This window comes from Pseudomonas sp. NY15354 (assembly GCF_048068075.1).
Taxonomy (GTDB): Bacteria; Pseudomonadota; Gammaproteobacteria; order Pseudomonadales; family Pseudomonadaceae; genus Aquipseudomonas; species Aquipseudomonas guariconensis_C.
The window spans coordinates 1-57,671 of the sequence record NZ_JBLUPV010000029.1 but is presented as its reverse complement, the minus strand read 5'-3'; the positions used below and the strand labels follow the sequence as shown (position 1 = coordinate 57,671).

Below are 57,671 nucleotides of genomic sequence, written 5' to 3'. Positions count from 1 at the left end.
ATCTGCGCAGACCGACGCTGCCGCAGGCGTTTTGCCAAACGCCGGGATTGCGGTTGCTCTGCGTGCAGGGTTAGCTTTGGCAAAAACACATTCAGCCGAGCGTTCATATCAGCAGCCCGCGATGTGACCTCGGCCCGGGAGGCCGCGGTGATCCAGCTCCACGATGTCGATCTGAAGCTCCTCAGGGTGTTCGCCACCATCGTCAAGTGCGGCGGGTTTTCCGCGGCGCAGGCGGCGCTGAACACCGGCCAGTCCACCATCAGCGAACAGATGACGCACCTGGAGACCCGCCTGGGCGTCAAGCTCTGCCAGCGCGGGCGCAGCGGCTTTCGCCTCACCGAGCAGGGCGTGGCCATCCATGAGGCCACGTTGCGCCTTTTGAGCGCGGTGGAAAGCTTCTGCATGGACGCCGACGTGCTCAAGCAGCACATCAGCGGCCAGCTCAATTTGGGGATCATCGACTCCACGCTGACCGACCCCGACTCACCGCTGCCGCGCACCACCCAGCGCTTCGTCTCCCGAGGCCACGATGCCCAGCTGAACATCTACATCGGCGCCCCGGCGGAGCTCGAAGAGCGGGTGCTGGACGGGCGTCTGCACCTGGCCATCGGGCACTTTCCCCTGCGGGTGCCGGGGCTGTCCTACCTACCGCTGTACAACGAAGCCCTGGGGCTGTATTGCGGCCGTCGCCACCCGCTGTTCGCCAGTAAACCGGCCAACGGGCGCCTGCTAGAAGAGGTGCGCGCCTGCCGGATCGTGGTGCGCGGCTACATGCAGCAGTACGACCTGACGCAGTTGGGCATGAGCAAGGCCGACGCCACCGTGGAGAACATCGAGGCGGCGGCGATCCTGATCATTTCCGGGGCCTATATCGGGTTCTTGCCGGTGCACTTCGCCGAGCAGTGGGTCAAGACCGGCGAGATGTACCGCTTGGGCGCCAACACCCTGGACCTCACCTCCCCCTTCGACGTGATCACCCGACGCGGCGTGACCCCGCCGCCGATCCTGCAGGCGTTTCTGGAGGACCTGAACACGTGTATGTATCAGCCCGGGTTTGCGTGAATCCGAGTCGAGCAGTGGTTGGTGTTGAGGTTGTGGGTTTATCCATTTGACGTGGCGACGCTCGTTCACCTTTGCGCCCTTACGGTGGTGCCTGGGCTGGCGTTATTTCATTCAGTGGTTTTCGTGGTGAACTTTTTGGCGCATTCGCGGGTAAACCCGCTCCCACAAGGATCGCGTCGCTCTTGGGGTTGTGTTGCGCCTGTCAGACCGGGCGCAAACGTTAGGACGAGGCGATACCTGCGGGTTTACCCGCGAAGGGAACACCACGGATTCAAGCCAGACTGCATCCCAGTGCGGGACTCCCTGACTGAGCACAGACGCCAGGGCGACGCGATCCGTGTGGGAGCGGGTTTACCCGCGAAGGGAGCACCACGGATTCAAAGCCAGACGGCATCCCAGTGTGGGTACTCCCTGACTGAGCACAGACGCCAGGGCGACGCGATTCCTGTGGGAGCGGGTTTACCCGCGAAGGGAGCACCACGGATTCAAAGCCAGACGGCATCCCAGTGCGGGTACTCCCTGATGCTATTCACCAAGCCCGCCCGCAGCGGGTTGGCCACAATGTACCTGGCCACTGCCTTCACCTCCTCCTCCCGACGCAGCGCCCGGTCTTGGTAGCCCGGTTGCCAAATCGGGTGATCTTCAACACCTGACTGATGCAAGGTACGGCTTGAGCGCGACTTGAACCTGCGCATCAAGGTGCCCAGCGTTGCAGCCTTCAGTTCGATCAACCAATGAAGATGATCCGGCATTACCACCCATGCCAAGGATCGACAGGCCTGCTCCTGGTCCAACAGACGTAGATGTTGAATCACCAGGCGAGCAGGTCGAAGATTGCAAAACAGCGGTTTGCGACGATGCGTGACAGTGGTCAACAGGTACAACCTGCCAGGCGCCGAGTAGCGGCCACGGCGCAGCAGGTGGGATTTGGCGAGAGGCATTGGATCTTCCTTGAATCAGGTCTCGCCTTAAGCCTAATGATTCGGTCGAACTACCCAAGTGGGGAATGGTTTCTGGATATGCTTGTGTTGTCCTCTTCGCGGGTAAACCCACCTGGTCCGCGCAGGCCCTTGTGGCGGGTTTACCCGCGAAAAGCCCAGTGCCTAAAGGCAAGTCTGGCGAATGCGCTTCTTGTCGATCTTGCCCACGCTGGTCTTGGGGATTTGGTCCACGAAACGCACCTGCCGGGGCACGGCCCATTTGTTCAGTCGCCCGCTGTCGACGTATTGCTGTAGATGCCGGGCAAGGGCTGGCTGGTCCAGCGTCATGCCTTCGGTGCAGACCACCAGGGCCAGCGGCTGTTCGCCCCAGCGTTCGTCCGGCAGGCCGATCACGGCGACCGAGTCGACGCCGGGGTGCTGGCTGATCAGGCTTTCCAGCTCTACCGAACTGATCCACTCGCCTCCGGTCTTGATCACGTCCTTGATCCGGTCGCGGATGCGCATCACCCCGTGCGCGTCGATGCACGCCAAGTCGCCCGTGTGCAACCAGCCGCCGGCCCAGAGCGCGGCGCCTTGCTCGGGCGCGTTGAGGTAGCCCTGGGTCAGCCAGGGCGCACGCACCACCACTTCGCCGAGGGTTTCGCCGTCATGGGCCACGTCTTGGCCCTCGCCATCGACGATGCGCAGATCCACCAGCGGGATCGGCACGCCGGCCGCGATGCGCAGGGGCACCTGCTGCGCCATGGGCAGCGCCAGATCCTCGGCGCTCAGGCAGGTCAGGCTGAGCAATGGGCAGGTTTCGGACATGCCGTAACCGCAATGCACGCGAATGCCCCGCTCGCTGGCTCGCTGGGCCAGGCCCTGGGTCAGGGCGCTGCCGCCCAGGAGCATCTTCCAACCCTTGAGGTCTGTGCGCTTGCCCTCTTCGCAGTCGAGCATCATCTGCAGCAAGGTGGGCACGCAATGGGAGAAGGTCACCCCTTCGTCACGGTACAGGCGCACCAACTGATTGGCCTCGTAACGCCCGGGGTAAACCTGCTTGATACCCAGCGCCGTGGCCACATAGGGCACGCCCCAGGCATGCACATGGAACATCGGCGTGATCGGCATGTACACATCGCCCGTGCGCAACAGCGGCTCACCACCACAGGCGGCGAGCGTGCCCAGCTCGTTGAGGGTGTGCAGCACCAGCTGGCGATGGGTGAAGTACACGCCCTTCGGATCGCCAGTGGTGCCAGTGGTGTAGAACAGCGTCGCGACGGAGTTTTCATCGAAATCGGGGAAGTCGAAGTGGCTGTCCACCGCCGCCAGCAAGGCCTCGTACTCGCCCACCAACGGCAGGCCGGTCACCGGCGCCAGGCCTTCGCCGAGGCGGATGAAGCGCTCGACCGTGCCCAACTCGCCGTGCAGTTGTTCCATCAGCGGCAGGAAATCGTCATGCACCAGCACCAGCCGGTCTTCGGCGTGGTTCATGGTGTAGCGGATCTGCTCGGCGGACAGGCGCACGTTGACCGTGTGCAACACCGCACCAATCATCGGCACGGCGAAGAAGCACTCCAGCGCCCGGTGGCTGTCCCAGTCGAGCAAGGCCACGGTATCTCCCGGGCGCACGCCGGCCTCGATGAGCACATTGGCCAAACGCTGAATGCGCGTCTGCAAGGTGGTGTAGCTGTAGCGCAGCTGGTCGGCGTAGACGATCTCCTGCCCCGGCTGGTAGCGCACGCCCGACAGCAGCAGGCGCTTGATCAGCAGCGGGTAGGTGTAGGCCTCGGCCGCCGGTGCGATGACGCGGGTCTTGATCATGGCGCCCTCCATCACAGCTGCGCCTCGTCGAGCAGATAGAGGCTGTCGCTGCCGGCCTTGACCACGGCGCTGAGCGAATGGATGCGCGGCAGCACGCGAGCGAAGTAGAACCGCGCCGTGCCCAGCTTGCTCTGGTAGAACGCGCCCTCCTGCGCCATGGCCACATCGGCCATCCGCGCCCACAGGTAGGCGTACAGCGTGTAGCCGAAGGCGTGCAGATACTCCACCGCCGCCGCGCCGATTTCTCGCGGGTTGCCCTGGGCGCGGTCGAGCACCCAGGCGGTCAGTTCGTCCAGGTTGTCCAGCGCGGCCAGCAACGGCGTGCGGAACTCGCCGCGCGACGGCGCCAGGCCTTGGGCGAATGCGCGCATCTCATCGCCCAGCAATTGATAGCTGCGCCCGCCGTCGGCGACCAATTTACGACCCACCAGGTCCAGGGCCTGGATGCCATTGGCCCCCTCGTAGATCTGGGTGATGCGGCAGTCGCGGATCAACTGCTCCTGGCCCCACTCGCGGATATAGCCATGGCCGCCGAACACCTGCTGGCCATGCACCGTCGTCTCCAGCCCCATGTCGGTCAGAAACGCCTTGGCCACCGGCGTCAGCAATGCCACGCGGGCCTCGGCCTGGCTGCGCACGTCGGCTTGCTCGCTGTACTTGGCCACGTCAAGTTGCTGCGCCACGTAGGTGGAAAACGCTCGTCCGCCTTCGTTGAGCGCCTTCATGGTCAGCAGCATGCGGCGCACGTCCGGGTGCACGATGATCGGGTCGGCCGCCTTGCCGGGCGCCTCGGGGCCGGTGGCCGCGCGGCCCTGCAGGCGGTCGCGGGCATAGGCCACGGCGTTCTGGTAGGAGCGTTCGCCCAAGGCCAGGCCCTGGATGCCGACGCCCAGGCGCTCGTAGTTCATCATGGTGAACATGGCGTTCAGGCCCTTGTTCGCCTCCCCCACCAGGTAGCCGAGGGCACCATCGAAGTTCATCACGCAGGTGGCCGAGGCCTTGATGCCCATCTTGTGCTCAATGGAGCCACAGCTGACCGCGTTGGCCTCGCCCAGCTCGCCATCGTCCTCGACCATCACCTTGGGCACCAGGAACAAGGAGATCCCCTTGGGCCCGGCCGGCGCGTCAGGCAGCTTGGCCAGCACCAGATGGATGATGTTTTCGGTCAGGTCCTGTTCGCCGCCGGTGATGAAGATCTTGGTACCGGTGATGCGGTAGCGGCCATCGGCCTGGGGCTCGGCGCGGGTGCGGATCAGGCCCAGGTCGGTGCCGGCGTGGGGTTCGGTCAGGCACATCGAACCGGTCCAGCGGCCCTCGTACATCGGCGGCAGGTAGCGGGCCTTGAGCGCGTCGCTGGCATGGTTGAGCAACGACAGGCAGGCGCCGGCCGTGAGCATCGGGTAGAGGCCGAACGACAGGTTGGCGGCGTTGAGCATTTCCTCGACCTGGGCGCCGATCACCTTGGGCATGCCCATGCCACCGAACGCCTGGGCGCCCGTCACACCCACCCAGCCATCGGCCGCGTAGGTCCGGTAGGCGTCGACGAAGCCATCCGGGGTCGTCACCGTGCCGGCCTCGAAGCGACAGCCTTGTTCGTCGCCGCTGCGGTTGAGCGGCGCCACGACCTGGGCGATGACCTTGCCAGCCTGTTCTAGCACGGCCTTGGCGGTGTCGGCATCGACCTGTTCCACCAGTGCAGGCGTCTGCGCCCACCAAGCCGGGATATCGAAGACTTCGTTGAACAGAAAATCCATATCGCGCAAAGGCGCAAGGTAATCAGACATGAGACGAACACTCGGCTTCTTGGTTGTTGGAGTGCAGCCCACCTTGGGTGCGGGGGCTGGTGGCGTTCGCCCGGACCTTGTCGCCGGGCAGGAGGAAGTACGACAGCGCCGGGATCAGCACCAGCGCGCCGAGCATGTTCCACAGGAACATGAAGGTCAGCAGCAGGCCCATGTCGGCCTGGAACTTGATCGGTGACCAGGCCCAGCCCACCACACCGGCGGCCAGGGTGATGCCCACCAGGCCCACGACCCGGCCGGTGAAGGCCACGGCGTTCTGGTAGGCCTGGGCCAGCGAGAGCCCCTTGCGCTGGTAATGCAGCTGCACGCTGAGCAGGTACAGGGCGTAATCCACGCCAATGCCCACGCCCAGGGCGATCACTGGCAAGGTGGCGACCTTCACACCAATGCCCATGGCCACCATCAGCGCCTCGCACAGCACCGAGGTGAGCATCAGCGGCAGCACCGCCACCAAGGTGGCGCGCCAGCTGCGGAAGGTCACCAGACAGAACAGCGTGACGGCCAGGTACACCAGCAACAGCATGGTGCGGTTGGCTTCGCGCACCACGATGTTGGTGGCGGCCTCGATCCCGGCGCTGCCGGCGGCCAGCAGGAACTGCCGATCATCACTGCTGTTGGCCTGGGCGAAGCGCTCGGCGGCAGCCACCACCTCGTCCAGGGTGTCGGCCTTGTGGTCCTTGAGGTAGGCGATCACCGGCATCAGCGAGCAATCGTTGTTGAACAGCTCTGGGGCATTGACCGAGGCCTGCTGGGCGGCGTAGTTGAGCACGTCCTGGTTGCGCTGGATGCTGTTGAGCTTGGGGTTGCCCTCGTAGGTACCGGCGGTGATCTGGCGCACGGCGTTGGTCAGCGACAGCGTGGTCTGCACACCTGGCAGCTGTTGCAGCTCCCAGGCCAGGCGATCGGCCAACACCAACGTCTGGTAGCGCAGACAGCCTTCAGGCGCGGTCTTGACCATGACCGCGAAGGTGTCGCTGGAGAGCGCGTAATGGTCGGTGATGTAGGCGTTGTCGCGGTTGTAGCGCGAGTCGGCGTGCAGCTCCGGGGCGCCGCTGTCCAGGTCGCCGATCTTCAACTGCAGACTGGCCCACAGCCCCCCTGCCCCCATTGCCACGGCCAACAGCACCGCCGCCGTGGCCCACTTGCGCTCGGTAAAGCGGTCCAGCACATCCCACAGTTTGCCGAAGCCCCGGTGCGCGGCGGCGCGCGAGTCGATGCGCAAGGCGCGCTCGGCGGCCTTGCGCCCGACACCGATGTACGACAGCGCCACCGGCATCAACAGCAGCGAGGTGAAGATCAGCACCGCCACGCCGATGCTGGCGGTGATGGCGAGGTCCTTGATCACCGGAATGTCGATCAGCATCAGCACGGCAAAGCCCACCGCGTCGGCCAGCAGCGCCGTCACCCCGGCCACGAACAGGCGGCGGAAGGTGTAGCGGGCCGCGACCTGGCGGTGGGTGCCGCGCCCGATGTCCTGCATGATGCCGTTCATCTTCTGCGCGGCGTGGGACACGCCGATGGCGAAGATCAAGAACGGCACCAGAATCGAGTACGGATCGATCGCGTAGCCCAGCCAGGCGACGATGCCCAACTGCCAGACCACCGCGGTCAGCGAGCACAGCACCACCAGCAAGGTACTGCGCACGCAGCGGGTGTACAGGTAGATGATCACCAGGCTCGTGACCACCGCCAGGGCGAAGAACAGCATCACCTGGATCAAACCGTCGATCAGGTCGCCCATCAGCTTGGCGAAGCCGATCACGTGGACCTTGTAGGGGCCGGCCGCTTCGTAGTGGCTGCGCAACTGTTCGAGCTGGCGGGAGAACGCGTGGTAGTCCACGCCACGGCCAGTGGCCGAATCCCGGTCGAGCAGCGGCACCACCAACATGCTCGACTTGAAGTCGCGGGCCACCAGGCTGCCGACGATGTTGGCGCGCTCGATGTTCTGGCGCAGCTGCTCGATGTCCGCCTGGGCCCCCTGGTAGCCGTCCGGCATCACCGGGCCGCCCTGGAAGCCCTCCTCGGTGACCTCGGTCCAGCGCACAGCCGGGCTCCACAACGACTTCATCCAGGCGCGGTCCACACCCTGGCTGAGAAACAGCTCATCGTTGATGTGCCGCAGGGCCTGCAGGTAGGCCGGGTCGAAGATGTCGCCCTCGGTGTTCTCCACCACCACCCGCAACGAATTGCCCAGGCCGCGCAGGGACTGGCGGTTGTCCAGGTAGTTCTGGATGTAGGGGTGGCTCTGCGGAATCATCTTCTCGAAGCTTGGACGCAGTTCCAGGCGGGTCAGCGCCACGTAGCCCAGCACCAGGGTGGCCAGGCACATGGCGAGCACGAACGCCAGGCGATGGTTGAACACCAGGCGCTCCAGCCCGTTGCCCGAGCGCGTGTCGAAATCTTCGAGGTTGCGGATCACCGGCAGGGTGTCTTGTTGGATATCGGCCATCAGGGTTTTCTCTTGTTATGGGTGGCGCTTACTGAAGCGCCAGCGTGCGTACGCCGCGCTCGCCCACCAGCACCAGGTCGGAGGCGGTGTCGAAGGCGCTGGCACTCACGGGGGTGCGCGAGGTTTGGCGCACCAGGATGAAACTGGCGCCCCCATCGCGGCTTTGCAGCAGGTCACCGGCCTGGCTCGACAACCAGAACTGGCCGTGGCTGTCCAGGCTGGCAGCGGTGAGGCTGGTGGCCAGGCCCGTGTTCACCGGCTGCCAGTTCAGGCCGCCATCGGTGCTGCGGTAGGCATGGCCGCGCAGGCCGTAGGCCAGCAGCACCCCCGCTTTGCCGGTGATGCCGAAGAACGTGCCACTGTAAGGCGTGGCCAGCCGGGTGAAGCGCTGGCCGGCGGCATCGAGCTTGAGCAGCAGGCCCTGCTCGCCGGTGATGTACAGCGCGCCGTCGATCTGGGCTAGGCTGGTCAGGTGCAGGCCCTGGGGGTTGTCGCTGCGCTCGAGCCAGGGCGTCCAGCTGCGCCCGCCGTCAGTGGTGTGCAGCAGCAGATTGAACACGCCGACGGCAAAGCCGTGCTGCTCATCGGTGAACCACACATCCAGCAGCGGCTTGTCAGCGCCTTCGGCCACCAGGCGCTCGCCCTCGGCCACCCAGGCGGCCCAGCGTTCATCCTGCGGGGCGGCCTGGGCCTGGGCGCGGTACCAGGCGAGCACTTGCTCTGCGAGCACGCGACCGTCCAGTTGTTTTTCCCAATGCTCGCCGCCATCGCCGCTGTGCAGGATCACCCCGTCGTTGCCCACGGCCCAGCCACTGCTGGGAGTGGGGAAGCTCACCGCATTGAGGTCGGCGCTGACCGGTACCTGAGCCTGCTGCCAGTGCGCGCCATGGTCATCGGAATACACGATGTGCCCACGCGGGCCGACAGCCACCAGCCGCTCACCGGCACGGCCCACATCGCGCAAGGGGCTGACCGGCGCCAGCGCGCTGGGCATCGCTGGCAGGTCCAGCACATCCACGTAGGGCGCGGCCTGGGCCAGGCCCTGCAGGGCGGCACAGAGCATCAGCACCTGGGCGCTTGATTTGAAGACAGACATCCCGAACCTCCCGATTCGTCGGACGAGGCCTGCGCAAGGCAGCCGCGCAGGCCCCAGGCACTCAGCGAATACCGGCCCCCGCCAGGGACTCGGGCGACCATTGGGTCTTGGACAGGGGGTCGATGTAGCGGATACCGCCGTAGGCACCGACCACGCCATTGAGGTTGTAGGTGCCACCGATCAGGTCGTAGATCATGAACGGCGTGGCATCGGGAGTGGTCTTGTCATAGCTCTGGGTGAGGAAGGCGAACGAGCCACGGTACAGCTGGCCACGGGCGTCGTACTGGTCCGAGGCCAGGGCGACCCAGCTGTCTTCATCGAGGTAGAAGCGGCGCTTGTGGTAGATGTGGCGCGCGCCGTCCTTGAGCTTGCCCTCCACCACCCAGACCCGGTGCTTCTCCCAGCGCACGAACTGCGGCGCCAGGTGGTTGGGCGTGGTCAGCTGGCTGACATCGGTGTTGTAAGTCAGCTTGTAAGTGTTGTACGGCACGTACATTTCCTGCTTGCCCACCAGGGTCCAGTCGTAGCGGTCCAGGGCGCCGTTGAAGACGAACACGTCATCGTAGGTGCCCGAGCCCGAAGTGCCCGGGTTAGGCGTGTCGTAGGCCAGGTTCGGCGCCAGCTTCACCCGGCGCTGGCCCGGCAGGTACTGCCAGGCGCTGCGTGGCTGGGCCAGGGGGTTGGCGGCGTCGCGCAGCATCATCGCTTCGCCGGCGCGGCGGGCTGGGGCGGTGTACACCAGTTTCATCTGGTAGTAGGTGTCCTTGGCGCCGATGGTCTTGCCCATGTCTTCATAGACCGGGTAACTGATGTTGGCCTGGCCTGTGGTGGACAAGGTGGCCTTGCCGGCCGCATCGACGTTCCAGGAGTCGTACTTGGCGGTCATGCTCACGCCCTGGTAGCGCAGCAGGAAGTTCCACATGGCCTCGGCGCCGGTCTGCGGAATCGGGAACGGGATGCCCGGCAGCACGTTGTCCACCGCGGTACCGCCCTCCTGGCTGCGGGCGCCGGTGGCGTTCTTGAGGGTGTTGTCCAGCACCGGCTGCGGCAGCGCGACGGTGCGGTGGGTCGGGTAGACATCCACCTGGAAGGTCGGGAAGCGCTTGAGCAGCTCCAGGGTGGTGGCGGTGAGCTGCGCCTTGTACTGCTCGGCGTTGGCAGCGTTGATCACCAGCAGCGGCTTCTCGCTGGCGAAGGGGTCCGGGCGCATGCTAGCGCCCTGCTGGTAGCTGGCCGGCGGGGTGACCAGGCCGCCCTGGTAGGCCGGGATGCTGCCGTCGGCGCTGGCAGCCTTTTCGGCCCCCACCGACGTCAGGCTGGTGCCCAGGCGCGCGGCCTGGTCACTGGAGACTGCCGCCTGGGCGACATTGAGGGCGAGCAGCGACAGGCACGAGGCCAGCAGAGTGTTGTGCAACGTTTTCATGATTGGGGGTTCCTGTACTCAGAAGGTGGTCTTGAGGGTCAGGTAGAGCGCACCACGGTCCTCGGTGGTGGCGCCGCCACCGGAGAAGGAGGCGTAGCCGCCGCCATAGCAGGTGTAATCCTGCTCACCATCCAGGGCATTGGGGGTCGAGCCGTCGGTCTGGCCGTCCTTGCAGGACTCGGCCTTGCCGAAGCTGTCGACGTATTTGAGATCGACGAAATACTGGTTGTAGAGCGCAGCGCTCACACCGACGGCGTAGTTGCCGGTGTCTTCGGCGCCACCGCCCTGGACCGGCGACACACCGTCCAGGCCGACGTTGATCGACAGCGGCAGGCTCATGTCCACGCCGGGGAACACCTGGTACCAGGTGGGGGTGAAGTTGACCGCGATGCCCCAGTTGTCACGGGTGGGTTTGTCGATGCCGCGGTAGCTGCCCTTGCCCTTGTACAAGGCCTCGTTGTGGCTATCGAGCTTGAGCAGGTTGCTGTAGAACAACTCGCCCAACAGGGTCGCCGAGTCGAACAGCGGCGTGTCGCCGATGCTCATCAGGCCGTTGAGGGTCCAATGCAGGGTGTCGCCGGTGGCGCTCATGCTGTCGCCATCGTGTGGGGTCTCGTAGACCACGCCACTGCTGGGCAGGCGCGGCGGCAATAGGCCGAAGCCGTTGCCCAGGCCGCCCTGGCCGGGCGCGCTGACGATCGCCGGGATGCTCGACAGCGGCATGTTGTGGCGGATGTTCAGGTCGCTGCCGACGCTGATGCCACCGACGTCCTTGGACAGGCTCAGGCCATAGATGTCGATATCGTCGGCATAGGCGAACTGGTACGTAGCGCTCTGCAGCGAGTTGTACAGGTTGCCCACGGCGCCCTGCAGCCCGGCCGGCGGGTTGCCGAACGGGCCGCGGGCGACGGTCAGGCCGCGGGCATCGAGCCAGGCCTGGGGCAGGATCTCCGAGCTCTTGCGGTAGTAGAAGCCCAAGGTGCCATCCAGCCATTCGGGCGACCATTTGGCCATGACGCCCCAGTCGCCGCGCTTACGCGGGGTGAGGTCGTGGCCACGACGAATGTTGGTCAAGGCGCCCTGCACCGGAATCAGCCCTGGGGTGCCGGTGTGGCCGAGCAGGAAGCTCTGGGCGCCCTCGCCCACCAGGTCCGAGCCGCCGTAATAGGTGCCCGCCTCCGGTAGCCGCGCGGCGTCCCAATCCAGGAAATACTGTGCGCCCAGGGTCAGCTCGGGATTGACCAAAAACGAGGCCGACAGCTGGTTGCGCGGCACGAACAGCTCCTTGGCCTCGGTGCCGGGTGAGGCCGCGAGCTTGGCCAGGTCCAGGCCGGACTGCCCATAGCTCAGCGAATGCACCGGGTTGAGCAGGGTCTCGCCCCAGAACAGGTTGTGCTGGCCGAGTTTGCCGCTGAGTTCGGAGGCCTCGCCCACCTCGGTGCGCATGAACACGAACGCATCGAGCACTTCACCGGACGGCCCGCTGTAGTAGCGCTGGGCGTAGTTGCTCAGGTGCGGGCTGCCCAGCGGCACACCGGTGCCGGGCAGGCCATTGAGGCTGGGATTGATGCCCGATTGCTCGCCGTTGCCATTGACGAACGGGTTGGAGTTGGAACCGGTGTTGTCGTAGGCCTTGTCGTACCAGCTGGCGGCGCTGACACGAAAGCCCATGCGCTGCTGGTAGATCACATCCAGTTCGGTCAGCAGGTCGACCCGGTTGGTGACGGTGGTACCGGCCTTGCGAAAGTTGTAGTCGCCGTCGTTGTTGTTCGGCGTGGCCAGCATGCGCTTGTCGGCGCTCTCGGTGCGGACGCCGTAGTTGTACTTGACGGTGTTGTCCAGGCGAACGGACCAGTCCTCATGGCCGGTATCGACTTCGAAAGCCTGGGCACCAGGCAAGGTGAGCAGGCCAACGGTGCAGGCCAACAGGCAGTGGGTGCGTGACTTGGGCATTGCGTGACTCCGGTTATTGTTATTGTTCTGTTCACCGCCCGTCATGCGCGGGCGTTGGTCAAGCGGTGTTGCGGTATTACGGTGTCAGCGGTCGAGTTGCTGGATCAGGGCCTCGGCCTGGGGCCAGGGGCCGAAACCGGCAGCCGGGTTGAGATGGCCGACCGCGCCCAGCGCCAGCAACTCGCTGCCCCAGGCCTTGGCCATGGCGGCGGCGGCGTCCAGGCTGGCCAGGTGATCGTTGCTGCTGGCCGCGACGATGCTGGGGAACGGCAACGGCGCGAGCGGCAAGGGTGTCCAGCCGTTTTCCTGCAGGCGTTCGGGGCTTGGATAGGCGGCGGGCCACTGGGCCTGCAAGTCCGGCGGTGCGGCCAGCAGCGCGCCCTTGATCGGCCGCTGATGGCGCGCCGCCCAATGGGCCACCATCAGCACCCCGGCACTGTGGGCCACCAGCACCACGTCGCCGTCGATCTGCTCGATCTCACGCTGGATCGCCTCGACCCGGGCATTGCAGTCCAGGCCATTGACCTTAAGCGGCGGCACCGTACGCACCTTGGCCAGGCGTGCGTGGAGCAAGGTCTGCCAATGCTCGGCAACGTGCTCGCGCAGGCCGGGAACGATCAAGACGGTCGCGTTGGTATGCAGTTTTTCCACGTCGGCACCTCAGCCAGGGGTGGTGCGCCACCTGGTCGCAGGGGCGCGTTGGACCTCACAGTAATGAGCGGTCCAACCAGGCGCTTTACATTGGGCGTCAGTGACTTTTCATTTGATGACAGCGACTTTGCCGGGGGTCGGCATCGCCTGGGTTATGGGGAAATGGCCGAAATTTCCAGACCAACAGCAGCTTCTCATTTGGTGACACCCGAGCTATAAGAAGAGACCCGTGGGCCGTCGCGGGTCACCTGATGAGAACGCGTGGAAAACAATAAAATGACCGCCCTCGTACGTGCTGCAAGCCTGACCAACTACCTCGAAGTGTCCCGTCATCTGGGGCTGAACCCCCATGCCTTGCTGGCCCAGGTCGGGCTCAGCGCCAGCCTTCTGGACGACCCCAACCAGCGCATCCCTGCCGCCACGGTGATCGCCTTGCTGGAGGCTTCGGCACAGGCCAGCCATTGCGAGACCTTCGGCCTGCGCATGGCGGAACTGCGCCAGTTGTCGGACTTCGGCGAGATCAGCCTGCTGCTCAGCCACCAGCGCACCCTGCGCGATGCCTTGCAGGTGATCGTGCAGTATCGGCACTTGCTCAACGACGCCTTGGCCATCCATGTCGAGGAAGCCGGCAAGACAGTGATCATTCGCGAAGAGGTGGTCACCGACCGCGCCCACGGCAGTCGCCAGGCCACGGAGCTCGCCATCGGCGTGATGCTGCGCCTGTGCGCGGCCCTGCTGGGCGCGCACTGGCGGCCGATCAGCGCCAACTTCACCCATACCGCGCCCGCCGATCCGACCATCCACCGGCGTATCTTCGGCTGCAAGCTGGTGTTCGGCAGCGAGTTCAACGGCATCGTGTGCCCGGCGACCGACCTGGACACCACCACCCCGTTGGCCAACGAAGCCATGGCACGCCTGGCCCAGCGCTACCTGGACACCCTGCAGGCCAGCGGCACACCGTCGCTGGAGCTGGAAATGCGCAAGACCATCTACCTGCTGCTGCCCATGGGCCGCGCCACCATCGAACAGGTGGCGCAGACCCAAGGCATGAACGTGCGCACGCTGCAGCGGCGCCTGGAGGACTGTGGCGTGACCTTCAGCGACCTGGTCAACGGCGTGCGTCGCGACCTGGTGCTGCGCTACCTGGAGAACCCCAATTATTCGTTGGGACGCATCGCTGACATGCTCGGCTATTCGATGCCCAGCTCCTTCACCCGATGGTTCATCGCCCAGTTCGGCATGCCACCGGCCAGCTGGCGGGCCAGTCATCCGCCCTCGGCGGCGCATTGAAGTGCTTGGGGCCGCAGCGCGGCCCATCGCGGGACAAGCCCGCTCCTACAAGATGGCGCTGGACCTGTAGGAGCGGGCTTGTCCCGCGATGGGCTGCGCGGCAGCCCCAGGGATCAACAGACCACCTCGGCCTCGAACAGGATGAACACGGACTCCCCTTCCCGCTCCACCGGATAACAGGTCACCTTCAGCGCCGTGGAATTGAGCAGATACCCGCTGGCCAGGTCGAAGCGAAGCCCATGGGCGCAACACTGGATGGTCCGCCCTTCCAGCCGCCCGCCGCACAGCGAGGCCCCCTGGTGCGGGCAACTGTCGTCGATGGCATAGAGCACACCCTCGACATCGAACAAGGCCAGGCTTTTCTCCTGGTACTCGAACAATGCCCTGCCGTTACGCGGCGGCAACTTGCCCGGCGGCACCGCGACACGCCGGCTCATGCCGGCTGCGCCTCGCACAAGGCCTCGAACAACACATCAGCAGGTTGAGCGCCCGACACCACGCGACGCCGGTCGACCACAAAACACGGCACCCCACCCGCCGCCCGCCCCTGCTCGCCCACGAACGGCCATGCATCCTCGCGCAGGCAGTCGGTAACCTGCGCGGGCATCAGGCCACAGCTCTGGGCGATAGCGAGCAACGTGGCGCGATCGCCCAAGTCCTGCCCTTCATGGAAATACGCCGCGAACAGTCGCATCAGCAAGGCATCGGCCTGTTGCCGGTTGCCCAGCGCCTGCACGCGCTGCAACAGGCGATGGGCATTGGCGGTATTGGGCATGCGCCGGATCCGGGCAAAGTCGATGTGCTCACCCACCGCGCTCGCCGCGTCGCGCACCTGGGCCTGGCGCTGGCGCACAGCTTCGTCGCTGCCCAGCCGCTCGCGGTAGAACGCCTCGAACGGCACCCCTTCAGCAGGGAGACCAGGCAGCAACTGTACACCCCGCCAGTGCACCCGGACCTGGCGCTGCGGCTGCTCGTGACGCAACCGCGCCAGGGCCTGCGCCAGGTGGCGCTGGCCGATCAGGCACCAGGGGCAGATGAAGTCAAAGAACACCTCCAACGTCACCGTCTGCATCATGGCTGCGCTCCGGGGGCCAGGGTCGGCTCGTTGTCCTGCAAACGGGCCATGTCCCGGTGGTAGTGACGCTTGGCGATGAAGAACACCAGCGCAGCGCCAAGGCTCATCAGCGGCACCAACTGCATCGCCGCGTGCAGGCCAAGCACATCGGATACGCGGCCAGTGATCAGCGGCCCGGTGGCCAGCCCCAGCAGGTTGTTGGCCAGGGTCAGGGTGGCGAACGCCGTGCCGTGCACCGAATAGTGAGTCAGGTTCGCGACCATCGCACTGGACGGCCCGCTGGTGCCCGCCGCGACCATCATCCCCAGGCAGATCAGCACCAGTTGCGCCGTGCCCGTGGGCAAGGCGAAGGCCACCGACAGCAGCAGGCAACTGCCCAGGCAATAGGCGATGGCCAGGCTGATCTTGCGGTCCTGGCGTACACGCCCCAGGCGGTCGCAAAGCATGGCGCAGAGGATCATGCCCACGCCGCTGCACAGCACGATGATCGCGGCGATCACCCCGGCCCGGTCGGTGCCCATGGCGTAGTAGCGGCTCAGGTAGCTGGGCATCCACACGATCACCGTGCCGCCGACGAACAGCTGCAGGCCGCTGCCGACGTAGGCGGCGATCACCGAGCGGCTGCTGTACAGGGTGCGCAGCGGCCGTGCTGCCTTGCACAGGGCCTTGTCCAGCCGCCGCGGCGCGACCTTGGCCTCCTTGACCACCAGGGGGTAGATCAGGGCCAGCAGCAACCCGAATAGCGCCATGCCGGCGAACGACCAACGCCAGCCGAAGTGCTCGGCCAGCACCCCGCCCAAGGCCATGCCCAGCACCGAGCCGAACATGCCGCCGGCCATGAAGGCGCCCGCCAGGGTGGCGCGCAGGTCGCGGGGGAACACCGCGACCACCACGGCGATGCCGACGCTGCCATAGGCCGCTTCGCCCACCCCCACCAGAAACCGCGCGATGAACATCTGCGGGTAGTTCTGCGCCAGAGCACAGCCCAAGGTGGCCAGGCTCCAGAGCACAGCCATCAGCACCAAGCTGCGGACTCGGCCGAAGCGGTCGGCAAGCAGCGACAGCGGAAAGGTCAGAAGCCCCACCATCAGCGCGACGATGCCGCTGAGCAGCCCCAGCTGGCTGTCGCTCAGGGCCCACTCTTGCTTGAGTAGAGGAAAGACCGCATTGAGTACCTGTCGCGACATGTAGTCGGAGATCAACAGGCCAAAGGTCAGGGCAAAGACCATCCAGGCATAGCGCCTGGATATGCCACGGGAAGTGTCAGCGTCATCGTCTGCGGCGCTGGCGAGATAGGCGGCCATGGTGCCTCCTTGGGGTATCTGGCGTGGATGTTGTTTTTGTTGTTATGAGATGAAGCCAAAAAACCTGGGCCGCCTTTTTAAGGCACGGCCTTGCGTCGCGAAAGGGCTGCAAAGCAGCCCAAGCCATCGTTGCAGCGACGCCAATCTTTCAGGCCGCAAGGCCGCGCCTACAGGGCCCGCGCGCTATCAGGCGCGTTGCGGCACGCCCTTGCGCCCGGGCTGGCGGTTGGGCGCCATGCCATTGGCCTTGAGGGTCTGCTCGATGCTGCTGTACTGCTCGCCAATGCGGTAGATGGCGCGGGCCTCTTTGCCGGTGGCGATTTCCCGGCCCAGTTCGTGGGCCACGCGCACGGTCTGCTGGATCTGCTGCACCGAGGTGAAGCGCTTGCCGTGCTGGTCGATGATGGTGTCTTCGTTGCCGCAGCGCGGGTGCAGGCCCATGGCCAATGCCATGGTGTTGAACGGCAGCACGTTCTTGAGCAGCGATTCGGCGGTCAGGGTGCAGCCATCCGGCGCGCGGTGGATGAAGTTGAAGAAGTTGAACGGATTGGGGCCGTCGAAACCGCCGCCGATGCCGATCCAGGTCAGGTTCAGCGGGCCCATGTAGTCGCCCCGGCGCACGATGCGCTCGAGGGTTTCCAGGGCGTGCATGCCGGTCAGTTGGAAGTGCGGCTGGATATTGCTGGCCTGCAGGCGACGCAGGTGCTCGCGCACCCAGGCCGGCCCGGCTGGCACGGTCATTTCGCTGTAGGCCGCCTGGATGGCCGGATGGGCCAGGGAAGTGCCTTCGAGGTACTCGGGGTACAGCAGCTCCATGATGTTCATCTGGGTGGTGTTGATCGCCACCGTCACCTGGTCGGGCTTGGGCGTCAGCTCGGCCAGCATGTGCCGGGTGTCGTCGGACAGCCACTTGGCCGCCTCGCCCTCGCTCTCCGGGGCAAAGGAAATCGAGCCGCCCACCTGGATGATCATGTCCGGTACCGCTTCACGCACGCCGGCGATCAGCTCGTTGAACTTGGACAGGCGCTTGGAGCCCTTGCCGTCCAGCTCGCGCACGTGCAGGTGCAGCACGGTGGCGCCGGCCTCGTAGCAGTCGACTGCCTTTTGCACCTGCTCGTCCATGGTCAGTGGAATGTCCTCAGGGAAGTCCTCAGGCATCCACTCCGGGCCATAAGGGGCCACGGTGATCACCACCTTTTCCATGTTTTCCGGGTGCAACGAGTCGTCGAAGAATTGCATGAAGTAGTCCTCGCTATTGTTATTGTCCTGGTGCCGCCAGCCGGCGACGGGTGACTCAGAAAGTGCGATCGCCCTTGATCCCGGCCCGCTCCATCTTGCGGTGGCAGGGCGGGTAGTCCATGACCGCGTAATGCTGGGTGCTGCGGTTGTCCCAGATGGCGATGCTGCCCGGCGACCAGCGCCAGCGGACCTGGTACTCGGGCAAGTAGGCCTGGCTGACCAGATAGCGCAGCAGGTCTCCGGCACCGGGGTTGGCATCCTGGCCGAAGCGCACCCGCTGCGGGGTGTGGTAGTTGGTGAAATGGGTGGTGAAGGCGTTGACGAACAACACCTGCTCCCCGGTTTCCGGGTGGGTGCGCACCACCGGGTGCTCGGCGTCAGGGTACTGGGCCTTCAAGGCCAGGCGCTTTTCCAGCGCCATGGCGGCACCGAAGCTCGCCTCGATACTGTGGCGCGCGCGCAGGCCCTCGATCTTGGCTTTCACATCGTCCGGCAGGTTCTGGTAGGCCAGCACCATGTTCGCCCACATGGTGTCGCCCCCTACCGGCGGGCACTCCACGCAGCGCAGCACACAGCCCATGGGCGGGGCCTCGCGCCAGGTGGCATCGGTGTGCCAGGCGTTTTCGTAGCGATCGGCCGGCTGGTCGGGGCGTTTATAGATTTGCACCAGGCCTGGGTGGTCCGGGTCACTGCCGGCCACCGGGTGGTCCTCCAGCTCACCGAAGCGCCGGGCGAAGGCCACATGCTCGGCGCGGGTGATGGTCTGGTCGCGCAGGAACAGCACGCGGTGCTTGAGCAATTGCGCACGGATCTGCTCGAACAGAGCATCGTCGTGGATCGCGTCCGCCAGCTTGACCCCGATCAGCTCGGCACCGATGGCGCAGGTCAATTGTTCTACGTGCATGGTGTTGCCCTCTTCAGATGATGAAGATCGACGAGCCGGTGGTTTTGCGTGCTTCCAGGTCACGATGGGCCTGGACCGCGTCCTGCAAGGCGTAGTGCTGGTTGATCTCGATCTTGATGCGGCCGCTGCTGACATGGTCGAACAGCTCGCCGGCAAGATCGGCCTTCTCGGCCGGATCGGCGATGTAGTCGGCCAGCGCCGGGCGGGTCAGGTGCAGGGAACCCTTGATCGCCAGCAACTGCGGGTCGAACGGCTCGATGGTGCCGGAGGCGGTGCCGACGCAGACCATCAGCCCGCGACGCTTGAGCGAGTCGAGCGAGGCCATGAAGGTGCTGCGGCCAACGCTGTCGAACACCACGTTCACACCGACCCCGTCGGTGAGTTCGCGCACGCGCTTGGCCACATCCTCGACGCTGTAGTTGATGGTGTGGGTGCAGCCGTGGGCGCGGGCAAGCTCGGCCTTGGCCTCGGTGGACACCGTGCCGATCACGTTCACGCCCAACAGCTTGGCCCACTGCGAGACGATCAGGCCGACGCCACCGGCGGCGGCGTGCAGCAGCACCGTGTCACCGGGCTTGAAGTCGTACAGCCGGCGCATCAGGTAGGCCGAGGTCAGGCCACGCATGGTCATGGCCGCCGCGGTTTCGAAGGCGATGGTTTCCGGCAGTTTGATCAGTGCATTGGCCGGGATCAGGCGCTCGGTACAGTAGGCGCCCAGGGTGTTGAGAAAGCCGGTGTAGGTCACCCGGTCGCCCACCACCACGCCGGTCACGCCCTCGCCCACCGCCTGCACCACGCCGGCCGCCTCGACGCCGATGCCGTTGGGCATCGGGATCGGGTAGGTGCCATTGCGAAAATACGTATCGGCATAGTTCAGGCCCACCGCCACATGGCGCAAGCGCACCTGGCCCGGTCCGGGCTCGCCGACCTCGGCATCTTCATAGCGCAATACCTCGGGACCGCCAGGTTCATAGAAGCGTACGACTTTGGCCATGCTCTCACTCCAATCGATCGATCTGGACGCACTGCGTCAGTTCAGGTTGATTGGACTCTAAGCGCTGCGCCCGGCAGGTGCTTCGCATCCGACGACACGGGTTTTTCATTTGGTGACAGCTGCGGCGCTTCGTCACGGGCCGTCCAGGTAGCAGGCATATCGCCAGTGGCTGGCTATGCTTGGTAGGCGCGTGCGTAGCGCACGCCTAACCGGAATCGACGACATGGAAAGAAGCCCGATGAAATTCACCCGCTCCCTCGCCCTTGCCTCGCTAACCTGCGCCGCCAGTTTCACCGCCGTTGCGGCCCCGCTGCCGCTGGGCAGTGAAGCCCTGGAAAGCCACGTCTCCACCCATGTGCTGGCGGTCGATGCACCGAATTACCAAGTCACCGTCGAAGGCCCCAACAAGAAACCCGTGACCTTCCAGCTCACCGAAAAAGCCAAGGCCCTGCCCAACCTCAAGGTGGGGGACAACGTGGACATCTACGTGACCCGGGCGGTCGCCTACGAACTCAATACCGAGGTCGGCGGCGCGCCGAAGATGAGCGAGGAGTCCGGCACCATCCGCGCCACCAAGGACAACCCCAACCCCGGCGGCGAGGCGTTCCGCCAGGTCAAGGTCACTTCCAAGATCAGCAAGATCGACCTGAAGAACCATGAAGTGACCCTGCTGCCGCCGGAAGGCAAGGTGCAGGTGGTCAAGGTTGAGAACCCCGACCTTCAGGCCCGCATGAAGAACCTCAAGGTCGGCCAGACGGTCGATGCCATCTACACCGAAGTGCTGCGCGTCGAGACCTCGCGCTGACGTCGGGGGCTGCTTGGCAGCCCCTTGCAGGTTTCCACCGATTCAAGCGCGACGCGGTACCTGTGTGGGGTTTACCCGCGAACACCGGCACAGCCGGTGCCCTAGCTCGCTCCCACACAGGCCGTGCAACATCGTCAGCGGTGCACGCCCACAGGCCTTCATTCAGTGCTCGGCAACTGCGCCCGCAAGAACGCCATCAGCGCCCCCGCCGCCGGTGACAGGCTGCGCCCTTTGCGGGTGAGCATGCCGATCTGGCGCTCTACCTTGGGCGCGGCCAACGGCAGGAAGGCGAGTTTCTCGTTCTCCAGCGGAAACGCCAGGTACGGCAAGGTGCTGACCCCCACCCCTTCTTCCAGCATCGCGATCAACGAAATCATGTTGGAAACGAACAACCGGCTGTGCTCCAGCAAGCACGCCGCATCCGTGCCTTCGAGCAGCCGCGAGGTGCCGTTGCCGATCATCGGCAGGCCCTGCAATTGCGACCAATGAAGGGCCTCACCCACCTGCACCAGCGGATGATCGGCCCGGCACACCACGCCCACCTGGTCATGGGCGATGGGCGCGAACTCGATCTGCTCATCCTCCATCCACAGGCTGCTGATGCCGAAATCCACCTGCCCTCTGGCCAGCAGTTGCTGGACACTTTCGGCGGTGCCGTCCTGGATGCTGACCTGCACGTTCGGGTGCTCGGCCACGAATCGCGCCAACGGCCCTGGCAATAAACGGCTGGCCACCGAGGGCACGGTGGCGATGCTGACCTGGCCGATCTCATGCCGAGCCAGCAGGGTGGCTTCACGGGCAATACGGTCGTGGTGCTCGATCAAGCCACGAAACAGCGGCAGGCAATGCTCACCGAACGGCGTCAGCTCCACCCGGCCACCGCCCTTCTCGACCAGGGCCTGACCCAGTTTCTGTTCCAGCTCCCGTACTGCCAGCGAGATCGCCGGCTGAGTGCGAAACGCCTGGCGCGCGGCGGCGTGGAAGCTCTTGAGTTCGGCGACCAGCACGAAATAACGCAGTTGGGCGATCTTCAGTTCGGGCAGCATGGTTAGCGATCCTTATCAAAGCATTTTTTTTATTAATTTTTATTTGCTGCATATTGCTCGCAAGATGAGAGCCAGGCAAACGGAGGCTTTCATCCATGACGTACAAGAACTACATCGATGGCCAGTGGTGCGAAGGCCAGACCACCCTGGGCAACCACAGCCCCTCGGATACGCGCGACCTGATCGGCGAATACCACCAGGCCAGCGCCGAGCAGACCCGCCAGGCCATCCAGGCCGCCCGTACCGCGCAACCGCTGTGGGCCGCCAGCGGCCTGGAAGCCCGCCAGCAAGTGCTGATGGCCATCGGCGACGAGCTGATCGCCCGCAAAGAAGCACTCGGCGAACTGCTCTCGCGTGAAGAAGGCAAACCCCTGGCCGAAGGCATCGGCGAGGTCCACCGCAGCGGCCAGTTCTTCCACTACTACGCCGCCGAAGTGCTGCGCCAGATGGGCGAGACCGCCGCCTCCGTGCGCCCGGGCATCGACATCGAAGTACACCGCGAACCGGTGGGCGTGGTGGGCATCATCACGCCGTGGAACTTCCCCATGGCCACCGCGGCCTGGAAGATCGCCCCGGCCCTGGCCTTCGGCAATGCCGTGGTGTTCAAACCCGCCAACCTGGTCCCGGCCAGCGCCTGGGCCCTGACCGAGATCATCAGCCGTCAGGGCCTGCCTGCCGGCACCTTCAACCTGGTCATGGGCAGCGGCGCCAGCGTCGGCGAAACCCTGGTCAACTCGGCCGACATCGACGCCCTGACCTTCACCGGCTCCCTGGAAACCGGCCGACGCGTCGCGGTCGCCACCGCCGGCAACCTGGTGCGCTGCCAGCTGGAAATGGGCAGCAAGAACGCCCTGGTGGTGATGGACGATGCCGACCTGGACCTGGCAGTGGAATGCGCCCTCAACGGCGCCTTCTTCGGCACCGGACAGAAATGCACGGCGTCCTCGCGGCTGATCGTCTGTGACGCCATCCACGACCGCTTCGTCGAGGCCTTGCGCCTGCGCATGCGCCAACTCAAGGTCGGCCATGCCCTGCAGGCCGGAGTGCAGATAGGCCCAGTGGCCGATGCGCGTCAGCTGGAGCAGAACCTGGAGTACCTGCAGCTGGCCCAGGCCGAAGGCGCCACCTTGATCGAAGGCGGCGAACGCCTGCAGCTGGACACCGACGGCTACTACATGCGCCCGGCACTGTTCATCGACAGCCGCAACGACATGCGCATCAACCGCGAAGAGGTCTTTGGCCCCATCGCCTGCGTGATCCGCGTGCGCGACTTCGAAGAGGCCTTGGCCACGCTCAACGACACCCAGTACGGCCTTACCGCCGGCATCATCACCCAGTCGCTGCGCCACGCCAGCGAGTTCAAGCGCCGCGCCCAGACAGGCTGCGTGATGGTCAACCTGCCCACCGCCGGCACCGACTACCACGTGCCGTTCGGCGGTCGCAAAGCCTCGAGCTTCGGCCCGCGCGAACAGGGCCAGTACGCTCGCGATTTCTACACCGTGGTCAAGACCACCTACCTGCGGCCCTGAAGGAAGACGCGCCATGCACGACCTTTTGATGATCGACGGCCTGCAGTACTCCAACTGGAGCCCGGACATATTCCAGCAAATGCAGGCCGGCGGCCTGAGCGCGGTGCACGCCACCATCGCCTACCACGAGAACGCCCGCGAGACTCTGTCGCGCCTGGGTGAGTGGAACCGCCGCTTCGAGACCTGGCCCGAACTGATCCGCCCGGTGCGCTCGGCCAGCGACATTCGCCTGGCCCATGAGGAAGGCCGGGTGGGGATCTTCTTCGGCTTCCAGAACTGTTCGCCGATCGAGGACGACATCGCCTTGGTGGAGGTCTTCCGCCAGCTCGGGGTGTTCGTCATGCAGTTGACGTACAACAACCAGAGCCTGCTGGCCAGCGGTTGCTACGAGCGCGAAGACAACGGCATCAGCCGCTTCGGCCGCCAGGTGATCGCCGAGATGAACCGCGTCGGCATGTTGATCGACATGTCCCACAGCGCCGAACGCAGCACGCTGGAGGCCATCGAGCTGTCGACCCGGCCAGTGATCATCTCCCACGCCAACCCGTCGAGCTTCCACGCCGCCAAGCGCAACAAGTCCGACGCGGTGTTGCGCGGGATCGCCGAGTCCGGTGGGCTGCTGGGCTTTAGCACCTACCCGTTCCACCTCAAGGGCGCCTCGGACTGCACCCTGGAGAGCTTCTGCGACATGGTCGCACGCACCGCCGACCTGATGGGCGTCGAGCACATCGGCATCGGCACCGACCTGTGCCAGGCACAGCCGCTGTCGGTGCTCGAATGGATGCGCAACGGCCGCTGGAGCAAGGAGAAAGACTACGGCGAAGGCTCCAAGGACAACGCCAACTGGCCAGCGCCGTTGCAGTGGTTCCGCGACAGCCGCGACTTCCCCAACATCGCCCAGGGCCTGCGTGCCCGCGGCTTTGCCGAAGACGACGTGGCCAAGATCATGGGGCTGAACTGGTTGCGCCTGCTGGAGACCGCCACCACGGCGCAGGCCTGAGCCCCTCGCACGGACAGCCTTACAAAAAAAACAATCACAGGTTCCGGAGGCTAAATGAAAAACCCAACCACCCTGCCGGCTGACGACCAGACCCTGCGCCTGCCGCTGTCGCGGGACATCGACTGGCCGCTGTTTCTGATCAGCGGCGGCTTTCTCGGCGCATTCCTGTTGGCGGCATTGATCGACATCGATACGGTGTCGGCCCTGGTCAACACCCTCTTCGCCTGGTCGACCAAGGCCTTTGGCCTGTACTGGCAGGTGCTGATGCTGGCGACCTTCGTGGTCAGTCTGGCCATCGGCTTTTCCAAGTGCGGGCGCGTACGCCTGGGCGGCGTGACCCAACGCCCGGACATCAGCACCTTCAACTGGATCGCCGTGATCATGTGCGCCCTGCTCGCCGGCGGCGGCGCCTTCTGGGCGGCTGCCGAGCCGCTGATGCACTTTGCCAGCCCGCCACCGCTGTTCGCGGGTATCCAACCGCACAGCGAAGCGGCGGCCACCGCGGCCCTGGCGCAGTCCTTCGTGCACTGGGGCTTCCTGGCCTGGGCGGTGCTCGGCAGCCTGCTGGCGATCGTGCTGATGCACCTGCACTACGACAAGGGCCTGCCCCTGGCACCGCGCACCCTGCTCTACCCGCTGTTCGGCGAGCGCGCGCTCAAGGGCCCGATCGGCACCCTGGCCGATGCCACTTCGATCATCGCCGTGGTCGCCGGCACCATCGGCCCGATCGGTTTCCTGGGGCTGCAGATCAGCAGCGCTCTGCATGCGGTGTGGGGTGTGCCCAACGGCATCGTCACCCAGTCGGTCACCATCGTGCTGGTCACGGCGATGTACACCGTCTCCTGCCTGGTGGGGCTCAAGGGCATCCGCTTCGTCAGCGAGATCAACGTCTGGTTGATGATCGGCCTGGCCGTGTTCATGGTGGTGTTCGGGCCGACACTGTTCATCCTCGGCGGCTTCCCGCAGGCCTTTGCCTTGCACGTGGAGCACTTCATCCCGATGACGATGTTCCGCGCCGACCCCAAATGGCTGGACTGGTGGACGGTGTTCTACTGGGGCTGGTTCATCGGCTATGCCCCGATGGTGGCGCTGTACGTCGCGCGGATCTCGCGGGGCCGCACCATCCGCGAGATCATCATGACGCTGTCGATCATCGCGCCGCTGGTGACCATGTTCTGGTTCACCGTGGTCGGCGGCACCGGCATTGGCCTGGAGCTGCAGACCCCAGGCATCGTCACCGCCCATGGTGCCCAACCCGAGGACCTGCTGCTGGGCGTGACACAGAACCTGCCGCTGGGCGGTCTGATCAGCGCGCTGTTCCTGTTCTTGAGTTTCATCTCGGTGGCCACCAACGGCGATGCCATGGCCTTCACCGTGGCGCTGGCGATGTCCAGCAACGATAAACCGAAGAAATGGCTGTGCGGTTTCTGGGCCATCGGCATGGGCCTGGCGGCGGTGGTGCTGATCACCATCGGCGCGGGCGGCGTGACGGCCCTGCAGTCCTTCATTGTGATCACCGCGGTGCCGGTGTCGCTGGTGATCCTGCCAGCGTTGTGGGATGCGGTGCGCATCGCCCGGCACATGGCCCGCGAACAAGGCGTCTGAACATGATGCATCCAGGTACGACAACAATGTCCAACACCGTGCTTGCCACCCCCGTGCTGCGCCCTGCCGACCAGGTCATGGACCTGGCCCGGCTGGGCAGCCACTTCCAGAGCCCGTTGAGCTTCGTGCGCAGCAGCATGCGGCGGATGATGAACCAGCGCTGGCAGATCCAGCGCAGCCGCTTCGACCTCGATGGCGAAGGCTTCGGCACCGCCCTCTACCGCATCGACACGCCGCACGCCCATTACCACTGCGTGATCTTCTCGGCCTACCTGCCGCCGGAAAAACGCAGCGACCGGGTGATCGCCGACCAGTGGGACGTCACCTTCGTGCTGGTGGCGGGCGACGTCGACGCGGCGCAACTGGCCGACCTTGCGCGCAATGTGCCGTTGCAGGAGGCCGGGCGCTTCGATGCCCGCGTGCTGGTGTTGTCCCGGGCCAACCGCAGCCTGCGCAACTTCGACCGGTTCCTGGCGGCGCTGGCCGAAGGTCAGCAGCCCGACCCACATCAACTGGCCGAAGTCGGCTACCTCTATCGCACCACCGCCGTGTACGGCAATGGCAAGTTCGGCATCGCGGATTTCGGCTGCCTGCAAGGCAACCCGGACTTCAACCAGCCGTTCAGCGCGCAAATGTTCACGGTCTACCTGCTGCGCCATTTCAGCATCGAGCAGATCGAACACATGGCCCGCGCGCTCAACCCACAACGGGCGGTGCGGCTGGCCCCGGCGCTGCAACGCTACCTGGGCGTCGGCAATGCCACCGGGCTGGGCATGGCGCCGTTCCTGATCAATCACCCGCAATTGGTGGAGCGCTGGATCAGCACGCGGGAAACCGCCCTGGCGCAGGTCCTGGCCCAGCCGGCCGAGCCCGTGCACCTGGCACGCCTGCAAGGGTTGCTGACCCGCGCCCACCTGCACCTGAGCCAGACCCAGACCGAAGATGTGCGCCAGCATGAACAGAACCTGCGCACCCTCGCCGAGTTGTCGGCGTTGGCCGACTGGCTCGGCGGCCAGCCTGCTGGCGACGACCTCTGGCCGCGTCTGCAGGCCTGGAGCGAAGCCCATACCGGGCTGGGTTGCCAGGAGCTGCTGGTGAGTTTGCTGCTGGAGCTGTATCCCGATCAGGTCACGCCGCTGGCCGAGCAGATGGGTGTGGTCGAAGGCCTGCGCCTGGATGCCCAGATGCCCCTTGCGCAACTGCGTGAACTCATCGAACGGCAATTTGCCTGGGCCCTGGCCTACGACTTCGGCCACGTCGAAGCCGAGCATTTCTTCTGGTACCGCTCGGCCGAAAAAGAAGAACCGCGCCTGGGCATGCGCGCCGAGGAGCCGGGCGCCGAAAAAGAGATGCAACTGGGCATCGCCCGCAATATCCAGCGTTGCCATACGGCGCTGCTCGAGCATCTGCGCGAGCAGCCCCAGGCCCTGACCGCGCACTTTCTCATCGCCCAACCGGCGTTCAAGGGCACCGTGCGCCGCCTGCAGGGCATGGCGCAAAGCGCCTATGGCGAGATCCGCGCCAACCTGCTGGCCCAGGACATGCTGCCGATCCACCTGCTGCGCTGCAAACTGGCGTTCTTCGGCGCGGGTAAGTTCGACCCCAAGTCCAGCCGCTGGGTGCGCATCACGCTGTTCCAGGGCGCGCCGCTGGTCAGTGACATCGGCCAGCCGTTCGAGGACGACTGGAACTTCGCGGTGATGCCGCAGGGAGGGCTGTGACCATGCGCGTATCGCTCAACGAAATCCAGGTGATGTGCCGCAAGGCCTTCGAAGGCATGGGCTTTGCCGCCGGTGACTGCGAGGACGCCGCCGAATTGGTGGGCTGGTTGCACCTGCAAGGGCTGGACGGCGTCGGCACATTGGAAAAGGCTCTGGACTACCTGCAACGCGAAGCCGAGCAGCCGTTCACCCTGTGCTATGAAGACAGCGCCCTGCTGGTGATCGATGCCAAGGGCCAGAGCGTGCTGCGCTGCGCCGCGACCGTGGTGGAGCTGGCGCTGGGCAAGGCCCTGCGCAGCGGTCAGGCGGTGCTGCGCATCCACCACTGCCACAACCGCTTGCTGTTGCTGGGCTACCTGAGCCGGGCGGCCGAGCTGGGGTTGCAGGTCCAGGCCCGCTGGGACGATGCACGCCAGCGCCATGTGGCCAGCTTCGTCGCTGGCGCCAACCACCCTCAACTGCACAGCGACGCGCCGCCCGGCGCCGGGGAAGCGATCGAGCAGAGCATCACCGTGCTGTTCAGCCGGACGGCCCGGGCCATCGCGCCGGTCGCCGCGACGCACAGCCTCCTCAACCAAGGCTTCACGGTCAGCGAACCCACCTGGCGACGGCTCAAGCAGATGGCCGATCACATCCTCGTCGAAAGCACCGAAGCCTCCCGCCGCCATGGCGCGGGCGGCGGCAGCGATGCCGACTGAACCTCTTGCGGACATTCAGGAATCCACCTCATGAAACATGCGATCAAGACCCAGCTGTTTGCCTCCAAGGCCCCGCTGGAATGGGCCGTCGTCGGCAACGGCACGCTGTACACCGCGCAGATCCCGATCGACGCCCAGGGCCAGGTGGTCCCTGGCGGCATCGAGGCCCAGACCCGCCAGACCCTGGACAACCTGCGTCACACCCTGGAAGCGGCCGGCAGCTCGCTGGACGCGGTGACCCAGGTGCTGATCTATGTCACCGACCGCAGCTACCTGGCCACGGTCAACAGCCTGTACACCGACTACTTCCAGGCGCCCTACCCCAACCGCGCAGCCATGGTGGTGGCCGGTTTGGCCCGGGAAGAAATGCTGGTGGAACTGGTGGTCTACGCCTGCGTGTAAACCCGCCTGCATGGTGATACGCAAGCCTTGAGGCGGTGCGATCCCGGTGGGAGATTCCAGGAGGCTGGACAAGCTCGAATCGCCTTCGGTTGGTATTTCTCAACACTTTTCAATCGTGCACCTACCCGCCTTGGCGCAGCTTGCTTCGTGGGGTTTACCCGCGAAGCAGGCTGCGCAGTAAATGGCACCGGCTTTGCCGGTGTTCGCGGGTGAACCCGCTCCTACAGGGATGGCGCAAGTCGTGAGAGCGGCCCGGCGGAGCACGGCTGACCAGCGGCAAGAAGGCTTTCGATAGACAGATCGCGCACCCCACGGACCGATCGCGCACTCATCGTCATTGATCGGGGCCTGTGCAATATCGCAGCCCAACGATCGCGCTAATAGTTGCTAGCCCACTCCACAACAACGAGGCTAGCCCCGTGTATCCACGCGTCCTGTGTTCCCTGTCCCTGCTCACCCTCGCCGTTTCCGCCGCCCAAGGCGCCGATGCGCTCAATACCCCGCGCCTGGCGGGCATGGACAACTTCCGCGACATTGCCGGCACCACCACCGCATACAGCACCGCCCACAACGGCACCATGCGCGCCGGGGTGTTCTACCGCACCAACGCCGTGACCCCGACCGACGCGGACATGGCCACGCTCACCAGCCTGAACATCGGCAAAGTATTCGACCTGCGCACCCCCAACGAGATCGCCGCCACGCCCGACCGCCTGGCGCCTGGCATGAGCTACCAGAACATCGACATCATCGGCGCCACCACCTCGGGGGTGGACATCACCAACACCACGTTCCACAACGCCGACGAGGCGATCGCCATGATGAAGGAGACCAACCGCGCCTTCGTCTACGACGCGGGCATGCGCAGTCAATACACCGTGCTGTTCAACGAACTGGCCGGTGCCGAAGGCGCAGCGCTGTTCCATTGCACCGCCGGCAAGGATCGCACCGGCTGGACCGCCGCCGTGCTGCAGAGCATCGCTGGCGTAGACGACGCCACCATCATGGCCAACTACCTGGCCACCAACGACTACACGGCCGACCGCATCGCCGCGACGCTGGCGTCCCTGCCGCCGAACCTGGCCGCCATCTATGGGCCGATGATCCGCGTGGATGCCAGCTACCTGCAGGCCGGGCTCGATGAGGTCAAGGCGCGCTACGGCACCATGGACAACTACCTCAAGCAGGGCCTGGGCCTGTCCCAGGAAACCCTCTACGTGTTGCGCGGCAAGATGGTCCGCTACAACAGCCTGCCCGGCCAGGCCGGCCTGCAAGGCAACGCCGCCGCTGGCGCTCGCCTGTTGCAGGATCTGCAGGACAGCCCGCTCTCGGGCACCTACAGCGCCTACAACTACTACCTGCAGTCGGCCATCGACGCCGGCACCCTGGGAGGCGTGGAATCCACCGTCGGCGGCCAGGTGCATGCGGACGCGGCCAGCTACCTGCTGCGCCAGGACATGATGATCGACCAGGCTGCGGCACCCTTCGCCAGCGGCACCGACCTCAAGCCCGGCCAGACGCGTCTGTGGAGTACCGCCTTGGCCGGCTATGTGGGCACCGATGGCTCATCCCATGCCCAGAGCAGCAACGAGCACAGCCAAGGCCTGATGATCGGCGTGACCCAGCGCTTTTCCGAACAGCTCAGCGCCCATGCAGGCTTCGGCTACAGCAACGGCAACGTCGGCGGCGCGGGTGGCGAGGCAGACACCGACCTGACCTTCCTCAGTGCTGGCGCCCGCTTTGCCCCCGGCAGCCTGGAGCAAGGGCTGTTCATCGATGCCAAGGCCAGCGCCGGCTGGTTCGACTATGAAAGCAAGCGCGACCTGGGCGGCGGCCTGGGCCGGGCCAAGGGCGACAGCCACGGCAACCTGACCGGGGCAAGCGTCGCGTTGGGCTATCGCCTGAACAGCGGCGCCCTGGTGCTGGAGCCAAGCCTGGGCATGCGGGTCAGTCATGTGGACCTGTCGGGGTTCACTGAAAAAGGCAGCGAGCTGGCCCTGGACGTCGACGGCATCCAGCAGACCCGACGCAGCGCCTTTGCCAATCTGCAGGTGAATCTGGCGCCAACGCGGCTGGACAGTGGCTGGCAACTGGTGCCGGGTTTCTCGGCGGGCTATGAGCATGTGCTGGGGGACCATCAGGTCGACAGCGAAGGCCATCTGCTGGGGCTGGATATCGAACAACGCGCGGCGTTCGACAACCGCGACCAGTTCACCGGCGGGGTCAACCTCATGGCCAACCTGGGCGCGTTCAGCGTGGGGGGTGAAGTGGCAGCCATGGGCGGGGGTGACAGCCATGGGGTGAGCGGCAGCCTGAAAGCCAGCTACGCGTTCTGAGGCCCCTGGGGGGCAACTGTCTTGCTCGGTGGTGCCTTCTTCGCGGGTAAACCCGCTCCTACAGGTACAGCGGTGCTTTTGAAAGCAGCGTAAAACCTGCGGGTTTACCCGCGAATAGGCCAACGGGACTTACAAGCCTCGCCGCACTTGGGCGGGGCTCACGCCATAGGCCTGCTGGAAGTACTGCGAAAACCGCCCGGCGTTGCTGAATCCATGACGCAACGCCACCTCCGACACCGAGCCGGACTCCCCACGTGCCAAGGTTTCATAGGCCCGCTCCAGGCGTACCTGACGTTGATAGTCGACGATCGATGCCCCCACGAACCGCTTGAACCCCTGCTGCAGGGCCCGCAGGCTGACACTGGCCAGCGCTGCCAGCTCGGTGCCACTGATCAGGCTATGGGGATTGGCGCGAATGTAGTCCATGGCCAACTTCACATGACGTGGCGCGATCTGCGGCGAGGGCCGGCGCAGGGCTTCGCTGTGGTTGTGCGGCCAGGCCTCGAGCACTGCGTCGATGAGCATTTCCTGCAAACGCACCGGCATCAGCACGCCCGCATGGATCAACTGGTCGAACTCGCTGCCGGTGGCCAGCTCGAGCAAGGCGCGAATGCCTTGGAACGCCGCGACGCCCAGGTCCACCACCGGTTCGAAGCGCACCGGCTGCAACACCGGGCGGCCCAACAGGATCGCCAACCGCTCGGTGATCAACCCCCGGTGGATCGACATGCCGCACTGGGCATGGTCCTCGGCAAACCGCAGCGCCTGGAGCGAGCGCTTGTCGATGGCCAGGCCCAGACCGGGTCGACCGGAGGTTTCGCCGCCGTGCTCGAAGACCACCTTGCCCGCACTGGGCAGCACAAAAGTGATCTCGTCCTGGGGGTCGCCGAAGGTAATGCAGCAATCGCCCCGGTAGTGCATGCGGCGAAAGCTGACGCCTTCGTGACGCCCATACACGCCACTGATGACGATGTCGTCCGACAGTGCCAACGAGTCGGCATAGAGGTTGTCGAACATACGCGAGAACAACGCGCCGAACGTGTCGCTGCGCATGTCCTCGGAGCGGAGGATGATCTGTTTGCGGGGCGTGCCGGAATACACCAGTGGTCACCTTCTTGTTGTTTGGACGCAAGCGCGCCTGGACCTTACCAAGGGCGCATGACAGCGACGTGACCTGCTCCTTTCGCCGCCGCGTGCCACCGGCGAACGAGCGAAACCAAACGCCACGGCAACATTTCGAAGTAAATTCCTACAGAAAATAGCGAATTACACCCGTAGAATTGTCGCCTGGCGTGTGCTGCGTGCGCCCGGGAGCCTTCCCGAATACGGAGAACATTCATTTGTTTTCCGAGAGCTATTTTCATGTTGCACGCAGCCTCCAAACCTTTTTGGCGTTTCCCGTCCCGTTTTTTCTCGGCCGGGGTTTCCCAGCGCCATCTTCCCTTCTTCCCATCCTTTGCTGCAGTGGCCCGGAACGTCCGGGGCCATCGTTTCGTTGTGTCCGCCTTCCGACGCGCCGCTGCCCTCGCGAAGGTGACGTCATGAACGAGGACTCCCGAATGAATGCACCTGTGCCCACCCTTGCGCGGCCATCGCTGCTGCAGCGCCTGCTGACCAGCGAGGCCGCTGGCGGCGTGCTACTGATGATCACCGCAGCCCTGGCCATCTTTCTTGCCAACAGCCCCTGGGCCAGCGCCTACCAGCACCTGTTGCACCTGCCCGTAGGGCCCACGCTGAGCGACAAGCTTGGCCCGATGACCGTTCACCTTTGGATCAACGACGGATTGATGGCGGTGTTCTTCCTGCTGGTGGGGCTTGAGATCAAGCGCGAGCTGGTCGATGGCCGCCTGGCCACCTGGGAGCAACGCCGCCTGCCTGCATTGCCGGCCCTGATGGGCATGGCGGTGCCGGCGCTGATCTACCTGGTGGTCTCGCGCAGCGAGCCGGGCCTTGCCAGTGGCTGGGCGATCCCGGCGGCCACGGACATCGCCTTCGCCGTCGGCGCCTTGGCGCTGCTGGGCCGGCACGCACCGCTGTCGCTGAAGGTGATGCTGGTCTCGGTGGCGATCATCGACGACATGGGCGCCGTGGCGATCATCGCGCTGTTCTACACCTCGTCGATCAACCTGCTGGCCCTGGCCGCGGCGGGCGGGATCATCCTCGTGCTGCTGGCGTTCAATCGCCTGCGCGTGGTGTCGCTGTGGCCATACCTGCTGGGCGTCGCGGCGCTGTGGTACGTCACCCTGCTCTCGGGCGTGCACGCCACCATCGCCGGCGTGGTCGGTGCGCTGCTGATTCCCTACAGCGCAGGCGGCAAGCAGGACAGCGCCAGCCCGCTGCTCACGCTCGAGCACGCCCTGGCGCCTTGGGTCGCGTTCCTGATCGTGCCGGCCTTCGGCTTTGCCAACGCGGGGGTCGCCTTCAGCCACCTGAGCCTGAGCGATGTATTCGCCCCGCTGCCGCTGGCCATCGCCCTGGGGTTGCTGCTGGGCAAGCAGTTGGGGGTGTTCGCAGGCGTGCTGCTGGCAGTCAAGACCGGCCTTGCGGCCAAGCCACGTGGGGCCAGCTGGCTGCAGATCTATGGCGTGGCGATGCTGTGCGGCATTGGCTTCACCATGAGCCTGTTCATCGGCGAACTCGCCTTCCCGGGGCAGCCTGATCGTATCGACGAGGCCAAGATCGGCATCCTGCTCGGCTCGCTGGTGTCGGCCCTCATCGCCTGCGCCATCCTGCGCTTCGCGCCCAAACCCAAGGCCTGAAGCGCGAGGGTAACGTGCGAACCGTTCGTCGAGGTCCGCACACACCCGGTCCAACCCCCGATGCCAATGCCCTTCTAACGAGCACGTGTCTATCACTGCCTGGGAGGGCAAACGACGATGAACGAACGATTCCTCGAATCGCTGACGAACACGACGCTCTTTGGCATCTCCGTGCTCAACCTGATGCTGGCCCTGGGGGTCAGCATCGTCACTTTCCTTGTCGCCCGCTGGGCGATCAGCTTCGTCAAACGCCGGGTCGAGCATTGGTCCTCCCACGATGGGCATTTCGCCCAGGTCCTGGCCAAAGTGCTGGAAGGCACCAGCAACGTGCTGTTGCTGCTCGCCGCCCTGCTGGTGGGTCTGAGCGTACTGGACCTGCCCGAGCGCTGGCTGGATCGGGTCGGCAGCCTGTGGTTCGTGGTCGCCGCTCTGCAGATCGGGCTGTGGACCAACCGCGCCATCGCCCTGGGCCTTGCCCGTTACTTCGCTCGGCACAGCGCCGAGGGCTTCTACCAGGGCAGTGCCCTGGCCACCTTGTCGGCCTGGGGCGCGCGGGTGCTCTTGTGGTCGATGGTACTGCTGGCGATGCTGTCGAACCTGGGCGTGAACATCACCGCCTTCGTCGCCAGCCTCGGCGTGGGTGGTATCGCCGTGGCACTGGCGGTGCAGAACATCCTCGGCGACCTGTTCGCCTCCCTCTCCATTGCCGTGGACAAGCCGTTCGAGGTGGGCGATTTCATCGTCATCGGGCCGCTGGCCGGCACGGTCGAGCACATTGGCCTGAAGACCACACGCATTCGCAGCCTTGGCGGCGAGCAGATCGTCATGGCCAACGCCGGCATGATCAGCAGCACCATCCAGAACTACAAGCGCCTGCAGGAGCGGCGCATCGTCTTCGAATTCGGCCTGTCCTACGACACCCCCACCGAGGCGGTGAAAAAGGCGCCGGGCATCGTCGCACAGGTGATCAAGGCCCAGCACCAGGTGCGCTTCGACCGCGCGCACTTGCGCGGTTTCGGCAAGGAGTCGCTGGAGTTCGAATGCGTCTACATCGTGCTCGACCCTGGCTACAACCTGTACATGGACATCCAGCAGGCGATCAACTTCCAGTTGCTCGAACAGTTCGCCGGCATCGGTGCCAAGTTCGCCGTGCCGGCACGGGCAATCAAAGTGACCTCGCTGCCCCAGGCCTCGAACCAGATGGGCCATGAGGCCGGCGTGTTCAAGGCCAGGGACTGATCGGGCCAGGCTTGGGGCGCACCACTTCGAAGTGCCCGCGAAATACCGTTTCGACGATGCGCCACTGACCCGCCTCACGCCGGTAGCGGTCTTGGTAGAAGCCACCGAGCTGGCGGGTCACGCCGGTTTCGCCATCCCGGTTCTGGTAGTGCAAGGCCCAGCGCGCCTGGGCGTTGTCCGGGTCTTGATAGTCGATCTGCGGGTTGGCGGCATGGTGCAGGTCGATCACTCGGGGCACGCAGGCCAGCTCGCTGTACAGCGCCAGGAACGGCTCGCGGTCGTGAAAGACACCCAGCGGGCCGTAGTCGATCAGCACCGGCCCGTGCGCGAAGCAGTCGCGAATCGCCGCCACGTCCTTGAGGTCGCAGGCGTTGAGGTAGCGGTGCTTCAGCTCGCGGATGGCCTCCAGGGCTTCGAGGCGGGCGATACGTTGTTCGAGCGTCATTGCGTCTTGCATGAGGTTCTCCATGGAATGATTGCCACTAGACGCCGTACCCACCGTCCACCGACAACACTTGCCCGGTGGTGTAGAGCGCACGATTGGAGGCCAGGAAGGCGACCGCATCGGCCACCTCCGATGCCTGTCCCCAGCGCTTGAGGCAAAGGTTGCGCTGCACGGCATCGCGCCATTTGTCGTCGAAGGTGCCGTCCTGCCAGAGGCGCAGGAAAATGCCTGTCTCGATCACGCCGATGGCCACGCTGTTGGCGCGAACGCCGAAGCGCCCTTCCTCCTTGGCGATGCCCTGCAGCAGCGAATCGATGGCCGCCTTGGGCGCGACCGACAGCACGTCGCCTTCAGGCCAGCGGTGCATCCCCGCCGAACTCACATGCACATAGGAACCGCCACCCTGGGCCTTCAGGTGAGGCAACGTGGCCTGGACGATGGCGAAAAAGCCATTGAGGTCGGCATCGATCACCGCGCGCCACTGCGCTACATCCAGATCACGGATCGGGGGTTGGGTGATGTCGGAACCCGCAGCGATCACCACCGTGTGGATGCGCCCCTGGGCGAGGATGGCCTCGAGCGTGCGCTGCACGCCGTCCAGATCGCTCATCGACAACTGCCAGGCCTGGGCGCGTTGCCCTTGGGCCTGCACGGCCGCGACCACCTGGGCGGCACGCGCTTCGTTGCGGTGATAGGTCAGCACCACATCCGAGCCGAGCTCGGCGAAACGGCTGCAGATGGCCTCGCCTGCGCCACCGCTGCCGCCAATGACCAGGACCGCACCTTCGGGAAATTCCTTGCGTTGGGTCGTCACAGTGAATGCCTTTGTTGTTTTTGTGGCGGATAGTCCCGTGAAAGCTACCGCCATCAAAAAACCCTGCGCACCCTCCATTCGGACTACCCCGCCATACCGCCCTCGCCTCTGGCAACCTTTCAAGGAAGCGACCCAACACCTGACGACGCAGCGTCAGGTTGCTACACAATTGCGTCACCCCGATTGAGGCCGCCGTCCGGCTTGTGGTACGAGATTCCCACGCCCGCCGACCCGCAGCGGGTGAGACAAGGAACCTCGTACATGCCCACGCCAAGAACAATAATCGCCGCCACCGCACTCGTGCTCGCCGCGCCCTTCCAATTGGCGCTCGCCGATACCGCCCCAGCCAAGCCCAACCTGCTGACCGCCGCCGTCGCCTGGCGTCAGACCGCCGCCGAGTACCGTGCGCTGTACTACCAAGGTTTCAACCTGGCCAAGCTGCGCCTGGACCAGGCCCTGGCCGAGCGCAAGCCCGGCGCCAAGCCCGGCGCCAAGCCACCGGCGATCATCAGCGACCTGGACGACACGATCCTCAGCAGCAACACCTACTGGGGCGCGCTGATGAACGAGGACAAAGACTTCTTCGACGACGCACTCTGGGACCGCTGGGTCGCCGCCAACGGCCCGACCCTGACGCCAGGCGCGCTGGCGTTTCTCGAGTACGCCAAGTCCAAGGGCGTGGAGATTTTCTATGTATCCAGCCGCGACCAGGGCGACAAGACCGATGAGTACGCGCTCAACAACCTGCGTGCGCTGAAGGTGCCCTTCGCCGACAAGGAACACGTGACCATCCTGCGCGAAAGCTCCAACAAGGAGCCCGCGCAGAAGGCCGTGGCCGAGCACCACGACGTGCTGCTGATGCTGGGCGACAACCTCAACGACTTCAAGCGTCGCTACTACGTCGACGATGTCCAGCAGCGCGCTACGTTGCTCGACGAGGATCGTGCCCAGTTCGGCGATAAGTTCATCGTCTTTCCCAACCCCACCGACGGGCACTGGATGAAGGCGATCTTCGGCGAGTCCGAGCCTGCCGACACCCCCGAGAACCGAGCCAAGTTCCGCGCGGCAGCGGCCTCGGGCGCCTGGAAAGCCAAGCCGTAGACGCCGTCAGACCATACCGGTCGCCGCGGCGTAGACCTCGCCCAGCGAAGGGTTGCGCCGCAGCGTCTGGCCACCGCTGACATGGATGACCTGGCCGGTGACGAAGCTCGACTCATCACCGGCCAGCCACAGCGCGGCATCGGCCACTTCCGCCGCCACGCCGCTGCGCTGCAACGGGATCTCGCGGTGATACAGCGCCGCGATGGCTGGGTGCTGCAACCCACCGCCGGACATCGGTGCATCGGCCAACCCGCCGGGTGCAATGGAATTGGCCCGTATTCCCCGGTGCCCGAACTCATGGGCGATGCAACGCACCACATGGTCCATGCCGGCCTTGGTGCCCATGTAGGCCGCGTGGTCATCGAACATGATGCTGGCGGTGACCGAGGAGATCTGGATGATCGACCCGCCCTGGGGCATGTGCCGCAGCACGGCCTGGAAGTACTGGAAAGGCCCGGTGAACTGTACGGCGCTCATCCGATCCAGATCCTCCTGGCTGTGTTCCAGGAAGGGTTTGAGCAGCCCCCAACCAGTGGCATTGACACCGATATCCAGCCCTCCGAAGCGCTGCGCGCTCGAAGCGACGAGTGCGTCCACTTCGCTTTGCGAGATGATGTCGCAGACCTGCCATGGCACATCGAGGGCAGCGCCGACCGCCTCCAGCGCCTCGACTCGTCTTCCGGCGATCATCACCCTCGCCCCGTGCTCGACGTAGCGCCGGGCGATGGCCTCACCGACGTTGCCCGGCGCGACGCCGAGTACCAATGCTGCTTTACCTGCCAATCGTTGGGACATGGGTTTGGCTCACACAATGAAGGCCACCGGCCTGCCGATCAAAACGCGCAGCCCAGGTAATGCCCGGCGCGCAGAGGGTTCGAGGCTACGGCACGGCAATGCGCCGATGCCCCGTCCGAATGGACGATGCTAGGGCCCGACCTGTACGCCATGGTGGACACTGCGAACGACTCCAGGGGCAATGTTGCATGCGCCCATCCACCCTCCCGACAGAACTCTGAATATGACGACATCCATTCGTTTCGAAGGCGGTACCGCAGTCATTACCGGCGCGGCCAGTGGCATCGGCAGTGGGCTGGCGCGTCATGCGGCAAAGCTTGGCATGCAGGTCGTGTTGGCTGACCTCGATCTCGACAAGCTCAAAGCTGTCGCGCACGGGCTTCAGACCGAGACCCTGTGCGTACCGACCGATGTGCGCAAACCCGAAGCGCTCGAGGCGTTGGCCGATGCCACCTGGCAGCGTTTTGGCGGTGTCGACCTGTTGTTCAACAACGCCGGCATCATGGCGACGGGTTTCAGCTGGGAAATTTCACCGGAACGCTTCGAAAACAGCTTCGCGGTCAATGTCCATGGCGTGCTCAACGGCCTGCGCAGCTTCGTGCCGCGCATGCTCGAGCGCAACGTGCCAGCGCGCATCATCAACACCGCATCGGTGGGAGGCTTTTTAGCGAGCCCGCTGATGGCGCCCTACTCGGCGACGAAATTCGCCGTCGTCGCCCTGACCGAGTCGCTGCACGGCGAACTGAAGATGCTCGGGACGCCCGTGGGCGTGTCGCTGCTCGCGCCGGGGCCTGTGCGCAGCGGCATTTTCGACAACCCCTTTGGCGATGCACTCGACCGCCCCGAAGTGCGCGGGTTCGTCGACACGATGCGCCAGATGCTGGACGCCCATGGGCTGACCCCGGACCAGTTCGCCGAGCGCGTATTCGAAGGCATCCGGGAAGATCGCTACTGGCTCATTCCACAACCGCAGGTGCTCAATGACGCGCTGCAACGCCGTGTGGAAGACATCCTCGCCGGGCGCGACCCGGTGATGCCATCGCTCTGACACCCGCCGTGCGCACCGCCGAACACCTCAGTCGGTGCGCAACGCCCCTCTCTTATGAAAGGGAGATCTCCACGGCATCGCCGTTAAGGCGCACCGGCCACACTTTCAGGACCTGCTCCGGGTATTCCAGGCAGGTGCCGTCCTGCAGGCGAAAGTGCTGTTTGTACAAAGGCGCCGCGATGACCAGCTCGCCAGCCAAGTGACCGACGATGCCTCGAGCGATCACGTTGGCGCCCGACAGCGGGTCGCGATTCTCCACGGCAAACAGTTGCTCGTCCTCGGGCAGGTAGAACAGTGCCACCTGCACACCGTCCACCAGCGACACCACGCCGGAATTGGCCACCAGGTCGTCGCGCCCGCAGGCGATCTTCCAGCTGTCGATTAATCCCATCACACCACCTCCACTGCATTGATCACGTTGCGCTCGTCCACCGTCGCGGGGCGGATCTGCCCACGCTCCTTGAGGAAGTGGACATCCGGGTCGCCCCCTTTGGCGTTGACGAAGGTCCGCAGGCGTTTGAGTTTTTCCGGATCCTTCAGGGCATTGGCCCACTCGCACTCATAGCGATCGACCACCAGTTGCATCTGCGCCTCGAGCTCGGCAGCCAGGCCCAGGCTGTCGTCGATGATCACCGCCTTGAGGTAGTCCAGGCCGCCTTCGAGGCTTTCGCGCCATACCGAGGTGCGCTGCAGCTTGTCGGCGGTGCGGATGTAAAGCATCAGGAAGCGGTCGATGTAGCGGATCAGGGTCTGATCATCCAGGTCGGTGGCGAACAGTTCGGCATGGCGCGGGCGCATGCCGCCGTTGCCGGCGATGTAGAGGTTCCAGCCCTTCTCGGTGGCGATCACGCCGACGTCCTTGCTCTGCGCCTCGGCGCATTCGCGGGTGCAACCGGATACGGCGAACTTGAGCTTGTGCGGTGCGCGCAAGCCTTTGTAGCGGTGCTCGATCAGCAGCGCCATCTTCACGCTGTCCTGCACGCCATAACGGCACCAGGTGCTGCCCACGCAGCTCTTCACCGTGCGGGTGGACTTGCCATAGGCATGGCCGGTTTCGAAGCCGGCAGCGATCAGCTCGCTCCAGATATCCGGCAACTCATGCAGCTGCGCGCCAAACAGGTCTATGCGCTGGCCGCCGGTGATCTTGGTGTAGAGGTCGTACTTCTTCGCCACCGCGCCGATGGCCATCAGCCCGTCCGGGGTGATTTCGCCACCGGGAATGCGTGGCACCACCGAGTAGGTGCCGTTCTTCTGCATGTTGGCCATGAAGGTATCGTTGGTGTCCTGCAACGGCACCAGCCAGGGCTCCTGGATCGGCCGGTTCCAACAGGAGGCCAGGATCGAGCCCACTGCCGGTTTGCAGATATCGCAGCCGACCTGGCCTTTGCCGTGACGGGCCAACAGCGCTTCGAAGGTTTCGATGCCTTCGACGCGCACCAGCGAGTACAGCTCCTGGCGGGTATAGGCGAAGTGCTCGCACAGGCTTTTGTCGACGATCACGCCACGGGCGGTGAGTTCGTGTTCGAAGACTTGCTTGAGCAGGCCGACACAACCACCGCAACCGGTGGCGGCCTTGGTCTGGGCCTTGAGGCCTGCCAGGTCGCTGACACCGCTGTCGATAGCGCAGCAGATCGCGCCTTTGCTGACGTTGTGGCACGAGCAGACCGTCGCGGCGGCAGGCAGAGCCTCCACGCCCAAGGCTGGCGCGGCAGTGCCCTGGGGCAGAATCAACGACGCAGGGTCCGCCGGCAGCGTAATGCCGTTCTGCACGTATTGCAGCAAGGTGTCGTAGTAGCTGTTGTCGCCGACCAGCACCGCACCGAGCGCCTGCTTGCCGTCGGCGGAGACGACAAGGCGGCGGTAGGTGGAACTGGCCTCGTCGATGAAGCGGTAGCTGCGCGCATCGGGGGTGATGCCCTGGGCGTCGCCGATCGAGCCCACATCCACCCCCAGCAGTTTCAGCTTGGTGGACATGTCCGCGCCGAGGAACGGCTCGGCGCTGTCCTCGCTCAACCCCACCGCATCGCACAGTTGCGCGGCCACATTGCGGGCCATCTGATAGCCGGGCGCGACCAGGCCAAAGACGCTGCCGTTCCAGGCGGCGCATTCGCCAATGGCAAAGATGCGAGGGTCGCTGGTACGGCATTGGCTGTCGATGCAGATGCCGCCCCGGGCACCGATTGCCAGGTCGCAGTCTCTGGCCAGGCTGTCCTGGGGGCGGATGCCAGCGGAAAACACGATCAGGTCCGTCTCGAGAAACGCGTCATCGGCAAAATTCATCCGGTAGCGGTACTCGCTGCCCGGGGTGATGGACTGGGTGGCACGGGACAGATGTACGCCAACGCCCAGTGCTTCGATGCGTGCCTTGAGTGCCTGGCCCCCGAGGTCGTCCAGTTGCACCGGCATCAAGCGTGGCGCGAACTCCACGACATGGGCCTCCAGGCCAAGGGACTTGAGCGCGTTGGCCGCTTCCAGACCCAGCAGGCCGCCACCGACGACCACCCCGCGCCTGGCCGAGCGGGCGGCGGCGCGAATGGTGTCCAGGTCGGCCAAGGTCCGGTAGACCAGGCGCGCGTTGCCAGCGGCGCCTTCAATGGGTGGCACGAAGGGGTAGGAGCCGGTGGCCAGGACCAGCTGGTCATAGGGCATGCACCCCTGGGCGGTGATGACCTCGTTGCGGGCACGGTCGATCTCCAGCACGGGAACGCCCAGGTGCAGGGTCACGCCCGGGGTCTGGTACAGCGTCGCCTCGCCCAGGGCCAGGGATTCGGCATCGCGGCCGCCGAAATATTCCGAGAGGTGCACACGGTCATAGGCGCGTAGCGGCTCTTCGCTGAACACATGGATGCGGTGGTGCGCCAAGGCGCCCCGCGCCACCAGTTGCTCGACACAGTGATGGCCGACCATCCCGTTGCCAATCACGATCAGGGTTTGCAGTTCGTTCGCAGTGTTCATAGAGGCACCCGTCAAAGCCAATCCGGTTTGTTCGAAGCAAAAAAAAAGCGCCCGGAACCAAAAGGTTCCAGGCGCCTTTGCCTGTTCGCACTGCCGGCCCGTGGGCCTTGGGCAGTCATGGTCACCCGGGCCGTGAGCGGCCAAACGATCGCCATTGATCGACTGGGCATTCCACACGCGACAACGCGGTGGGTCGGTCGAGCCTATGCAGTGGTTGTGCCAGCTGCCGCGTGACGCCCTGAATGCCCCGTGACCAAGCGGTTTGCTCGGCGCGCCCGGCGCTGCGCAGGTGGGCGGCACGGAGCCAAAACAGTGCACGAAGCGCTTCCTACGCCCCAGACTGACGCGGATCGAAGCGGCCTGCTGGCGCGCCGCGCCGCCCCAGCCCGGACGTTCCCGCCCCTGCCCGCACTTGGCCCATCCATTGCTACGCACAGGCACAGGCCATCAACGTCGATGGTCCTCCATTCAGGCAAAGGCGCCATGCAGCGTTCGTTTAAAAACGAAGCCGCTGCATGGCGCCTTTGTCGTTTCGACGGGAACGAGACGATGACGCAATCAACAACCGTACGCAGCGTGTGCCCCTATTGCGGCGTGGGCTGCGGCATTGTCATGCAGGTGCAGGACAACCTGATCGTCAAGGTGTCCGGGGACAAGCAACACCCAAGCAACGCCGGACGCCTGTGCACCAAGGGCAGCACCTGCGGCCAGGCGGTGGCTGCCAGCGGGCGCATGGCGCACGCCTTCCTGCGCCAGCGACGCGACCAGGACCCGGTGCGCGTGGGCATCGACCAGGCCATCGAAACGGCGGCTCGCCGCTTGCGCGGGATCATCGACGAACACGGTCCGGATGCCGTTGCGCTGTATGTCTCTGGGCAGATGTCGCTGGAGGCGCAGTACCTGGCCAACAAGCTGGCCAAGGGCTTCATCCGCAGCCGGCACATCGAGTCCAACTCGCGGCTGTGCATGGCCAGCGCCAGCAGTGGCTACAAGCTTTCGCTGGGTGCCGACGGCCCGCCGGGGTCCTATGAGGACTTCGACCACAGCGATGTGTTCGTGGTGAGCGGCGCCAACATGGCTGACTGTCATCCGATCTTGTTCCTGCGCCTGCTGGATCGGGTGAAGGCCGGTGCAAAGCTGGTGGTGATCGACCCAAGGCGTAGCGCCACCGCCGACAAGGCGGACCTGTTCTTGCAGATTCGTCCAGGCACCGATCTCGCTTTACTCAACGGCCTGCTGCACCTGCTGGTGAAGGACGGTCACTGCGACCACACATTCATCGACGCCTTCACCCAGGGCTGGGAGGTGATGGAGGATTTTCTGCAGGACTACAGCCCCGCGCGCGTCGCGGCCCTCACCGGCCTGGCCGAGGCGGATATCCGTCAGGCGGCGCAGTGGATCGGCCAGGCCGCCAATTGGATGAGCTGCTGGACCATGGGCCTGAACCAGAGCGTGCACGGCACCTGGCACACCAACGCGCTGTGCAACCTGCACCTGGCCACCGGTGCCATCTGCCGACCCGGCAGCGGGCCGTTTTCCCTCACCGGCCAACCCAATGCCATGGGTGGCCGCGAGATGGGCTACATGGGTCCTGGGCTGCCCGGGCAGCGCTCGGCGCTGGTGCCAGAGGACCGGGCCTTCGTCGAGCGCTTGTGGAACCTCGACGCCGGCAGCCTACGTGCAGAAGGCGGCGACGGCACCGTGGCGATGTTCGAGCAGATGCGCGCCGGTGCCATCAAGGCCTGCTGGATTATCTGCACCAACCCGGTCGCCAGCGTCCCCAACCGCCAGACCGTGATCCAGGCCCTGCAGACTGCGGCGTTGGTGATCACCCAGGACGCGTACCTGGACACCGAGACCAACCGCTACGCCGACATCCTCCTGCCTGGCGCGCTGTGGGCCGAGGCGCAGGGGGTGATGATCAATTCCGAGCGCAACCTCACCCTCATGCAACAAGCCGTCACCCCGCCTGGCGACACGCTGCCCGACTGGCAACTGATCGCCCGCATCGCCTGCGCCATGGGCTATCAGGAGGCCTTCAGCTACGACAGCGCCGAGCAGGTGTTCGAAGAAATCAAGCAGGCTTGCAACCCCAAGACCGGCTATGACCTGCGTGGTGCGAGCTACGCCCGCCTGCAGGAAGCGCCCGTGCAATGGCCCTGCGCCACACCCCAGGCCAGCCCACGCAACCCCATCCGCTACCTGCACGCCGACGGCCCGGTGTTTGCCACCGAAAGCGGCAAGGCGCAGTTCTTTGCCCGCCCCTTCTTGCCCAACGCCGAATTGCCGGACGACGACTTCCCCATGGTGCTCAACACCGGCCGCGTCCAACACCAGTGGCACACGCTGACCAAGACCGGCAAGGTGCCGACACTGAACAAGCTCAACCCCGGCCCCTTCCTGGAAGTCCATCCCAGCGACGCCGCCCGCCTGGGCATCGTCGCGCGCGGCATGGTGCAAATCCGTTCCCGTCGCGGCCGCGCCGTACTGCCGGCGGTGATCACCGACCGCGTGCAACCGGGCACCTGCTTTGCGCCTTTTCACTGGAACGATGTGTTTGGCGAGCACCTCGCCATCAATGCCGTCACCAGCGATGCCGTGGACGCGCTGTCCTTGCAGCCGGCGTTCAAGTTCTGCGCCGTGGCGCTGCAGGCCAACGCCACGCCTGGGGAAGCGCTGGCGCCCGCCTCCAACGCCCTGGAGCTTGCCCCGATACAGATCGATGCATTCGCCCGCGCGCTCAACCTCGACAACACCCCGCCACTGATCCTGAGCGCCGACGAGCAGTGGTACATGCAAGGCTATCTGCTGGGCCTGCGCAGCGCCGAGGGCCGCCATCCAGGCGTGCCCACGATCCCGCTCAGCGCGCCCTTCGCGCCGAACCGGCGCCTGCTGCTGGACGGCCTGCTCGCAGGGCTGTTCAGCCGTGGCCATGGCGAATCGGCAGCGGCCCCGCTAACGTTGGCCGAGCCCAGCCTGGCCTGCGAGCCCGAGTGGCTGGTGCTCTGGGGTTCGCAAACCGGTAACAGCGAAGCCCTGGCCGCGACCTGCGCCGAGCGTCTGGGCAGCGCTGGCCAACGGGCGCGCCTGCAAGCCATGGACGAGGCCCGGCTGGACGATTTATGCAGCGCCGCAGGCGTGCTGCTGGTGACCAGCACCTTTGGCGACGGCGACCCACCCGACAACGCCAGCGACTTCTGGAACAGCCTGCAAAACGCCCAAGCCCACGCCCTGGCCCGCAGCCGTTTCAGTGTGCTGGCGCTGGGGGATTCGAGTTACCGGCAGTTCTGTGGCTTTGGCCGCAAGCTCGACGAGCGTCTGGTGGAGCTGGGCGGCGAGCGGCTGCAGCCGCGGCTGGAATGCGAGCCGGGCGACGCGGAACCTGCGCAACAATGGCTCAGCGCGCTGCTCGACAGTCTGATGCCCAGCAACCGCCCTCTCCACCAACGCCCTGCGCCTGCGCCGAGCCGCAGCTTCGATCGCGCCAACCCGCTGCGCGCGCGGCTCATCCATAATCAGGTGCTGAACGCCCCGGGTGCAGAAAAAGAAACCCGTCATCTGGCGTTCGACCTGAGCGGCCACGACTTCCCGTACCAGGCCGGCGATGCCTTGGGTATCTGGCCGAGCAATTGCCCGGAGTTGGTGGATGAACTGTTGGCCACCCTGCATCTGGACGGCGACAGCCCGGTCGAGCTGAAAAACCAGCCCGACCTTTCCCTGCGCCAGGCCCTGACCGAGCACCTGGAGATCGCCCGCATCAGCCCGGACCTGCTGCGCCGCATCGCCGAGCAGCACACACACTCACACCTGGATGAACTGCTGCAGGATGACAACCAAGAAGCCCTGAATGCCTGGCTGTGGGGCCGCCAGCTGCCAACACTGCTGCGCGAATGCCCCATTACCCTGGAGGCTGCGCAACTGGTCCAACTGCTCAAACCCTTGCAGCCGCGCCTGTACTCCATCAGCTCCAGCCCCAAGGCGGTGCCGAACGAAGTGCACCTCACCGTCTCGACCGTGCGCTACCAACACCAAGGCCAGCAACGCGGCGGCGTGTGCTCGACCTTTCTCGCTGACCGTGCGGCCAATGACGGTGCCCGGATCTTCCTGCAACCGTCCACCCACTTCCGCCCGCCCAAGGACCCCAGCACACCGCTGATCATGATCGGCCCCGGCACCGGCATCGCACCGTTCCGGGCGTTTCTGCAGGAGCGCCAGGCGCAGGGCGGTGGCAGCAAGAACTGGCTGTTCTTTGGCGAGCAACGGGCCTTGAACGACTTCTACTACCGCCAGGAACTGCGCGCCTGGCAGCGCAGCGGACACCTCACGCACCTGGACACCGCCTTCTCCCGCGACCAGGCCGAAAAACGCTACGTGCAGCACTGCATGCTCGAACAAGGCGCCCGTTTCTGGGCCTGGCTGGAACAAGGCGCGCACGTGTGCGTGTGTGGCGATGCCGGGCGCATGGCCAAGGACGTCGACGCCGCGCTGAAGAAAATCGTGCAGGTGCACGGCAGGAGGAGCGCCGGCGCCGCGGCGCTCTATGTGAGCGCCATGAGCAAGGAGCGACGCTATCTGCGTGATGTGTACTGACCTGCCAGCGCACCGCTGACAGGACTCGGCACACCAATTGCTCAGCATTGCCCATGGGCCCTGCGCCCAGGCTTCGACAGACGGGACAGGCGTCGCACTTGACCGGCCATTGCCGGACGAGGACGACGCCTTTTTGTGAATCGCTTTTTCAGGATGGTGGCATGCGCGACAGCAGCAACGACCTGGCAACCCTCCATGCCCTGGCCTGGGTGGCCGGCAGCGACGGGCCGGAAAAAAACGTGCTCGATATCGGCTACATGCCGCTCAGCGACTGCGCCTCGCTGGTGGTGGCGGCCACCCAGGGCTTTGCCCAGCCCTATGGCCTGACCCTCAACCTGAAGCGACAAAGCTCCTGGGCAGGCCTTGGCAACAAGCTGCTTAGCGGCGAGCTGGACGCGGCCCATAGCCTGTACGGCATGGTCTACGCCATCGAACTGGGCCTCAGCGGCGCTCCGGCCACGGGCATGGCGGTGTTGATGGGGCTGAACCAGAACGGCCAGAGCATCAACCTGTCGCAATCGCTCAAGGAGGCCGGGGTGACCAGCGCCAGTGCACTGCGCCAGCGTGTGCACCAAAGCGGCCCAAAGCTCACCTTCGCCCAGACCTTCCCCACCGGTACCCACGCCCTGTGGTTGTTCTACTGGCTGGCCAGCCAAGGCATTCACCCGTTGCAGGATGTGAACAGCGTAGTCGTGCCGCCGCCGCAGATGCGGGCCCACCTGCAGGCCGGGCGCATCGATGGGTTTTGCGTCGGGGAACCCTGGGCCGCCGAGGCCATTGCCCATGGCCAGGGGTTTACCGTCAGCACCAGCCAGGCGATCTGGCCGGACCACCCGGAAAAGGTGCTGGCCTGCACCCACGAGTTCGTCGAGCGATACCCCAACACCGCCCGCGCGCTGGTGATGGCCGTTCTGGAGGCCAGCCGGTTCATCGAGCAAAGCCCGGAGAATCGGCAGAGCACGGCGCAGTTGTTGAGCGCCAGCGAGTACCTGGACACGCCGCTGGACAGCATCGCGCCGCGCCTGCTGGGGCACTACAGCGATGGCCTGGGCAACCAGTGGGACGATCCACACCCGCTGCGCTTTCACCATGGCGGCGCGGCCAACGTGCCGTACTTGTCCGACGGCATGTGGTTCATCACCCAGTTCCGCCGCTGGGGCCTGCTGCGTGAAGAGCCGGACTACCTGGCCATTGCCCGCCGGGTGCAGCAACTGGACCTCTACCGGCGCGCGGCCGGCAGCCTGGAGATCGCCGTTCCGGCAGCGCCGATGCGCAGCAGCCGGCTGCTCGACGGCAGCCTGTGGGATGGACACGACCCCGCCGCCTATGCCCGCAGCTTCGCCCTGCACGCCTTGAGCGATCCCGCCCCGGCGGGCCGATAAGGGAGAGGACGGCCATGTTGCGAATCCTGCTGATCAACGACACCTCGAAAAAAGTCGGACGCCTGCGCGCGGCCCTGAGCGAGGCAGGCTTTGACGTGATCGACGAGTCAGGTTTGACCATCGATCTGCCCGCCCAGGTCCAGGCACTGCGCCCGGATGTGGTGCTGATCGACACCGAATCCCCCAGCCGCGATGTGATGGAGCACGTGGTGCTGCTCAGCCGCGACCAGCCGCGACCGATCGTGATGTTCACCGACGAGCACGACCCCGGGGTGATGCGCCAAGCGATCAAGTCCGGCGTGAGCGCCTATATCGTTGAAGGGATTCACGCCCAGCGCCTGCAACCGATCATGGACGTCGCCATGGCCCGCTTTGAAAGCGACCAAGTGCTGCGTGCACAACTGCACGCCCGCGACCAGCAACTGGCCGAGCGCAAACGCGTGGAGCTGGCCAAAGGGCTGCTGATGAAAATGAAAGACTGCAGCGAAGCGGATGCCTACACCCTCATGCGCCGCCAGGCGATGAGCAAACAGCAAAAGCTCATCCAGGTGGCCGAGCAGATCATCGCCATGAGCGAGTTGCTCGATTGAAGAACAGGGGCTCATTCGGTGCAGGCGAGAGCCCCTGTGCCCTACAACGCAGCGCATGCCGGCCACCGAGAGAGCGGCAACCCGGCCAAACACCTGCCCCAGAGCCGTTCCTACACATTGGCACATAACCTGCTTTTCTTTTCGTACAGGTAGCCAACGGCGGTTGCCCCATCACGACAAAGACGTCGCTATTCCCTCGGCCATGGGCCGGTGGAGAGCGGCGTCTTTTGCGTTTTCAGCTCCCACAGGAGCGGGTGGAGTGGCCGTTGTGGCCCTTCGCCTCATACCACCGGGTTGAACTCTTTTGCCGATGAGGTGCTGGATGAACAACAACAGTTTCTGGAAAGCCGGGCATACCCCCACGCTGTTTGCTGCATTCCTGTATTTCGACCTGAGCTTCATGGTCTGGTACCTGCTCGGCCCGATGGCGGTGCAGATTGCCACTGACCTGCAACTGACCACCCAACAGCGCGGTTTCATGGTGGCCACGCCTATCTTGGCCGGTGCGTTCTTGCGCTTCGTGATGGGGATGCTGGCGGACCAGGTGTCACCGAAGACCGCTGGGATCATCGGTCAGGTGATCGTGATCGGTGCGCTGGCCGCCGCCTGGCAGCTCGGCATCCACAGCTATGAACAAGCCCTGCTGCTGGGCGTGTTTCTCGGCATGGCAGGCGCCTCATTCGCCGTGGCCTTGCCGCTGGCATCCCAGTGGTACCCGGCCGAGCATCAGGGCAAGGCCATGGGCATCGCCGGCGCGGGCAATTCCGGCACAGTGCTCGCGGCCTTGGCGGCCCCGGTACTGGCGCTGACCTTTGGCTGGACCCACGTGTTCGGCCTGGCACTGATTCCGCTGTTGCTCACCCTGGCGCTGTTCAGCCTGCTGGCACGCAATGCGCCGAACCGCGCCAAGGCCAAATCCATGGGCGATTACTTCAAGGCCCTGGGCGACCGTGACAGTTGGTGGTTCATGTTCTTTTACAGCGTCACCTTCGGTGGTTTCATCGGCCTGGCCAGCGCCCTGCCCGGCTACTTCCACGACCAGTACGGCCTGGACCCGATGACCGCCGGCTACTACACCGCCGCCTGTGTGTTTGGCGGCAGCCTGATGCGCCCCTTGGGCGGTGCACTGGCCGATCGTTTTGGCGGCATCCGCACCCTGCTGGGCATGTATGCCCTGGCGGCGACCTGCATTGCGGCGGTGGGTTTGAACCTCCCCAGCCCAGTGGCGGCACTGGCCCTGTTCGTCGCGGCGATGCTGGGATTGGGCGCAGGCAACGGCGCGGTGTTCCAACTGGTGCCGCAGCGTTTTCGCAAAGAGATTGGCGTCATGACTGGGCTGATCGGCATGGCCGGTGGGGTGGGCGGGTTCCTGCTGGCTGCAGGCCTGGGCGCCATCAAGCAGCATACCGGCGAATACCAGCTTGGCCTGTGGTTGTTCGCAAGCCTGGGGTTGGTGGCCTGGTTCGGTCTGCACGGGGTGAAACGCCGCTGGCGGACCACCTGGGGGTCGGCCGCCTACACAGCGGCGCGGGTGTGAGAGACCGGCCATGGGCTTGCAATTGAGCTATGCCGAAGCCAGCGCCAGCGGGCCACGCGCGCAAAACCAGGATGCGACCCGCCTGGTCACCCCTGCCCCGGCACTGGCCGCCAGCAAGGGCTATCTGTTCGCCCTGGCCGATGGCGTCAGCCAATGCGCCGACGGTGGCCTGGCCGCACGCTCGACCTTGCAGGCATTGGCCATGGACTATTACACCACCCCGGAAACCTGGGGCGTGGCCCAGGCACTGGACCGCTTGCTGCTGGCGCAAAACCGTTGGCTGCATGCCAGCGGCAATGGCCAGCCGCTGCTCACCACCCTTAGTGCGCTGGTGATGCGTGGCAAGCATTTCACCCTTGCCCATATCGGTGATTGCCGCGTGTATCGCTGGTTCGACGGGCAGTTGCAACGCATCAGTGAAGACCATGTGTGGCACCAACCGGGCATGCAGCATGTGCTCAAGCGCGCCATGGGCCTGGAGCAGCACCTGGTGGTGGACTATCTGGATGGCGAACTGCGCCAGGGGGAAAGCTTTCTGCTGGTCAGCGACGGCGTCTGGGCCACCCTGAGCGACGCCATCATTGCCGGCATTCTGCGCGATGAAGAGCAACTTCAGGCGGCTAGCCAGGCTCTGGTCAGCGCTGCCCACTATGCCGGCAGCCAGGACAACGCCAGCGCGGTCCTGGTACGGATCGAGGCCCTGGGGGAAACCAGTCTGAGGGATGCCCTGGGTCAGATCGAGCAATGGCCATTGCCGCCGCTGCTCAAGCCGGGCCAAACGTTCGAAGGCTGGCAGGTAGAGGCCTTGCTCGGGCAAAGCCGACAGTCGCTGGTCTATCGCGTACGCGATGCCCAGCAGCAACCCTGGCTGCTGAAAACACTCCCCTCCAGCCGGGAGGCTGACACCGGTGCCGGGCAGGCCCTGCTGCAGGAGGAATGGTTTCTGCGTCGGGTGGCGGGCCGCTACTTTCCCGACATGCATCACGCCCATCAGCGCCAGCACCTGTACTACCTGATGCGCGAACATGCGGGGATGACCTTGGCCGAGTACTATCGTAGCCACGGCAATGTCAGTCTCAGCCAAGGGTTGGACATCGCGTCGCAGCTGCTACGCGCGCTGGGCATGCTGCATCGGCGCAACATCGTGCACCGCGATATCAAGCCTGAGAACGTGCTGCTCGGTAGCGATGGAGAGCTGCGCGTGCTGGATTTCGGCCTGGCCTACTGCCCCGGCTTGTCCCCCCAGGCACATGGCGAACTGCCCGGCACGCCCAGTCATATCGCCCCGGAGGCTTACACGGGCGCCGCCCCCAGCGCGGGGCAGGACCTCTACAGTGCCGGGGTGACCCTCTACTACCTGCTCACCGGCCACTACCCCTACGGCGAAATCGAAGCCTTCCAACGCCCACGTTTCGGCACGCCCGTGCCCGCCAGCCGCTATCGCCCAGACCTGCCCGAGTGGCTGGTGCACTGCCTGGACAAAGCCGTGGCCTGCGAGCCGACAGACCGCTACGAAACCGCCGAACAATGGCTGCTGGCCCTGCAACAAGGCGAACACCTGCCCACGGCCAGGCCACGCCCTCTGCTGGAGCGCGAACCACTCAAAGTGTGGCGCGCCCTGGCGTTGGGGTCGCTGCTGGCCAATGGGCTTCTACTGGTTTGGATGCTGCACGCGTGAATACCTCGAGGAGATACCCATGAGCGCAAAAGTCTGGTTGGTTGGCGCAGGCCCCGGTGATCCGGAACTGCTCACTCTCAAAGCCGTGCGTGCCTTGAACAGCGCCCAGGTGGTGATGATCGACGATCTGGTCAATCCCGCCGTGCTGGAGCACTGCCCCACTGCCAAAGTCATCCACGTGGGCAAGCGCGGCGGTTGCCGCTCCACACCGCAGGCGTTCATTCATCGCCTGATGCTGCGCTACGTCCGCCAAGGGTACTGTGTGGTGCGCCTCAAGGGTGGCGACCCGTGCATCTTCGGTCGCGGCAGTGAAGAATCCAACTGGTTGAACGCGCACGGCATCGAAGTGGAACTGGTCAATGGCATCACCGCCGGCCTGGCCGGCGCCACCCAATGCGGCATCCCCCTGACCCTGCGCGGCGTCGCCCGCGGCGTGACCTTGATCACCGCCCATACCCAGGACGACAGCTCAGTTCAATGGCGAGCCCTGGCACAAAGCGGCACCACCCTGGTGGTGTACATGGGCGTGGCCAAGCTGGAGGAGATTCGCAGCCAATTGCTGGCTGCAGGCATGCCCGAACGGATGCCGGTGGCCATGATCGAAAATGCCTCGCTACGCCATCAACGCGAATGCCGCAGCACGCTTGCGCAGATGCACGAAGCCGCGCAGGCATTCGGGCTGAAGAGCCCGGCGGTATTGGTGATTGGCGAGGTGGCGGCGTTGGGACAGGAGGTGGCGACTTTGATGGGGGTATCAGCGTAACGGAGCACGGCTGGATGCGGACGGGTCTGACGCCAGAGCATCCGCTGGGACACCAAAAACAAAAAAGGCCAAAGATAAAATCTTTGGCCTTTTCTGGAAGCGTTCCGGGATCACCCATGAGCGCTGAATTTGGAGCGGGAAACGAGACTCGCATCGGGCTTGCGAGCCATTGAAAACAAACGGTTTTCAGCCATCTCAAAACCTGGCATGGCCTTGATTCTGGACTCATTTTTTGCCGATTACAACTCCACGCGCCCTCGGGCAGCACACGCCGATAACAGCCCCCCCCAATTCTGGCCAACCTGAAGCGAAAGCAGCCAATCTGACGGGTTGCCAGTCGACAGCAGTCGCAACAGACCAACACGGCCAGCCCAAGAGTGGGACTTCAGCGCATTTTCCGGCGACTGAATCGATGACCAATGAGCTGATGCCGGGTGACCGAAATCCGCACCCGCACAGTGGCGAGTCAGATTACAGCGATCCAGGTCGCGAGAGCGTCCATGTCCCTGCCTCATCCGGCCCTGTCCGGGCAGGCCGACCCCAAGGTCAGTACCTACGCTACGGCCCCGACGATCAAAAACGGCCGTAAACCGATGGCTGGCCGATGACGTTTCGTCGAAAACCAATACCACCACGGAGAACATGGGTATATACTTATAACCGTTACCTATGAAATTTACAGGGATTTAATGATTTTGGTTACAAAAGAGAAGTCCGCTTTCGACCAACAACTGCTGTCTTTGCTCGAGGCCACCGAAGCGGCTGGAGCGGTTTGGCGTGATACCGTCAAACAGATGGACGCGGTCTCCGATGAGGTTTGGCTGGAACAAATGTACGAGCTTGATCGTTTGGAAGCACGGTACCGGAGCTGTCAAGATCAGATCTGCCATTATCTCAGACACCTTGCCAACGACTGCGCGTCCTTCTCGATGTAACCGTCATGTATCTCGCGCCCCTGCGTGGCTTCATGCTCATGTGCCGTCGCAGTACTGACTCCTGCGAAATCTTAAGGACTGCCGGAAACCTATCCCCCGAGCGATTCACTTAACCGCACATACCAGACCTCCCATCAGGTGTCCTCTAGGCGCGGACTTGAATGGTCCGTAAGGTTTGGACCGGGCTGTGGAAAGCGCCTTTCACATTAGACAACCGCGCCAGGCACGCTATGGTGAATAGCGGGCAGGCTTCCATGACCTACAACAGCACTCGAAGTGGTGAATATGGCGACTTTTGACGCTGTGCAAGTAATTCTCGATGCACTGGCTCGAATGGAGGAGGCTGCGATCGTCACTCCGGTTGACATGCTCACAGCCCTGCTGAGTGACCCAAGCATATCAGCAGCGAGGTCGTTAGAAGAGGAAATCGATATGCAGGTCGTTTTCCTCAAAGTGTATGGCGAGCGGATCTATGGAAGACCTACAGCGTGGATGGACACCCCCGGGTTCCTAGCGGCATATGCAGAGGCCGCACGCAAGGTGGGCCGAGAAGAGCTTGTCAAGGCCTGGGATGATGCTCGCGATTCCCCACCCATCCCCTATAAGCATGGGTAGTCCTGCGACAGACATGGCCTCTCGGGAGCAGAAGGTCGTTCGCCTGAGGGAATTCTCCTTCACCTGCAAAGGTCACGGCACAGGCAGGGTAGAATCCCGTCGGCAGTGCGAAATGCCATGGGTTCGTCTGGCGTGGTGGTTCAGAAGTACCACTGACAATCAATTGCCCAGCACTCGTGCGGCACGAGCGAGTGAGGTCAGGATGCCCTCGGTGTTCTGGTGCCAGCGAAATGGCTTCGGGTTTTGGTTGTAGGTTTCCAGGTAGTGCTCGACCAACGCGTCCAGATCCTTAACGCTGACATGTGCCTAGCGCTTGATCCTCTTCTCGCCCAGCGTTGAGAAAAACCACTCAGCCAGGTTCAGCCATAACGCTGTAGTGGTCAACTGCCGAGGTCGGCGTAAAGTGGATGTTGTAGCGCGGTCGCGCGGCAAGCCCGGTCCTGACTTTGTCAGTTCTGTGAGTCGCGTAATTCTCCATGATTAGATGAATTGGCATATCGGTAGGCACGGACACATAGGTTCCCCTCAGCAAGGCGAGGAACCCGATACTGTGAGGTTGACGCTTCAGTCGGCCGATCACTTCGCCAGTTGCGGCATCCAAGGCAGCAAACAGCGAAACAGCGTGGTCAGTTGCGCCGAGTTCTTGGCCAATCCACGGAAGCGGGTCTTCACCTAACCGAACTGGCGCTTGATGACGCGAAAGAGGGGTTCGACTTTCGCCCGTGCCTGCCCCTTGACCTTCTCGATCTTGCGTTTGGCTTTGTAGAGAACACTGCGTTGGCCCACGTGTTTGTAGGTGCGACGGCGGGCTGCGGTCTGCCAGATCATTGGCCGCCCTTCATGCCCTGATCTTTTCTCCACACCGGTGTAGCCCACATCGGCGCAGACGATGTTTTCTTTGTCATGCAACAACTGAGTGACCTCCGTCTCGTCAGCCACATTCGCCGCGGTACCGTGGACGTCCTGCACCGGATGGACAGCACAATTTCCTGACCTGCCGCTCAACTTCGCACAGACCATCCATTGAGTGCAGCGCCTGTTCGGCCAGCTGGCTCTAGTTCGCCACATGCAGGTCGAAGAACGTGCGACGTGCATGCACAAGCGGGTTAAGGAGCTGCTGGGCGCCGGTATGGACATCCGAGCCACGGCTAGACACACCAATTGGTCGACCACTGCCGTGCTACGCATCCGCGACACCACGGGCTGACGCTTGTACTGAGTAATGAAAAAACTTGTAACAGATCGATCAGTTAGGTTTGTTTCTTTTGCTGCTGCACCCAACTCGCAGCCACGCTGCCAAGGCAGCCTCTCGATGAATAATTTAAGTATTTGATTTATATGGGCCTCGAGGGATCTCTAAGGAAACTCCGAACAAGTTGCCCATCAGCCGGAAATGGACGGCTTGGGGATGCCGAAAAGCCCGATTTTCAGCCGCTGATTATTGGAAAACCAAGGCACAGCCTTGGTTTTCTGCCCTCACGGGCGCACCTCTCTCGCAGCAGGCAATAATTGCCGGCGCACCATCCACAGATTCGACAGCGCAAATAGCGTGGTCAGTTGCGCCGTGTTCTTGGCCAAGCCACGAAAGCGAGTCTTCACATAGCCGAACTGGCGTTTGATCACCCGGAACGGGTGCTCCACTTTCGCACGTACTTGCGCCTTGGCCTTTTCGATCTTGCGCTTGGCTTTGTAGAGCACGCTGCGTTTACTCAAGTGTTTGTAGGTGCTGCGGCGGGCAGCAATCTGCCATATCACCTGGCGCCCCTCGTGTTCTGGCCGCTTTTCCACGCCTGTGTAGCCCGCATCCGCACAGACGACATTCTCTTCGCCATGCAATAGCTGAGCGACCTCCGTCACGTCAGCTACGTTCGCGGCAGTGCCGTGAACGTGATGCACCAGGCCCGACTCAGCATCGGCACCAATATGCGCCTTCATGCCGAAGAGGTGAGTCGGCCACAGGAACTGCCCCCGTAGCCGCTCGCAGAACCGTACGTGACACTCTCGCGTCATACGGCTCCCGTTATCCAACCTGTTGCTCGGTTACTTGCCAGTGATAAAACAGTCGAGGGGCAGCCGTCTGCACCGTGTCCAACCATTGAGATATGCGCCGCTTGCGCCCGTGAAGTATTTTGTACTTACGACCGGCCCAACGCTTGAGTGCGCTATCGATATGTCGAGAGATGCCAAGCATGGCCGTCCGATAGAACGCGCCATAGTACTGCCACCAACCTTGTATCACTGGGTTGTAAAGCCGAGCCACAGCAGCCAGCGTCACGTGAGTTTGGCGGTTGACCCGCCACTCGCGCACTGCTCGCCGCATCCGCTTCAACGCTTGCGCACTGACTCCCGGCAGGAAGCTGGTGAAAAGGTTGTTCTGTTGGCCGATTGCCTTCCTGGGTCTAAAAGTGAAACCAAGGAAGGTAAAGCTCACATGCGGATACTCCGCGCGTCGATTGCTGTCCTTGCAGTACACGATTTTCGATTTCTCGGGATGCATCGTGAGACCACAAACTGCTAGACGTGAAGCGATTGAACGCATCACGTGTTCTGCCTGCCTCTCGCTACGACAATGCACTACCGCATCATCGGCGTACCGGGCAAAAGGACAGTTTGCGCTGTTTCGTTGCATCCAAGCGTCAAAGGTGTAATGCATGAACAGATTCATCAGCATGGGACTGATCACGCCGCCTTGCGGGGTGCCACGTTCGCGTTGAATGCGAACGCCATCTGCTGCCTCGAACGGAGCAACCAGCCATCGTTCGATGTACAGCAGTATCCAGTCCTCTTTGATATGGGTTCGCACCGCTTTCATCAGCAGTTCATGATCAATGTGATCAAAAGCCGCCTTGATATCAAACTCCACCACCCAGTCGTATCGCCAGCAGCGCTCGCGTGTGATCGCTATGGCCTGTTTGGCTGAACGCCCTGGTCGGTATCCATATGAGTCCGGATGGAAAAGCGCATCCAGCTTCGGCTCGATGAGGAGTTTGACTACAGTTTGTGCGATACGGTCGCTGACCGTAGGCACTCCCAGCCTGCGTATACCCCCCGATGCCTTCGGTATCTCAACAACCTTGACCGGCGGCGGGAAATAAGACCCCGACGACATTCGATTCCATAGCTTGTAAAGATTCTTCGGCAGGTTCCGCTCAAAATCGGCAATGGTCTCATCGTCGATTCCAGCAGCTCTGAATCGCCCCTGGTTTTCTAGACACTCTCCAAGCTCAGGAAATAGCGTTTCTCATACTCTACTGGAGACAGCTGCATAGCACTGCTGTGTCGGCGTTTAGGGTTATA

43 protein-coding genes and 6 pseudogenes are annotated in these 57,671 nt (G+C 64.5%); 22 read left to right on the top strand and 27 right to left on the bottom strand.

Annotation, left to right across the window (positions count from 1 at the left end; all coding sequences use genetic code 11):
* Nucleotides 1-147: 147 nt before the first annotated feature.
* Complete coding sequence (locus ACNFCH_RS21355) at nt 148-1,062, top strand: LysR family transcriptional regulator (protein WP_196163383.1); 915 nt, start codon at nt 148-150, stop codon at nt 1,060-1,062.
* 485 nt (nt 1,063-1,547) lie between these two features.
* On the opposite strand, the gene ACNFCH_RS21350 is transcribed toward ACNFCH_RS21355, so the two are convergent.
* The 8 genes from ACNFCH_RS21350 to ACNFCH_RS21315 all read right to left on the bottom strand — a co-directional run bounded on the left by ACNFCH_RS21350 (nt 1,548) and on the right by ACNFCH_RS21315 (nt 13,180).
* Nucleotides 1,548-2,003 (bottom strand): REP-associated tyrosine transposase, encoded by a 456-nt coding sequence (locus ACNFCH_RS21350; protein WP_416743657.1) that lies wholly within the window; start codon nt 2,001-2,003, stop codon nt 1,548-1,550.
* Nucleotides 2,004-2,165: 162 nt separating this feature from the next.
* Nucleotides 2,166-3,806 (bottom strand): fatty acid--CoA ligase, encoded by a 1,641-nt coding sequence (locus ACNFCH_RS21345; RefSeq protein WP_337159027.1) that lies wholly within the window; start codon nt 3,804-3,806, stop codon nt 2,166-2,168.
* Nucleotides 3,807-3,817: 11 nt separating this feature from the next.
* Nucleotides 3,818-5,590: an acyl-CoA dehydrogenase C-terminal domain-containing protein gene (locus ACNFCH_RS21340; RefSeq protein ID WP_416743656.1), complete on the bottom strand. Its 1,773-nt coding sequence runs from the start codon at nt 5,588-5,590 to the stop codon at nt 3,818-3,820.
* Nucleotides 5,583-8,057, bottom strand: a complete 2,475-nt coding sequence (locus ACNFCH_RS21335) for an efflux RND transporter permease subunit (protein WP_337159029.1) — start codon at nt 8,055-8,057, stop codon at nt 5,583-5,585. Before ACNFCH_RS21335 ends, ACNFCH_RS21340 begins: the two co-directional genes overlap by 8 nt.
* Nucleotides 8,058-8,085: 28 nt before the next feature.
* A complete protein-coding gene (locus tag ACNFCH_RS21330; RefSeq protein WP_337159030.1) occupies nt 8,086-9,153 on the bottom strand; it encodes a WD40/YVTN/BNR-like repeat-containing protein in 1,068 nt (355 codons plus the stop codon).
* 61 nt (nt 9,154-9,214) lie between these two features.
* A complete protein-coding gene (locus ACNFCH_RS21325) occupies nt 9,215-10,576 on the bottom strand; it encodes a DUF1329 domain-containing protein (RefSeq protein WP_043215716.1) in 1,362 nt (453 codons plus the stop codon).
* A gap of 18 nt (nt 10,577-10,594) precedes the next feature.
* Complete coding sequence (locus tag ACNFCH_RS21320; protein WP_337159031.1) at nt 10,595-12,529, bottom strand: DUF1302 domain-containing protein; 1,935 nt, start codon at nt 12,527-12,529, stop codon at nt 10,595-10,597.
* 84 nt (nt 12,530-12,613) lie between these two features.
* Nucleotides 12,614-13,180 (bottom strand): RBBP9/YdeN family alpha/beta hydrolase, encoded by a 567-nt coding sequence (locus ACNFCH_RS21315; RefSeq protein ID WP_337159032.1) that lies wholly within the window; start codon nt 13,178-13,180, stop codon nt 12,614-12,616.
* Between the two features lie 276 nt (nt 13,181-13,456).
* On the opposite strand from ACNFCH_RS21315, the gene ACNFCH_RS21310 reads away from it, so the two are divergent.
* Nucleotides 13,457-14,470, top strand: coding sequence for an AraC family transcriptional regulator (locus tag ACNFCH_RS21310; RefSeq protein ID WP_416743651.1), 1,014 nt, complete (start codon nt 13,457-13,459; stop codon nt 14,468-14,470).
* A 113-nt stretch (nt 14,471-14,583) separates the two neighbouring features.
* On the opposite strand, the gene ACNFCH_RS21305 is transcribed toward ACNFCH_RS21310, so the two are convergent.
* From ACNFCH_RS21305 to ACNFCH_RS21280, 6 genes are all read right to left on the bottom strand, one after another.
* Entirely contained in the window at nt 14,584-14,907 is a 324-nt protein-coding gene (locus tag ACNFCH_RS21305) for a Rieske (2Fe-2S) protein (RefSeq protein WP_416743649.1), read from the bottom strand.
* On the bottom strand, nt 14,904-15,545 hold the full coding sequence (locus ACNFCH_RS21300; protein WP_416743647.1) for a DsbA family oxidoreductase: 642 nt from the start codon (nt 15,543-15,545) through the stop codon (nt 14,904-14,906). The genes ACNFCH_RS21305 and ACNFCH_RS21300 overlap by 4 nt, the downstream gene beginning before the upstream one ends.
* Nucleotides 15,542-16,849: an MFS transporter gene (locus tag ACNFCH_RS21295; RefSeq protein ID WP_416743645.1), complete on the bottom strand. Its 1,308-nt coding sequence runs from the start codon at nt 16,847-16,849 to the stop codon at nt 15,542-15,544. Before ACNFCH_RS21295 ends, ACNFCH_RS21300 begins: the two co-directional genes overlap by 4 nt.
* A 186-nt stretch (nt 16,850-17,035) precedes the next feature.
* Nucleotides 17,036-18,088 (bottom strand): 3-keto-5-aminohexanoate cleavage protein, encoded by a 1,053-nt coding sequence (locus tag ACNFCH_RS21290; protein ID WP_043215843.1) that lies wholly within the window; start codon nt 18,086-18,088, stop codon nt 17,036-17,038.
* A gap of 55 nt (nt 18,089-18,143) precedes the next feature.
* On the bottom strand, nt 18,144-18,992 hold the full coding sequence (locus ACNFCH_RS21285; protein WP_416743643.1) for a TauD/TfdA dioxygenase family protein: 849 nt from the start codon (nt 18,990-18,992) through the stop codon (nt 18,144-18,146).
* 13 nt (nt 18,993-19,005) lie between these two features.
* Entirely contained in the window at nt 19,006-19,986 is a 981-nt protein-coding gene (locus tag ACNFCH_RS21280; RefSeq protein WP_102081980.1) for a quinone oxidoreductase family protein, read from the bottom strand.
* 238 nt (nt 19,987-20,224) lie between these two features.
* Here ACNFCH_RS21280 and ACNFCH_RS21275 point away from each other — a divergent pair, with 238 nt between their 5' ends.
* Nucleotides 20,225-20,791: a hypothetical protein gene (locus ACNFCH_RS21275; protein ID WP_337159038.1), complete on the top strand. Its 567-nt coding sequence runs from the start codon at nt 20,225-20,227 to the stop codon at nt 20,789-20,791.
* Nucleotides 20,792-20,949: 158 nt separating this feature from the next.
* On the opposite strand, the gene ACNFCH_RS21270 is transcribed toward ACNFCH_RS21275, so the two are convergent.
* The gene (locus tag ACNFCH_RS21270) at nt 20,950-21,837 is read right to left on the bottom strand and encodes a LysR family transcriptional regulator (protein WP_043209252.1); all 888 of its coding nucleotides are present in this window, start codon (nt 21,835-21,837) and stop codon (nt 20,950-20,952) included.
* A 95-nt stretch (nt 21,838-21,932) separates the two neighbouring features.
* On the opposite strand from ACNFCH_RS21270, the gene ACNFCH_RS21265 reads away from it, so the two are divergent.
* From ACNFCH_RS21265 to ACNFCH_RS21235, 7 genes are all read left to right on the top strand, one after another.
* Complete coding sequence (locus ACNFCH_RS21265; RefSeq protein ID WP_416743640.1) at nt 21,933-23,366, top strand: aldehyde dehydrogenase family protein; 1,434 nt, start codon at nt 21,933-21,935, stop codon at nt 23,364-23,366.
* 13 nt (nt 23,367-23,379) lie between these two features.
* Nucleotides 23,380-24,366 carry a dipeptidase gene (locus ACNFCH_RS21260; RefSeq protein WP_196163369.1) on the top strand — a complete coding sequence of 329 codons (987 nt, stop codon included), beginning with the start codon at nt 23,380-23,382 and terminating at the stop codon, nt 24,364-24,366.
* 54 nt (nt 24,367-24,420) lie between these two features.
* A complete protein-coding gene (locus ACNFCH_RS21255; protein ID WP_337159040.1) occupies nt 24,421-25,971 on the top strand; it encodes a BCCT family transporter in 1,551 nt (516 codons plus the stop codon).
* 26 nt (nt 25,972-25,997) lie between these two features.
* Nucleotides 25,998-27,692 (top strand): hypothetical protein, encoded by a 1,695-nt coding sequence (locus ACNFCH_RS21250; protein WP_337159041.1) that lies wholly within the window; start codon nt 25,998-26,000, stop codon nt 27,690-27,692.
* 2 nt (nt 27,693-27,694) lie between these two features.
* Nucleotides 27,695-28,390: a DUF3726 domain-containing protein gene (locus ACNFCH_RS21245; protein ID WP_416743637.1), complete on the top strand. Its 696-nt coding sequence runs from the start codon at nt 27,695-27,697 to the stop codon at nt 28,388-28,390.
* Between the two features lie 30 nt (nt 28,391-28,420).
* The gene (locus ACNFCH_RS21240; protein WP_416743635.1) at nt 28,421-28,792 is read left to right on the top strand and encodes a RidA family protein; all 372 of its coding nucleotides are present in this window, start codon (nt 28,421-28,423) and stop codon (nt 28,790-28,792) included.
* Between the two features lie 419 nt (nt 28,793-29,211).
* The gene (locus ACNFCH_RS21235; RefSeq protein ID WP_416743633.1) at nt 29,212-31,128 is read left to right on the top strand and encodes a tyrosine-protein phosphatase; all 1,917 of its coding nucleotides are present in this window, start codon (nt 29,212-29,214) and stop codon (nt 31,126-31,128) included.
* A gap of 129 nt (nt 31,129-31,257) precedes the next feature.
* Here ACNFCH_RS21235 and ACNFCH_RS21230 read toward each other — a convergent pair whose 3' ends face one another.
* Nucleotides 31,258-32,229, bottom strand: a complete 972-nt coding sequence (locus tag ACNFCH_RS21230) for an AraC family transcriptional regulator (protein ID WP_416743630.1) — start codon at nt 32,227-32,229, stop codon at nt 31,258-31,260.
* Nucleotides 32,230-32,687: 458 nt separating this feature from the next.
* Between ACNFCH_RS21230 and nhaA the strand changes: the two genes are divergently transcribed.
* Together nhaA and ACNFCH_RS21220 are read left to right on the top strand one after the other, a co-directional pair.
* The gene (gene nhaA / locus ACNFCH_RS21225; protein ID WP_416743628.1) at nt 32,688-33,887 is read left to right on the top strand and encodes a Na+/H+ antiporter NhaA; all 1,200 of its coding nucleotides are present in this window, start codon (nt 32,688-32,690) and stop codon (nt 33,885-33,887) included.
* A 117-nt stretch (nt 33,888-34,004) separates the two neighbouring features.
* Nucleotides 34,005-35,126, top strand: coding sequence for a mechanosensitive ion channel family protein (locus ACNFCH_RS21220; protein ID WP_337159047.1), 1,122 nt, complete (start codon nt 34,005-34,007; stop codon nt 35,124-35,126).
* On the opposite strand, the gene ACNFCH_RS21215 is transcribed toward ACNFCH_RS21220, so the two are convergent.
* Together ACNFCH_RS21215 and ACNFCH_RS21210 are read right to left on the bottom strand one after the other, a co-directional pair.
* A complete protein-coding gene (locus tag ACNFCH_RS21215) occupies nt 35,110-35,583 on the bottom strand; it encodes a nuclear transport factor 2 family protein (RefSeq protein WP_337159048.1) in 474 nt (157 codons plus the stop codon). The genes ACNFCH_RS21220 and ACNFCH_RS21215 overlap by 17 nt on opposite strands.
* A gap of 25 nt (nt 35,584-35,608) precedes the next feature.
* A complete protein-coding gene (locus tag ACNFCH_RS21210; RefSeq protein ID WP_337159049.1) occupies nt 35,609-36,385 on the bottom strand; it encodes an SDR family NAD(P)-dependent oxidoreductase in 777 nt (258 codons plus the stop codon).
* 261 nt (nt 36,386-36,646) lie between these two features.
* Between ACNFCH_RS21210 and ACNFCH_RS21205 the strand changes: the two genes are divergently transcribed.
* Nucleotides 36,647-37,486, top strand: a complete 840-nt coding sequence (locus ACNFCH_RS21205; protein ID WP_416743625.1) for a 5'-nucleotidase, lipoprotein e(P4) family — start codon at nt 36,647-36,649, stop codon at nt 37,484-37,486.
* Nucleotides 37,487-37,492: 6 nt separating this feature from the next.
* Here ACNFCH_RS21205 and ACNFCH_RS21200 read toward each other — a convergent pair whose 3' ends face one another.
* On the bottom strand, nt 37,493-38,281 hold the full coding sequence (locus tag ACNFCH_RS21200) for an SDR family NAD(P)-dependent oxidoreductase (RefSeq protein ID WP_416743623.1): 789 nt from the start codon (nt 38,279-38,281) through the stop codon (nt 37,493-37,495).
* 223 nt (nt 38,282-38,504) lie between these two features.
* Here ACNFCH_RS21200 and ACNFCH_RS21195 point away from each other — a divergent pair, with 223 nt between their 5' ends.
* Nucleotides 38,505-39,329: an SDR family NAD(P)-dependent oxidoreductase gene (locus ACNFCH_RS21195; RefSeq protein WP_416743621.1), complete on the top strand. Its 825-nt coding sequence runs from the start codon at nt 38,505-38,507 to the stop codon at nt 39,327-39,329.
* Nucleotides 39,330-39,381: 52 nt separating this feature from the next.
* Here ACNFCH_RS21195 and nirD read toward each other — a convergent pair whose 3' ends face one another.
* Both nirD and nirB read right to left on the bottom strand, forming a co-directional pair.
* A complete protein-coding gene (nirD, locus tag ACNFCH_RS21190; RefSeq protein WP_196165282.1) occupies nt 39,382-39,720 on the bottom strand; it encodes a nitrite reductase small subunit NirD in 339 nt (112 codons plus the stop codon).
* Complete coding sequence (gene nirB, locus ACNFCH_RS21185; protein ID WP_416743619.1) at nt 39,720-42,284, bottom strand: nitrite reductase large subunit NirB; 2,565 nt, start codon at nt 42,282-42,284, stop codon at nt 39,720-39,722. The genes nirD and nirB overlap by 1 nt, the downstream gene beginning before the upstream one ends.
* Before the next feature lie 549 nt (nt 42,285-42,833).
* On the opposite strand from nirB, the gene ACNFCH_RS21180 reads away from it, so the two are divergent.
* The 6 genes from ACNFCH_RS21180 (at nt 42,834) to cobA (ending at nt 52,824) form a co-directional block, all read left to right on the top strand.
* Nucleotides 42,834-46,874, top strand: a complete 4,041-nt coding sequence (locus tag ACNFCH_RS21180; protein ID WP_337159052.1) for a bifunctional nitrate reductase/sulfite reductase flavoprotein subunit alpha — start codon at nt 42,834-42,836, stop codon at nt 46,872-46,874.
* 161 nt (nt 46,875-47,035) lie between these two features.
* Nucleotides 47,036-48,256: a CmpA/NrtA family ABC transporter substrate-binding protein gene (locus ACNFCH_RS21175; RefSeq protein ID WP_196165279.1), complete on the top strand. Its 1,221-nt coding sequence runs from the start codon at nt 47,036-47,038 to the stop codon at nt 48,254-48,256.
* A gap of 14 nt (nt 48,257-48,270) precedes the next feature.
* Complete coding sequence (locus tag ACNFCH_RS21170) at nt 48,271-48,846, top strand: ANTAR domain-containing response regulator (RefSeq protein WP_196165278.1); 576 nt, start codon at nt 48,271-48,273, stop codon at nt 48,844-48,846.
* 322 nt (nt 48,847-49,168) lie between these two features.
* Nucleotides 49,169-50,383, top strand: coding sequence for a nitrate/nitrite transporter (locus tag ACNFCH_RS21165; protein ID WP_196165277.1), 1,215 nt, complete (start codon nt 49,169-49,171; stop codon nt 50,381-50,383).
* 10 nt (nt 50,384-50,393) lie between these two features.
* Entirely contained in the window at nt 50,394-52,061 is a 1,668-nt protein-coding gene (locus tag ACNFCH_RS21160) for a bifunctional protein-serine/threonine kinase/phosphatase (protein ID WP_196165276.1), read from the top strand.
* A gap of 19 nt (nt 52,062-52,080) precedes the next feature.
* Nucleotides 52,081-52,824, top strand: a complete 744-nt coding sequence (cobA, locus tag ACNFCH_RS21155) for a uroporphyrinogen-III C-methyltransferase (protein ID WP_196165275.1) — start codon at nt 52,081-52,083, stop codon at nt 52,822-52,824.
* A 686-nt stretch (nt 52,825-53,510) separates the two neighbouring features.
* On the opposite strand, the gene ACNFCH_RS21150 is transcribed toward cobA, so the two are convergent.
* Nucleotides 53,511-53,714 carry a hypothetical protein gene (locus tag ACNFCH_RS21150; RefSeq protein WP_416743615.1) on the bottom strand — a complete coding sequence of 68 codons (204 nt, stop codon included), beginning with the start codon at nt 53,712-53,714 and terminating at the stop codon, nt 53,511-53,513.
* A 330-nt stretch (nt 53,715-54,044) separates the two neighbouring features.
* On the opposite strand from ACNFCH_RS21150, the gene ACNFCH_RS21145 reads away from it, so the two are divergent.
* A complete protein-coding gene (locus tag ACNFCH_RS21145; RefSeq protein WP_416743613.1) occupies nt 54,045-54,374 on the top strand; it encodes a hypothetical protein in 330 nt (109 codons plus the stop codon).
* Nucleotides 54,375-54,533: 159 nt separating this feature from the next.
* Here the strand turns inward: ACNFCH_RS21145 and ACNFCH_RS21140 are convergent.
* The 3 pseudogenes from ACNFCH_RS21140 to ACNFCH_RS21130 all read right to left on the bottom strand — a co-directional run.
* A pseudogene (locus ACNFCH_RS21140) lies at nt 54,534-54,990 on the bottom strand (IS630 family transposase); the annotation flags it as partial.
* Nucleotides 54,951-55,343, bottom strand: a pseudogene (locus ACNFCH_RS21135) (transposase); the annotation flags it as partial. The pseudogenes ACNFCH_RS21135 and ACNFCH_RS21140, both read right to left, overlap by 40 nt.
* A 13-nt stretch (nt 55,344-55,356) precedes the next feature.
* Nucleotides 55,357-55,476, bottom strand: a pseudogene (locus tag ACNFCH_RS21130) (IS66 family transposase); the annotation flags it as partial.
* On the opposite strand from ACNFCH_RS21130, the pseudogene ACNFCH_RS21125 reads away from it, so the two are divergent.
* A pseudogene (locus ACNFCH_RS21125) lies at nt 55,468-55,581 on the top strand (serine recombinase); the annotation flags it as partial. The pseudogenes ACNFCH_RS21130 and ACNFCH_RS21125 sit on opposite strands and share 9 nt — an antisense overlap.
* A 269-nt stretch (nt 55,582-55,850) precedes the next feature.
* Here ACNFCH_RS21125 and ACNFCH_RS21120 read toward each other — a convergent pair.
* Together ACNFCH_RS21120 and ltrA are read right to left on the bottom strand one after the other, a co-directional pair.
* Nucleotides 55,851-56,321: pseudogene (locus ACNFCH_RS21120) on the bottom strand (IS5 family transposase); the annotation flags it as partial.
* A 59-nt stretch (nt 56,322-56,380) separates the two neighbouring features.
* Nucleotides 56,381-57,561, bottom strand: a pseudogene (ltrA, locus tag ACNFCH_RS21115) (group II intron reverse transcriptase/maturase); the annotation flags it as partial.
* Between the last annotated feature and the right edge of the window lie 110 nt (nt 57,562-57,671).

Coding starts and splice junctions, on each gene's coding strand:
- ACNFCH_RS21350 (WP_416743657.1), bottom strand. CDS start 2,003: ATGCCTCTCGCCAAATCCCACCTGCTGCGCCGTGGCCGCTACTCGGCG.
- ACNFCH_RS21345 (WP_337159027.1), bottom strand. CDS start 3,806: ATGATCAAGACCCGCGTCATCGCACCGGCGGCCGAGGCCTACACCTAC.
- ACNFCH_RS21340 (WP_416743656.1), bottom strand. CDS start 5,590: ATGTCTGATTACCTTGCGCCTTTGCGCGATATGGATTTTCTGTTCAAC.
- ACNFCH_RS21335 (WP_337159029.1), bottom strand. CDS start 8,057: ATGGCCGATATCCAACAAGACACCCTGCCGGTGATCCGCAACCTCGAA.
- ACNFCH_RS21330 (WP_337159030.1), bottom strand. CDS start 9,153: ATGTCTGTCTTCAAATCAAGCGCCCAGGTGCTGATGCTCTGTGCCGCC.
- ACNFCH_RS21325 (WP_043215716.1), bottom strand. CDS start 10,576: ATGAAAACGTTGCACAACACTCTGCTGGCCTCGTGCCTGTCGCTGCTC.
- ACNFCH_RS21320 (WP_337159031.1), bottom strand. CDS start 12,529: ATGCCCAAGTCACGCACCCACTGCCTGTTGGCCTGCACCGTTGGCCTG.
- ACNFCH_RS21310 (WP_416743651.1), top strand. CDS start 13,457: ATGACCGCCCTCGTACGTGCTGCAAGCCTGACCAACTACCTCGAAGTG.
- ACNFCH_RS21305 (WP_416743649.1), bottom strand. CDS start 14,907: ATGAGCCGGCGTGTCGCGGTGCCGCCGGGCAAGTTGCCGCCGCGTAAC.
- ACNFCH_RS21300 (WP_416743647.1), bottom strand. CDS start 15,545: ATGATGCAGACGGTGACGTTGGAGGTGTTCTTTGACTTCATCTGCCCC.
- ACNFCH_RS21295 (WP_416743645.1), bottom strand. CDS start 16,849: ATGGCCGCCTATCTCGCCAGCGCCGCAGACGATGACGCTGACACTTCC.
- ACNFCH_RS21290 (WP_043215843.1), bottom strand. CDS start 18,088: ATGCAATTCTTCGACGACTCGTTGCACCCGGAAAACATGGAAAAGGTG.
- ACNFCH_RS21285 (WP_416743643.1), bottom strand. CDS start 18,992: ATGCACGTAGAACAATTGACCTGCGCCATCGGTGCCGAGCTGATCGGG.
- ACNFCH_RS21280 (WP_102081980.1), bottom strand. CDS start 19,986: ATGGCCAAAGTCGTACGCTTCTATGAACCTGGCGGTCCCGAGGTATTG.
- ACNFCH_RS21275 (WP_337159038.1), top strand. CDS start 20,225: ATGAAATTCACCCGCTCCCTCGCCCTTGCCTCGCTAACCTGCGCCGCC.
- ACNFCH_RS21270 (WP_043209252.1), bottom strand. CDS start 21,837: ATGCTGCCCGAACTGAAGATCGCCCAACTGCGTTATTTCGTGCTGGTC.
- ACNFCH_RS21265 (WP_416743640.1), top strand. CDS start 21,933: ATGACGTACAAGAACTACATCGATGGCCAGTGGTGCGAAGGCCAGACC.
- ACNFCH_RS21260 (WP_196163369.1), top strand. CDS start 23,380: ATGCACGACCTTTTGATGATCGACGGCCTGCAGTACTCCAACTGGAGC.
- ACNFCH_RS21255 (WP_337159040.1), top strand. CDS start 24,421: ATGAAAAACCCAACCACCCTGCCGGCTGACGACCAGACCCTGCGCCTG.
- ACNFCH_RS21250 (WP_337159041.1), top strand. CDS start 25,998: ATGTCCAACACCGTGCTTGCCACCCCCGTGCTGCGCCCTGCCGACCAG.
- ACNFCH_RS21245 (WP_416743637.1), top strand. CDS start 27,695: ATGCGCGTATCGCTCAACGAAATCCAGGTGATGTGCCGCAAGGCCTTC.
- ACNFCH_RS21240 (WP_416743635.1), top strand. CDS start 28,421: ATGAAACATGCGATCAAGACCCAGCTGTTTGCCTCCAAGGCCCCGCTG.
- nhaA (WP_416743628.1), top strand. CDS start 32,688: ATGAATGCACCTGTGCCCACCCTTGCGCGGCCATCGCTGCTGCAGCGC.
- ACNFCH_RS21220 (WP_337159047.1), top strand. CDS start 34,005: ATGAACGAACGATTCCTCGAATCGCTGACGAACACGACGCTCTTTGGC.
- ACNFCH_RS21215 (WP_337159048.1), bottom strand. CDS start 35,583: ATGCAAGACGCAATGACGCTCGAACAACGTATCGCCCGCCTCGAAGCC.
- ACNFCH_RS21205 (WP_416743625.1), top strand. CDS start 36,647: ATGCCCACGCCAAGAACAATAATCGCCGCCACCGCACTCGTGCTCGCC.
- ACNFCH_RS21200 (WP_416743623.1), bottom strand. CDS start 38,281: ATGTCCCAACGATTGGCAGGTAAAGCAGCATTGGTACTCGGCGTCGCG.
- ACNFCH_RS21195 (WP_416743621.1), top strand. CDS start 38,505: ATGACGACATCCATTCGTTTCGAAGGCGGTACCGCAGTCATTACCGGC.
- nirD (WP_196165282.1), bottom strand. CDS start 39,720: ATGGGATTAATCGACAGCTGGAAGATCGCCTGCGGGCGCGACGACCTG.
- nirB (WP_416743619.1), bottom strand. CDS start 42,284: ATGAACACTGCGAACGAACTGCAAACCCTGATCGTGATTGGCAACGGG.
- ACNFCH_RS21180 (WP_337159052.1), top strand. CDS start 42,834: ATGACGCAATCAACAACCGTACGCAGCGTGTGCCCCTATTGCGGCGTG.
- ACNFCH_RS21175 (WP_196165279.1), top strand. CDS start 47,036: ATGCGCGACAGCAGCAACGACCTGGCAACCCTCCATGCCCTGGCCTGG.
- ACNFCH_RS21170 (WP_196165278.1), top strand. CDS start 48,271: ATGTTGCGAATCCTGCTGATCAACGACACCTCGAAAAAAGTCGGACGC.
- ACNFCH_RS21165 (WP_196165277.1), top strand. CDS start 49,169: ATGAACAACAACAGTTTCTGGAAAGCCGGGCATACCCCCACGCTGTTT.
- ACNFCH_RS21160 (WP_196165276.1), top strand. CDS start 50,394: ATGGGCTTGCAATTGAGCTATGCCGAAGCCAGCGCCAGCGGGCCACGC.
- cobA (WP_196165275.1), top strand. CDS start 52,081: ATGAGCGCAAAAGTCTGGTTGGTTGGCGCAGGCCCCGGTGATCCGGAA.
- ACNFCH_RS21150 (WP_416743615.1), bottom strand. CDS start 53,714: ATGGCAGATCTGATCTTGACAGCTCCGGTACCGTGCTTCCAAACGATC.
- ACNFCH_RS21145 (WP_416743613.1), top strand. CDS start 54,045: ATGGCGACTTTTGACGCTGTGCAAGTAATTCTCGATGCACTGGCTCGA.